50 protein-coding genes and 2 pseudogenes (1 of these 52 only partly in view) are annotated in these 57127 nt (G+C 69.0%); 26 read left to right on the top strand and 26 right to left on the bottom strand.

The window, feature by feature from the left end:
- On the bottom strand, positions 1–250 hold the beginning of the coding sequence (locus ACFYWI_RS04920; protein WP_389225175.1) for a PH domain-containing protein. 383 nt of this gene lie to the left of the window's left edge; the window shows 250 of its 633 coding nt (coding positions 1–250); it begins with the start codon at positions 248–250; its stop codon lies beyond the left edge, outside the window.
- Positions 251–399: 149 nt separating this feature from the next.
- On the opposite strand from ACFYWI_RS04920, the gene deoC reads away from it, so the two are divergent.
- From deoC to ACFYWI_RS04905, 3 genes are read left to right on the top strand one after another with little or no spacing between them, the layout of a single operon-like run.
- Positions 400–1347: a deoxyribose-phosphate aldolase gene (gene deoC / locus ACFYWI_RS04915; protein ID WP_389225239.1), complete on the top strand. Its 948-nt coding sequence runs from the start codon at positions 400–402 to the stop codon at positions 1345–1347.
- 6 nt (positions 1348–1353) lie between these two features.
- Complete coding sequence (locus ACFYWI_RS04910; protein WP_389225173.1) at positions 1354–2811, top strand: aldehyde dehydrogenase family protein; 1458 nt, start codon at positions 1354–1356, stop codon at positions 2809–2811.
- Positions 2811–3707: an aldehyde dehydrogenase family protein gene (locus ACFYWI_RS04905; RefSeq protein WP_389225171.1), complete on the top strand. Its 897-nt coding sequence runs from the start codon at positions 2811–2813 to the stop codon at positions 3705–3707. The genes ACFYWI_RS04910 and ACFYWI_RS04905 overlap by 1 nt, the downstream gene beginning before the upstream one ends.
- A 121-nt stretch (positions 3708–3828) precedes the next feature.
- Here ACFYWI_RS04905 and ACFYWI_RS04900 read toward each other — a convergent pair whose 3' ends face one another.
- Positions 3829–4254: a hypothetical protein gene (locus ACFYWI_RS04900; protein ID WP_389225169.1), complete on the bottom strand. Its 426-nt coding sequence runs from the start codon at positions 4252–4254 to the stop codon at positions 3829–3831.
- 119 nt (positions 4255–4373) lie between these two features.
- Between ACFYWI_RS04900 and ACFYWI_RS04895 the strand changes: the two genes are divergently transcribed.
- Positions 4374–5012 carry a uridine kinase gene (locus ACFYWI_RS04895; protein WP_389225167.1) on the top strand — a complete coding sequence of 213 codons (639 nt, stop codon included), beginning with the start codon at positions 4374–4376 and terminating at the stop codon, positions 5010–5012.
- A gap of 396 nt (positions 5013–5408) precedes the next feature.
- On the opposite strand, the gene ACFYWI_RS04890 is transcribed toward ACFYWI_RS04895, so the two are convergent.
- The gene (locus tag ACFYWI_RS04890; protein ID WP_389225165.1) at positions 5409–6164 is read right to left on the bottom strand and encodes a SigE family RNA polymerase sigma factor; all 756 of its coding nucleotides are present in this window, start codon (positions 6162–6164) and stop codon (positions 5409–5411) included.
- Between the two features lie 169 nt (positions 6165–6333).
- Between ACFYWI_RS04890 and afsQ1 the strand changes: the two genes are divergently transcribed.
- The 5 genes from afsQ1 (at position 6334) to ACFYWI_RS04865 (ending at position 10296) form a co-directional block, all read left to right on the top strand.
- Positions 6334–7011: a two-component system response regulator AfsQ1 gene (gene afsQ1 / locus ACFYWI_RS04885; protein ID WP_328540803.1), complete on the top strand. Its 678-nt coding sequence runs from the start codon at positions 6334–6336 to the stop codon at positions 7009–7011.
- A 61-nt stretch (positions 7012–7072) separates the two neighbouring features.
- The gene (locus ACFYWI_RS04880) at positions 7073–8653 is read left to right on the top strand and encodes an ATP-binding protein (RefSeq protein WP_389225163.1); all 1581 of its coding nucleotides are present in this window, start codon (positions 7073–7075) and stop codon (positions 8651–8653) included.
- Positions 8650–9279, top strand: coding sequence for a hypothetical protein (locus tag ACFYWI_RS04875; protein ID WP_389225161.1), 630 nt, complete (start codon positions 8650–8652; stop codon positions 9277–9279). Before ACFYWI_RS04880 ends, ACFYWI_RS04875 begins: the two co-directional genes overlap by 4 nt.
- Before the next feature lie 150 nt (positions 9280–9429).
- Positions 9430–10005, top strand: coding sequence for a VanZ family protein (locus tag ACFYWI_RS04870; RefSeq protein ID WP_389225159.1), 576 nt, complete (start codon positions 9430–9432; stop codon positions 10003–10005).
- A 90-nt stretch (positions 10006–10095) separates the two neighbouring features.
- Complete coding sequence (locus ACFYWI_RS04865; protein WP_389225157.1) at positions 10096–10296, top strand: PspC domain-containing protein; 201 nt, start codon at positions 10096–10098, stop codon at positions 10294–10296.
- A 34-nt stretch (positions 10297–10330) separates the two neighbouring features.
- On the opposite strand, the gene ACFYWI_RS04860 is transcribed toward ACFYWI_RS04865, so the two are convergent.
- The 3 genes from ACFYWI_RS04860 to ACFYWI_RS04850 form a co-directional block, all read right to left on the bottom strand.
- Complete coding sequence (locus tag ACFYWI_RS04860; protein WP_389225155.1) at positions 10331–11110, bottom strand: hypothetical protein; 780 nt, start codon at positions 11108–11110, stop codon at positions 10331–10333.
- A gap of 82 nt (positions 11111–11192) precedes the next feature.
- Positions 11193–11549: an ATP-binding protein gene (locus ACFYWI_RS04855; RefSeq protein ID WP_389225153.1), complete on the bottom strand. Its 357-nt coding sequence runs from the start codon at positions 11547–11549 to the stop codon at positions 11193–11195.
- Between the two features lie 136 nt (positions 11550–11685).
- A complete protein-coding gene (locus ACFYWI_RS04850) occupies positions 11686–12840 on the bottom strand; it encodes an adenosine deaminase (RefSeq protein WP_389225151.1) in 1155 nt (384 codons plus the stop codon).
- Between the two features lie 103 nt (positions 12841–12943).
- On the opposite strand from ACFYWI_RS04850, the gene ACFYWI_RS04845 reads away from it, so the two are divergent.
- Positions 12944–13822, top strand: a complete 879-nt coding sequence (locus ACFYWI_RS04845) for an alpha/beta hydrolase (RefSeq protein WP_389225149.1) — start codon at positions 12944–12946, stop codon at positions 13820–13822.
- 81 nt (positions 13823–13903) lie between these two features.
- On the opposite strand, the pseudogene ACFYWI_RS04840 reads toward ACFYWI_RS04845, so the two are convergent.
- Positions 13904–14362 (bottom strand): annotated as a pseudogene (locus tag ACFYWI_RS04840) (GNAT family N-acetyltransferase); the annotation flags it as partial.
- 152 nt (positions 14363–14514) lie between these two features.
- Here ACFYWI_RS04840 and ACFYWI_RS04835 point away from each other — a divergent pair.
- The 4 genes from ACFYWI_RS04835 to ACFYWI_RS04820 all read left to right on the top strand — a co-directional run bounded on the left by ACFYWI_RS04835 (position 14515) and on the right by ACFYWI_RS04820 (position 22257).
- Complete coding sequence (locus ACFYWI_RS04835; RefSeq protein ID WP_389225147.1) at positions 14515–15018, top strand: SseB family protein; 504 nt, start codon at positions 14515–14517, stop codon at positions 15016–15018.
- Positions 15015–15662: a hypothetical protein gene (locus tag ACFYWI_RS04830; protein ID WP_389225145.1), complete on the top strand. Its 648-nt coding sequence runs from the start codon at positions 15015–15017 to the stop codon at positions 15660–15662. Before ACFYWI_RS04835 ends, ACFYWI_RS04830 begins: the two co-directional genes overlap by 4 nt.
- On the top strand, positions 15662–20422 hold the full coding sequence (locus ACFYWI_RS04825) for a putative T7SS-secreted protein (RefSeq protein WP_389225143.1): 4761 nt from the start codon (positions 15662–15664) through the stop codon (positions 20420–20422). Before ACFYWI_RS04830 ends, ACFYWI_RS04825 begins: the two co-directional genes overlap by 1 nt.
- A 1001-nt stretch (positions 20423–21423) precedes the next feature.
- On the top strand, positions 21424–22257 hold the full coding sequence (locus ACFYWI_RS04820) for a hypothetical protein (RefSeq protein ID WP_389225141.1): 834 nt from the start codon (positions 21424–21426) through the stop codon (positions 22255–22257).
- Between the two features lie 523 nt (positions 22258–22780).
- Here ACFYWI_RS04820 and ACFYWI_RS04815 read toward each other — a convergent pair.
- On the bottom strand, positions 22781–23335 hold the full coding sequence (locus ACFYWI_RS04815; protein WP_389225139.1) for a hypothetical protein: 555 nt from the start codon (positions 23333–23335) through the stop codon (positions 22781–22783).
- Positions 23332–23466, bottom strand: a complete 135-nt coding sequence (locus tag ACFYWI_RS04810; protein ID WP_389225137.1) for a hypothetical protein — start codon at positions 23464–23466, stop codon at positions 23332–23334. The genes ACFYWI_RS04815 and ACFYWI_RS04810 overlap by 4 nt, the downstream gene beginning before the upstream one ends.
- A 231-nt stretch (positions 23467–23697) precedes the next feature.
- Here ACFYWI_RS04810 and ACFYWI_RS04805 point away from each other — a divergent pair.
- Both ACFYWI_RS04805 and ACFYWI_RS04800 read left to right on the top strand, forming a co-directional pair.
- Positions 23698–27677: pseudogene (locus ACFYWI_RS04805) on the top strand (DUF6531 domain-containing protein); the annotation flags it as partial.
- Positions 27674–28132, top strand: coding sequence for a hypothetical protein (locus ACFYWI_RS04800; RefSeq protein WP_389225135.1), 459 nt, complete (start codon positions 27674–27676; stop codon positions 28130–28132). The pseudogene ACFYWI_RS04805 and the gene ACFYWI_RS04800, both read left to right, overlap by 4 nt.
- Positions 28133–28306: 174 nt before the next feature.
- Here the strand turns inward: ACFYWI_RS04800 and ACFYWI_RS04795 are convergent, their stop codons facing one another.
- Positions 28307–28768 carry an ATP-binding protein gene (locus ACFYWI_RS04795; protein WP_389225133.1) on the bottom strand — a complete coding sequence of 154 codons (462 nt, stop codon included), beginning with the start codon at positions 28766–28768 and terminating at the stop codon, positions 28307–28309.
- Between the two features lie 131 nt (positions 28769–28899).
- On the opposite strand from ACFYWI_RS04795, the gene ACFYWI_RS04790 reads away from it, so the two are divergent.
- Complete coding sequence (locus ACFYWI_RS04790) at positions 28900–29766, top strand: Scr1 family TA system antitoxin-like transcriptional regulator (RefSeq protein ID WP_389225131.1); 867 nt, start codon at positions 28900–28902, stop codon at positions 29764–29766.
- On the top strand, positions 29763–29954 hold the full coding sequence (locus ACFYWI_RS04785) for a DUF397 domain-containing protein (protein ID WP_389225129.1): 192 nt from the start codon (positions 29763–29765) through the stop codon (positions 29952–29954). The genes ACFYWI_RS04790 and ACFYWI_RS04785 overlap by 4 nt, the downstream gene beginning before the upstream one ends.
- 9 nt (positions 29955–29963) lie before the next feature.
- Here ACFYWI_RS04785 and ACFYWI_RS04780 read toward each other — a convergent pair whose 3' ends face one another.
- Positions 29964–30917, bottom strand: coding sequence for a LysR family transcriptional regulator (locus ACFYWI_RS04780; RefSeq protein ID WP_389225128.1), 954 nt, complete (start codon positions 30915–30917; stop codon positions 29964–29966).
- A 62-nt stretch (positions 30918–30979) separates the two neighbouring features.
- On the opposite strand from ACFYWI_RS04780, the gene ACFYWI_RS04775 reads away from it, so the two are divergent.
- The 3 genes from ACFYWI_RS04775 to ACFYWI_RS04765 all read left to right on the top strand — a co-directional run bounded on the left by ACFYWI_RS04775 (position 30980) and on the right by ACFYWI_RS04765 (position 34180).
- Entirely contained in the window at positions 30980–32266 is a 1287-nt protein-coding gene (locus tag ACFYWI_RS04775) for an MFS transporter (RefSeq protein ID WP_389225126.1), read from the top strand.
- Positions 32267–32421: 155 nt separating this feature from the next.
- Positions 32422–33090 (top strand): L,D-transpeptidase family protein, encoded by a 669-nt coding sequence (locus ACFYWI_RS04770; RefSeq protein ID WP_389225125.1) that lies wholly within the window; start codon positions 32422–32424, stop codon positions 33088–33090.
- 91 nt (positions 33091–33181) lie between these two features.
- Positions 33182–34180, top strand: a complete 999-nt coding sequence (locus ACFYWI_RS04765; protein ID WP_389225124.1) for a sigma-70 family RNA polymerase sigma factor — start codon at positions 33182–33184, stop codon at positions 34178–34180.
- Here the strand turns inward: ACFYWI_RS04765 and ACFYWI_RS04760 are convergent.
- The 12 genes from ACFYWI_RS04760 to ACFYWI_RS04705 form a co-directional block, all read right to left on the bottom strand.
- Complete coding sequence (locus tag ACFYWI_RS04760) at positions 34177–34428, bottom strand: STAS domain-containing protein (protein ID WP_389225122.1); 252 nt, start codon at positions 34426–34428, stop codon at positions 34177–34179. The genes ACFYWI_RS04765 and ACFYWI_RS04760 overlap by 4 nt on opposite strands.
- A gap of 264 nt (positions 34429–34692) precedes the next feature.
- The gene (locus ACFYWI_RS04755; RefSeq protein WP_389225121.1) at positions 34693–35970 is read right to left on the bottom strand and encodes a thymidine phosphorylase; all 1278 of its coding nucleotides are present in this window, start codon (positions 35968–35970) and stop codon (positions 34693–34695) included.
- Positions 35971–36079: 109 nt separating this feature from the next.
- Positions 36080–36478, bottom strand: coding sequence for a cytidine deaminase (locus ACFYWI_RS04750; protein WP_389225120.1), 399 nt, complete (start codon positions 36476–36478; stop codon positions 36080–36082).
- Positions 36475–37746 carry an ABC transporter permease gene (locus tag ACFYWI_RS04745; protein WP_389225119.1) on the bottom strand — a complete coding sequence of 424 codons (1272 nt, stop codon included), beginning with the start codon at positions 37744–37746 and terminating at the stop codon, positions 36475–36477. Before ACFYWI_RS04745 ends, ACFYWI_RS04750 begins: the two co-directional genes overlap by 4 nt.
- 94 nt (positions 37747–37840) lie before the next feature.
- Entirely contained in the window at positions 37841–38950 is a 1110-nt protein-coding gene (locus ACFYWI_RS04740) for an ABC transporter permease (protein WP_389225117.1), read from the bottom strand.
- Positions 38947–40476 (bottom strand): ABC transporter ATP-binding protein, encoded by a 1530-nt coding sequence (locus ACFYWI_RS04735; protein WP_389225237.1) that lies wholly within the window; start codon positions 40474–40476, stop codon positions 38947–38949. Before ACFYWI_RS04735 ends, ACFYWI_RS04740 begins: the two co-directional genes overlap by 4 nt.
- A 292-nt stretch (positions 40477–40768) precedes the next feature.
- The gene (locus ACFYWI_RS04730) at positions 40769–41818 is read right to left on the bottom strand and encodes a BMP family protein (RefSeq protein WP_389225115.1); all 1050 of its coding nucleotides are present in this window, start codon (positions 41816–41818) and stop codon (positions 40769–40771) included.
- A 212-nt stretch (positions 41819–42030) separates the two neighbouring features.
- Positions 42031–43293 (bottom strand): amidohydrolase, encoded by a 1263-nt coding sequence (locus ACFYWI_RS04725; RefSeq protein ID WP_389225235.1) that lies wholly within the window; start codon positions 43291–43293, stop codon positions 42031–42033.
- A 184-nt stretch (positions 43294–43477) separates the two neighbouring features.
- Positions 43478–44539 (bottom strand): hypothetical protein, encoded by a 1062-nt coding sequence (locus tag ACFYWI_RS04720; RefSeq protein ID WP_389225113.1) that lies wholly within the window; start codon positions 44537–44539, stop codon positions 43478–43480.
- 276 nt (positions 44540–44815) lie between these two features.
- Positions 44816–45739: an N-acetylneuraminate synthase family protein gene (locus tag ACFYWI_RS04715; RefSeq protein WP_389225111.1), complete on the bottom strand. Its 924-nt coding sequence runs from the start codon at positions 45737–45739 to the stop codon at positions 44816–44818.
- 13 nt (positions 45740–45752) lie between these two features.
- Positions 45753–47033 carry a cytidylyltransferase domain-containing protein gene (locus ACFYWI_RS04710; RefSeq protein WP_389225109.1) on the bottom strand — a complete coding sequence of 427 codons (1281 nt, stop codon included), beginning with the start codon at positions 47031–47033 and terminating at the stop codon, positions 45753–45755.
- An 83-nt stretch (positions 47034–47116) separates the two neighbouring features.
- Positions 47117–48433 (bottom strand): DUF6716 putative glycosyltransferase, encoded by a 1317-nt coding sequence (locus ACFYWI_RS04705; RefSeq protein WP_389225107.1) that lies wholly within the window; start codon positions 48431–48433, stop codon positions 47117–47119.
- A 188-nt stretch (positions 48434–48621) separates the two neighbouring features.
- Between ACFYWI_RS04705 and ACFYWI_RS04700 the strand changes: the two genes are divergently transcribed.
- The 3 genes from ACFYWI_RS04700 to ACFYWI_RS04690 all read left to right on the top strand — a co-directional run bounded on the left by ACFYWI_RS04700 (position 48622) and on the right by ACFYWI_RS04690 (position 51463).
- Entirely contained in the window at positions 48622–49605 is a 984-nt protein-coding gene (locus ACFYWI_RS04700; RefSeq protein ID WP_389225105.1) for a glycosyltransferase family 2 protein, read from the top strand.
- Positions 49605–50936, top strand: a complete 1332-nt coding sequence (locus ACFYWI_RS04695) for an alpha-2,8-polysialyltransferase family protein (RefSeq protein WP_389225103.1) — start codon at positions 49605–49607, stop codon at positions 50934–50936. Before ACFYWI_RS04700 ends, ACFYWI_RS04695 begins: the two co-directional genes overlap by 1 nt.
- Before the next feature lie 362 nt (positions 50937–51298).
- Entirely contained in the window at positions 51299–51463 is a 165-nt protein-coding gene (locus ACFYWI_RS04690; RefSeq protein WP_389225101.1) for a DUF6087 family protein, read from the top strand.
- A gap of 57 nt (positions 51464–51520) precedes the next feature.
- Here the strand turns inward: ACFYWI_RS04690 and ACFYWI_RS04685 are convergent, their stop codons facing one another.
- Positions 51521–52168: a TetR/AcrR family transcriptional regulator C-terminal domain-containing protein gene (locus tag ACFYWI_RS04685; protein ID WP_389225099.1), complete on the bottom strand. Its 648-nt coding sequence runs from the start codon at positions 52166–52168 to the stop codon at positions 51521–51523.
- 38 nt (positions 52169–52206) lie between these two features.
- Between ACFYWI_RS04685 and ACFYWI_RS04680 the strand changes: the two genes are divergently transcribed.
- Positions 52207–53625, top strand: coding sequence for an FAD-dependent monooxygenase (locus tag ACFYWI_RS04680; protein ID WP_389225097.1), 1419 nt, complete (start codon positions 52207–52209; stop codon positions 53623–53625).
- Here ACFYWI_RS04680 and leuE read toward each other — a convergent pair.
- Positions 53612–54271 carry a leucine efflux protein LeuE gene (leuE, locus tag ACFYWI_RS04675; RefSeq protein ID WP_389225095.1) on the bottom strand — a complete coding sequence of 220 codons (660 nt, stop codon included), beginning with the start codon at positions 54269–54271 and terminating at the stop codon, positions 53612–53614. The two genes, ACFYWI_RS04680 and leuE, sit on opposite strands and share 14 nt — an antisense overlap.
- A 62-nt stretch (positions 54272–54333) precedes the next feature.
- Complete coding sequence (locus ACFYWI_RS04670; protein ID WP_389225093.1) at positions 54334–55914, bottom strand: methylmalonyl-CoA mutase; 1581 nt, start codon at positions 55912–55914, stop codon at positions 54334–54336.
- 326 nt (positions 55915–56240) lie between these two features.
- On the opposite strand from ACFYWI_RS04670, the gene ACFYWI_RS04665 reads away from it, so the two are divergent.
- Positions 56241–57101, top strand: a complete 861-nt coding sequence (locus ACFYWI_RS04665; RefSeq protein WP_389225091.1) for a L,D-transpeptidase family protein — start codon at positions 56241–56243, stop codon at positions 57099–57101.
- Positions 57102–57127 lie beyond the last annotated feature (26 nt).

Here is a 57127-nt window from a genome sequence, read left to right as displayed (position 1 = left end):
GGTTCCTGATCCGGATCCGGTCGTCGTCGGCGAAGACGGCCGGCCGCAGGCTGAAGGCGACGACGAGCGGTACGGCCAGCAGCGCCGCGGCGAGCGCGAGCCACGGCGTACGGCCCTCGCCCCGGACGACGGCGTCGACGACGATCCAGGCCACGAGCGCCAGCAGCAGCGCTCCGCCCGCCATACCGGCTGTGGACCGGAAGGCCCGCTCGGTGGAGGCGGGCTGGGCGGGGGGCTCGGGACGCGTCATGTTCCCGATTCTGCCGTACGCCCCGGTGGGGGCACCGGCACGGGCCACGGTGATCGGCGGGCCGGCCGGCTGTGTCCGTTTTGGTATCCGGTTTCGCCCGGCCCCTCTGTACATGTCGCTACGCGCGTAGATATGCTCATCTGGTGACCATGCCCACCACCGCACCTGCATTCGCCGACGTGACCACGTCCGACAGCACTCTGCGCCGCTTTCTGCACGGGCTGCCCGGCGTCGATCCGGTCGGCCTGGAAGCGCGCGCCGCGTCTCTCGGCACCCGCTCGATCAAGACCACGGCGAAGGCGTACGCCATCGACCTGGCCATCTCGATGATCGACCTGACGACGCTGGAAGGCGCGGACACCCCGGGCAAGGTCCGGGCGCTCGCCGCCAAGGCCGTCAATCCCGATCCGACCGACCGTACGACCCCGACGACGGCCGCGGTCTGTGTCTACCCCGACATGGTGGCAACCGCGAAGGAGTCCCTGAAGGGCTCCGCCGTCAAGGTCGCCTCCGTCGCCACCGCCTTCCCGGCCGGCCGCGCGGCGCTCGACGTGAAGCTCGCGGACGTCCGTGACGCCGTCGCCGCAGGGGCGGACGAGATCGACATGGTGATCGACCGCGGCGCCTTCCTGGCCGGCAAGTACCTGAAGGTGTACGACGAGATCCGCGCCGTGAAGGAGGCCTCGGGCAACGCCCGGCTCAAGGTCATCTTCGAGACCGGCGAGCTCTCCACGTACGACAACATCCGCCGCGCGTCGTGGATCGGCATGATCGCCGGGGCCGACTTCATCAAGACCTCGACCGGCAAGGTCGCGGTCAACGCAACCCCGGCGAACACCCTGGTGATGCTGGAAGCCGTTCGCGACTTCCGGGAGCAGACTGGAGTGCAGGTAGGCGTGAAGCCCGCCGGAGGGATCCGCACCACCAAGGACGCCATCAAGTTCCTGGTGCTGGTGAACGAGACCGTCGGCGCGGACTGGCTGGACAACCACTGGTTCCGCTTCGGTGCCTCCAGTCTGCTGAACGACCTGCTGATGCAGCGGCAGAAGCTGGCGACCGGCCGGTACTCCGGTCCCGACTACGTGACGGTGGACTGAGCAGGGATGACCATGTCTTTCGATTACGCACCCGCCCCCGAGTCGCGCTCCGTCGTCGACATCGCGCCGTCCTACGGCCTTTTCATCGACGGCGAGTTCACCGACGCCGCCGACGGCAAGGTGTTCAAGACCGTCTCGCCCTCGAGCGAGGAGGTCCTGTCCGAGATCGCCCAGGCCGGGGCCGCGGACGTCGACCGTGCGGTGAAGGCCGCCCGCAAGGCGTTCGAGAAGTGGTCCGCGCTGCCCGGCTCGGAGCGTGCCAAGTACCTCTTCCGTATCGCGCGGATCATCCAGGAGCGATCGCGCGAGCTGGCGGTCCTGGAGACCCTCGACAACGGCAAGCCGATCAAGGAGACCCGCGACGCGGACCTCCCGCTGGTCGCGGCCCACTTCTTCTACTACGCGGGCTGGGCCGACAAGCTCGAGCACGCCGGCCTGGGGCGGAACCCGCTGCCGCTGGGCGTGGCCGGCCAGGTCATCCCGTGGAACTTCCCGCTGCTGATGCTGGCCTGGAAGATCGCCCCGGCGCTCGCCACCGGCAACACGGTGGTGCTCAAGCCCGCCGAGACGACTCCGCTGTCCGCCCTGTTCTTCGCGGACATCTGCCGCCAGGCCGGTCTGCCGAAGGGTGTCGTCAACATCCTTCCGGGCTACGGGGACACCGGCGCGGCCCTCGTCGCGCACCCGGACGTCAACAAGGTCGCCTTCACCGGTTCGACCGCGGTCGGCAAGGCGATCGCCCGCCAGATCGCCGGCACCGACAAGAAGGTCACGCTGGAACTGGGCGGCAAGGGCGCCAACATCGTCTTCGACGACGCGCCCATCGACCAGGCCGTCGAGGGCATCGTCAACGGCATCTTCTTCAACCAGGGCCAGGTCTGCTGCGCGGGTTCGCGGCTGCTGGTCCAGGAGTCGATCGAGGACGAGCTGCTGGACTCGCTCAAGCGCCGGCTGTCCACGCTGCGCCTGGGCGACCCGCTGGACAAGAACACCGACATCGGCGCGATCAACTCCGAGGAGCAGCTGTCCCGGATCACCTCGCTGGTCGAGGCGGGCGAGGCGGAGGGCGCCGAGCGCTGGTCCCCGGCGTGTGAGCTGCCCACGTCCGGCTACTGGTTCGCCCCGACGCTGTTCACGAACGTCACCCAGGCGCACACCATCGCCCGCGACGAGATCTTCGGCCCGGTGCTGTCCGTGCTGACCTTCCGTACCCCGGACGAGGCCGTGGCCAAGGCCAACAACAGCCAGTACGGCCTGTCGGCCGGCATCTGGACGGAGAAGGGCTCGCGCATCCTCGCGGTTGCGAACAAGCTCCGCGCCGGTGTGGTGTGGGCCAACACGTTCAACAAGTTCGACCCGACCTCGCCGTTCGGCGGCTACAAGGAGTCGGGCTTCGGCCGCGAGGGCGGCCGCCACGGCCTGGAGGCGTACCTCGCCCCGTCGAGCCCGGAGGGCGAGCGCTGATGAGCACCGATGAGCAGAACCGACTGAGCGTTCTCAAGACCTACAAGCTGTACGTCGGGGGCAAGTTCCCCCGCTCCGAGAGCGGCCGGGTGTACGAGGTGACCGACTCCAAGGGCAAGTGGCTGGCCAACGCACCCCAGTCGTCCCGCAAGGACGCGCGTGACGCGGTCGTCGCGGCCCGCAAGGCGTTCGGCGGCTGGTCGGGCGCGACCGCGTACAACCGCGGCCAGATCCTCTACCGCATCGCCGAGATGCTGGAGGGCCGCAAGAGCCAGTTCGTGCACGAGGTGGCGGACGCGGAGGGCCTGTCCAGGTCCAAGGCCTCCGCGATCGTGGAAGCCGCGATCGACCGCTGGGTCTGGTACGCGGGCTGGACGGACAAGATCGCCCAGGTCGTCGGCGGTGCGAACCCGGTCGCCGGCCCGTACTTCAACCTCTCGACCCCGGAGCCCACCGGCGTCGTGACGATCCTCGCGCCCCAGGAATCGTCGTTCCTGGGCCTGGTGTCCGTCGTCGCCCCTGTCATCGCGACCGGCAACACCGCGGTGGTGATCGCCAGTGAGAAGTCCCCGCTCCCGGCACTGTCCCTGGGCGAGGTGCTGGCCACCTCGGACCTGCCCGGCGGTGTGGTCAACGTGCTGTCCGGCCGTACGGCCGAGATCGCGGCCCCGCTCGCCGCGCACCAGGACGTCAACGGCATCGATCTGGCGGGGGCCGACGAGGTGCTGGCCAAGGAGCTCGAGGTCGCCGCGGCGGACAACCTCAAGCGCGTGCTTCGTCCACAGGCTGTGGATTTCTCCGCGGCACCGGGCACCCGGCGTCTGACGGCCTTCCTGGAGACCAAGACCGTCTGGCACCCGACCGGCTCGCTGGGCGCATCCGGCTCGGCGTACTGATCCGCGGCCGGGCGCCCCGGCCACCGCCCGTTGTGCCGAGCGCACCCCGAACGAAAGCCCCCACCGTCCCGTCCGGCCGTGGGGGCTTTCCTCATGAGCACCGCCGCCTGATGGCGTCCGATCAGAGCACCTGGCCGGCCACCGGTCCGACCAGCGGAAGGTCCTCGAGCGCCTGTCCGTGGGTCAGATGGTCCGTCACCATCGTCGTGCCGACCGGCTTGAAGTCGGCGACCTTGGTGCCCACCCCATTGCTGAGCGGGTCGACGCCCGTGTTCGCCAGCGGGTGGAGCTGCATGCTCTTGAGCTGGCCGGCGCCCGTCACCGAGTTCGCGACCACGCCCGTGACCGCCTTCGCGGGTCCCGCGTCGCCGACGACCGAGTCCGCCCCGGCCGCGCCGGTCGGCAGCGCGACGGGCAGCGCCGGTGCGGCCTGCGCGACGGCACCGACCGCACCGCCCGAGCCGAGAGCGGCACCCGCCGCCGCGACGGTCAGCCCTGCGCGCAGCAGCGCACGCCGCCGGTTGTTGGAAGCTGCATGACGAGCCATGTTTCCCTGCCTAGATGAGTAATCGCCAGCATACGGACAGTAGTTGAGGTGTGACGCTCGATACCACCCACACCTCCGGGGGGTTCCCTGCGCGAGTCGATGCGTCACAATTGACTCCCGTGAGTTCCCAACCCATCCCGACCCGCGTCGTGCTGCTCGCGGGCCCCTCCGGTTCCGGAAAGTCGTCACTCGCCGCCCGTACCGGCCTGCCGGTACTGCGCCTCGACGACTTCTACAAAGAGGGCAACGACCCGACGCTTCCCGTGGTGACGGGTAGTACGGACATCGACTGGGACTCTCCGCTGTCCTGGGACGCGGACGCGGCGGTCGCCGCGATCGAGGAGCTGTGCCGTACGGGCCGGACGACCGTGCCCGTGTACGACATCGCCACCAGTTCCCGTGTGGACCGGGAGACATTCGACATCGCCCGTACGCCCCTGTTCGTGGCCGAGGGCATCTTCGCGGCCGACATCGTCCGCCGCTGCCAGCAGATCGGCGTGCTCGCCGACGCGCTGTGTCTGCGCGGCCGGCCGTCGACGACGTTCCGCCGCAGGCTGGCGCGGGATCTGCGGGAGGGCCGCAAGTCGGTGGCGTTCCTGCTCCGCCGCGGCTGGCGGCTGATGCGGGAGGAGCGCGGCATCGTGGCGCGCCAGACGCACCTGGGCGCCCACCCCTGCGGCAAGCAGGAGGCACTGGGCCGCCTCGCGGACGCGGCGGCGGGCCGCCGCCGTACGCCCGCGGCGCGCGTCGCGGCGTAACGGCGGCGCGGGCTCCCCCACGCCGCACCGGCGCTCTCGCGCCCGGAACGCCTTCGCGCCGCGAGCCACGTGCGGAGTACGAGGCCACGCCCGCCCCACGACATCCGCCGGCCTGCGGGCACCTTCGTGGCGAGGAGCCGGCCCGGCACCCATGGCGTCCGCCGGCCACCGGCAGCTTCGCGCCGCGGGCGGCGGCGCACATGCGAAGAGCGGGGCCGGACAAGACCCCCCGGCCTGTCCGGTCCCGCTCGGATTCCCCCGTGAGCCCGCGGTCACCCCCGTGAACACCCGCGGTCTCCCCCGGTGGGTCCCCCGTATCCCCCGTGGGTCCCCCCGCTCCCGCCGTCTCCCCCGAAACGGCAGGCCCTGCTTCCCCCGTGCTTCCCCCCGTTGCCTTCAGGCCACCAGCTCGCCGAAGGATTCTTCCTCGTCACGGCCGAAGCTGAGGACTTCGTCCTCGCGCAGCCGGCGGAGCGACCGCCAGATGCTCGACTTCACCGTGCCGACACTGATGTCCAGGATTTCCGCGATCTCCGGGTCGGTGCGGCCCTCGTAGTAACGCAGGACCAGCATCGTCCGCTGGAGTTCGGGCAGCCTGGCAAGCGCCTGCCACAGCACGGCGCGCAGCTCCGTACCCCGCATCGCGTCGGTGTCGCCCACCGTCTCCGGCAGCTCCTCCGTCGGGTACTCGTTGAGCTTGCGCCGGCGCCAGGCGCTGATGTGCAGGTTGGTCATGGTGCGGCGCAGATAGCCTCCGACCGCCGCCTTGTCGCTGATCCTGTCCCAGGCCCGGTACGTCGAGAACAGGGCACTCTGCAGCAGGTCCTCGGCCTCGAACCGGTCACCGGTCAGGTGGTAGGCGGTCGCGTACAGAGAGGCCCGGCGTTCCTGGACGTAGGCGGTGAACTCCGCCTCCGAACAGGACCGCTCCCCCGTGGCCTCCCCGTACGCCACCCCGCTGCCTGCGGCAGCCGCGTCAACCACCGTCATGTAGGGCTTGCGCCCTTGCTCTGCAGCCGACGGCTTGAGCTGACGCCCGGCGCCGCGAACGCACCCCCGCCCGTTCACCACGCCGGACTTCTCAGCGCTCCTCGTGACGTCGTGGAGACGCGTGACAACCGCGCTTGAGGTGGTGCTGTGCAGTGCGTTCATCTCGCGCCCCCCGTCGAGTGGAGTCTGCTTCGTTCCGTGTGACAAGAGCTTGCCCGGGCAGTTTCATCGCGCTGTCCGCCGACTGTCACAGGCACGTCACAGCCCCTACGAGTGTTCCAGCGGTCCTCCGGGTCGAACTGAGGCTCCCCCATGCGCCAGAATGACCTCCGTGCCTTTCCTGTTGCTGATCGAGGACGACGACGCCATCCGCACGGCCCTCGAACTCTCCCTGTCACGCCAGGGCCACCGTGTGGCCACCGCGGCGACGGGCGAGGACGGCCTGAAACTGCTGCGCGAGCAGCGGCCGGATCTGATTGTGCTGGACGTGATGCTGCCCGGGATCGACGGCTTCGAGGTGTGCCGGCGTATCAGGCGCACCGATCAGCTGCCGATCATCCTGCTGACCGCCCGCAGCGATGACATCGATGTTGTGGTGGGTCTGGAGTCGGGTGCGGACGACTACGTCGTCAAGCCGGTGCAGGGGCGGGTGCTCGATGCCCGCATCCGCGCCGTACTGCGCCGCGGCGAGCGCGAGTCCACGGACTCGGCGGCCTTCGGCTCCCTGGTGATCGACCGCTCAGCGATGACGGTCACCAAGAACGGCGAGGATCTGCAGCTCACGCCGACGGAGCTGCGCCTCCTGCTCGAGTTGAGCCGTCGGCCCGGCCAGGCGTTGTCGCGCCAGCAGCTGCTGCGGCTGGTGTGGGAGCACGACTACCTCGGCGACTCACGTCTGGTCGACGCGTGCGTGCAGCGGCTGCGGGCGAAGGTGGAGGACGTGCCGTCCTCGCCGACCCTGATCCGTACGGTGCGCGGTGTCGGTTACCGGCTGGACACCCCCCAGTGAGAACGGTGGGGCCGGCCGGGCGAGATGTGCGCGCGGCGAGAGCCGGGAACGGAAGCCTCCGGTGAACAGTGCACCCTCCGCAAGGCGCGGGATTGTCGCACCTCTTCGCTGGACCAGTCTGCGGCTGCGCCTCGTCGTGGTCTTCGCCCTGGTCGCACTGACCGCCGCGGTGTCGGCCTCCGGCATCGCGTACTGGCTCAACCGCGAAGCGGTGCTCACGCGTACGCAGGACGCGGCGCTCGGGGACTTCCGGCAGGAGATGCAGAACCGGGCCGCCTCGATGCCGCTGCGGCCGACCCAGGCCGAACTGCAGACGGCCGCAGAGGAGATGGCGCACGGCAACGACGACTTCAGCGTGCTGCTGATCGGCGAGCGCGCCGAGGGCAAGCCGATCGTCGGCGCGTCCGACCCGGACATCTTCACGCTCGACGACGTACCCGGTTCGCTGCAGGAGGCGGTCAACGAGCGGCAGGACATCACGGCCGGCAACTCGGCCGCGTACCACTTGTTCTGGCAGCGCACCGAGCGCCGCGGCAAGCCGTACCTGGTGGGCGGCAGCCGGATCGTCGGCGGCGGGCCGACCGGCTATCTGTTCAAGTCGCTGGACCAGGAACGGCAGGATCTCAACTCGCTCGCCTGGTCGCTGGCCATCGCCACCCTGCTGGCGCTGGTCGGTTCAGCGCTGCTGGCGCAGGCCGCGGCCACCACTGTGCTGCGGCCGGTGCACCGGCTGGGCGAGGCGGCCAGGCAGCTCGGCGAGGGCAAGCTCGACACGCGGCTGCGTGTCTCGGGTACGGACGAACTCGCCGAACTGGCAAGGACGTTCAACAAGACGGCCGAGTCGCTGGAGAAGAAGGTCGCGGACATGAGCGCGCGGGAGGAGTCCAGCCGCCGCTTCGTCGCCGACATGTCGCACGAGCTGCGGACCCCGCTGACCGCGCTCACCGCCGTGACCGAGGTGCTGGAGGAGGAGGCCGACAGCCTCGATCCGATGATCGCGCCCGCCGTGAACCTGGTGGTGAGCGAGACGCGGCGGCTGGGCGACCTGGTGGAGAACCTGATGGAGGTGACCCGCTTCGACGCGGGTACCGCCCGGCTCGTGCTCGACCACGTCGATGTCGCCGACCAGGTCACCGCCTGTATCGACGCGCGTGCCTGGCTGGACGCGGTGGAACTGGACGCCGAGCGCGGGATCATGGCCCGCCTGGACCCCCGGCGGCTCGACGTCATCCTCGCCAATCTCATCGGCAACGCACTCAAGCACGGCGGTTCGCCGGTACGGGTGTCGGTGCGGACGGTCGGCGACGAGCTGGTCATCGAGGTACGCGACCACGGACCCGGTATCCCCGAGGAGGTGCTGCCGCATGTCTTCGACCGCTTCTACAAGGCGAGCGCCTCACGGCCGCGCTCCGAGGGCAGCGGCCTGGGCCTGTCCATCGCGGTGGAGAACGCCCATATCCACGGCGGCGACATCACCGCGGCGAACTCCGCGGACGGCGACGGCGCGGTGTTCGTGCTGCGGCTGCCGCGCGACGGCTCGCCGCTGACGGACTCCGAGGCGGTCGGGGCCGACGACGCGGACAGCGACGGCACCGAGGGCTCGGGCAGCAGCAGCGACCGGGGAGAGGAAGGCGCGCAGTGAAGCCGAAGGGCCTTGCCGCACGGATGGCGGCCGCGCTCGCCGCATCGGCGGGTGTCCTCGTCCTCGCCGGCTGCGGGATCAGGACCACCACACCCGTCGACGCCGGGGCGGCGCCCTCCCGAGTGCCCTGCGAGGTGTCCGAAGGGTCCGTCACCCCGCAGGCGCAGCAGCAGGGCGTCCCCGTGCGGATCTATCTGGTGTGCGCCTCGCAGCTGGAGTCCGTGGACCGCACGGCGAAGATCGCCGAGGAGAAGGCCGTCGACGGGCGGCGGGAGTTCGCGCAGGCGCTGCTGGACGAGTTGCAGCAGGAGCCGTCGTCGTCGGAGCAGGAGGCGGGGCTCACCACCTACGTACGCGGGCCGCTGGTCGTCGCCGCGCCCCGCAGAAGTGATCCCGCGGGAACGCTGCGGCTGAGCCGCCAGCCGGAGGATCTGCCGCCGGCGGCGCTGGCGCAGATCGTGTGCACCTTCGCGGAGAGCAGGGCCGCGGCGACGGACGGCGCGGTGGTGCTGGGCGGACCCGGGGACTACGCACCCCGCGCGTATGTCTGCGGCGCCGGGACCAAGGAGCGGCCGGAGGGCGTGGTGCCCACGCTGGACTCGCTGCCCACCCCTTCGGCGTCGTAGCCGTGTCGTGAGCCGTCCCCTTGGCCGCAGGTGCGCACGGGGGCTCCGGAGGCCGTACGGAAGGGCTGTACGGGAGGGCCGTTCGGAGCCGGTGCGGCTCTTTGGGGGACCGGCGGAACCGATTCTCGCGGTGCGTGCGTCTTGGAGGGCGTGCAGCGTCAAGGTTCGGGCGGCAATGCCGCCATCCACTTCCGCGCGGCGGGGGTCGTTCTCCTCATCGCCCATCTGCTGCTGGTCGCATGGCTGACGCTGCGCCCACTCGACGTGCTGTGGGTGACTGCGGCGAACCTGGAGCCGCTCGCCGGTATCAAGGCGTCCGTCGCACTCGGGCCCGTCGAGGCCTCGCGCCGGATCGGTGAGGGACTGCTGCTGCTGGCCCCCCTCGGCATACTGCTGCCGATCGCGGGCGGCCGGCTGACCGTCTCCCCCTGGGCCTCGCTGGCCCGTACGGTCGCGGCCGCGGCTCTGCTGTCCCTCGGCATCGAGCTGCTCCAGACCGGGGTACCGGGTCAGGTCGTCGACGTGGACTCGGTCCTGCTGAACTCGGCCGGTGTGGCGCTCGCCCATCTGGCGGTCGTGCCCGTGGGCCGGGCGCGGCTGCGCCGACGTCTGCTGGGCACCGGTGTCCGGTCCCGGCGCGGGGACCGTCCGGCCGCTCCCCTGCTGCGGGACGAGGCGTCTCAGGGGCCGACCCCGACGATTCCCAGGGTCGGTATCGCCCCGTAGAGCGACGCTTTGTTCCCTCGTGCCCGGCCACCATGGTGGTATCGGGAGCACGGCAGAGAGGCTCCCTGAAGGTTCGCGAAGGAGCCCACCATGGCCGCACTTGCCCGCCCCCGTGACGGACGCATCATCGGCGGAGTATGCGCAGCGCTGGCACGGCGCTTCGGCACGTCCGCGACGACGATGCGCGTGATCTTCCTGCTCTCCTGTCTGATTCCGGGCCCTCAGTTCCTGCTCTACCTGGCGCTGTGGGTGCTGCTGCCGGAGGAGAAGACCGCCACCGCCGCCTGGTGACCCGCGGCCCCGGCGACCCCGAAGGCGCGGCCGGTCAGCCGGCGAGTGCCTGGCCGACCTTCGCCAGCTGCTTGTCGGCCACCTGCTGAGGCACCCGCGGCGGCGTGTGCCCGGCGAGATCGAATGCCATGAAGCGCGCCACGGTCGCCCCCTTGCGTACGACGACCAGATGGATGGGCGCCGTGACGCCCTCGTTCGTGGCGACCGTGCTCCAGCTGACGGTCTCGTCCCCGCCGCCGACGGTGAACGGCGTGCTCTTGATGTTGCCGTAGTCGGCGGCGCGGTCGTCCAGTGACGCGGTGAAGCCCGCCCCGCAGGCCTTGACGGCCGAGACGAGCTGGGCCATCAGCTGCTCGGCGTCCGTCTCGCTGTACGAACTGAGGGAGGCGGACACCGCGAGGCCGAGGCTCTCCAGCGAGCCGAGCCCGCGGTTGACGGTGTGGGTGGCCCGCGTGTTGGGCTCGTCGCCCATGGCGTCGGCGAGCGGCTGGCACTGCTTCTTGTCAGCGGTGGGCTGCCCGGTGGGCGCGAGCGGGCTCCGCTCGGACGACACCTGGAACTTGGGCAGATCGCCGGTCGCGAGGGCGGCCCGTTCGAGCTGGGGCGCGGTCAGCGGTACGGACGCGTCGCCGCCGCCCTTGCCGGGCTCTGCACCGGGGGCCGTACTGCCGCCCGTACCCGCGCCCGCACTCGCCCCGGCTCTCGGGGTCGCGTTCTTGCCGGCGGCGTGGTCGCCGTCGCTCGTGCAGGCCGCGAGCGGCAGCAGGACGCAGACGGCGGCGAATGCGGACAGTGGGGCGGTCTTTACTCGCATGGCGGGATCCTGGCACAGACGGCATGGGGCGCACACCCGAATCAGGTGTGCGCCCCACCAGTTGACGTACGAAGCCGGTACGTCAGCTCATGCCGGGCACCAGGCCGCCGCCGATCGGCAGGCCGCCGAGCAGGCCGGTGGCCGGCTTGGCCGCGCCGCCCGTGGGCAGCCCCTTCTTCGCGGCCTGCTGAACGGCGGCGGGCACCGACGCGGTGGCGTCGGCGAGCGCGGTCTTCCCCTGGGCCAGGGAGGTGGGCGCACCCGCCGGGAGCTTGCCGAGAGCGTCCGGAACCGGGGCGGCGTGCGTGACGGTGTCCAGCGCGCCCGCGGCGACGGGGAGTTGGGGCAGTGCGGCGGCACAGGAGGTGCCGGCGGCGGCAGCGGCGAAGGCGGCGCCGAGAGCGGCGACACCGAGGGTCTTGGCAGCAGACTGCTTCATCAGGGATGCGTCCTTGGGACGGGGATATGAGCGGCTCTGCAAGCTAGTCAGCGTCGCACACCTGCCGCAAACACCACGAAGCAGCCGGAAGTTGACGCTCCCGGCTGCTTCGGTGTAGGCGCATTGCAGACGCTGGTCAGCTCTCCCCCTGCCCGGGATTGCCGGTCGTGGCGGTCTGCCTGAACAGCCATTCGGACCTCAGCTCGGCATAGCCGGGCTTGATCACCTCGTTGATCATCGCCAGGCGTTCATCGAAAGGAATGAACGCCGACTTCATGGCATTGACGGTGAACCACTGCATGTCGTCGAGCGTGTATCCGAACGTCTCGGTCAGCAGCTCGAACTCACGCGACATGCTGGTACCGCTCATCAGCCGGTTGTCGGTGTTGACCGTGGCCCTGAAGTGCAGTTTGCGCAGCAGGCCGATGGGGTGCTCGGCGTACGAGGCCGCGGCACCGGTCTGCAGGTTGGAGGTCGGGCACATCTCCAGCGGGATGCGCTTGTCCCGCACATACGCGGCGAGCCGCCCCAGCTTCACGGTGCCGTCGTCGGCGACCTCGATGTCGTCGATGATCCGCACACCGTGCCCGAGCCGGTCGGCGCCGCACCACTGGAGCGCCTGCCAGATCGACGGCAGCCCGAAGCCCTCCCCCGCGTGGATGGTGAAGTGGTTGTTCTCGCGCTTGAGGTACTCGAAGGCATCGAGGTGGCGGGTGGGCGGGTAGCCCGCCTCCGCGCCCGCGATGTCGAAGCCGACGACGCCGGTGTCGCGGTAGCGGTTGGCCAGCTCGGCGATCTCCAGGGCGCGCGCGGCGTGCCGCATCGCGGTCAGCATGGCGCCGACGCGGATCCGGTGGCCGCTCTCACGGGCCCGTCGCTCGCCTTCCCGGAAGCCCGCGTTGACCGCCTCGACGACCTGCTCGAGGGTCAGCCCGGCCTCCAGGTGCTGCTCGGGGGCGTACCGGACCTCCGCGTAGACGACGCCGTCCTCGGCTAGGTCCTGGGCGCACTCGGCGGCCACGCGGACGAGGGACTCACGGGTCTGCATGACGGCGCAGGTATGCGCAAAGGTCTCCAGATAGCGCTCGAGCGATCCGGAGTCGGCGGCCTCGCGGAACCAGATACCGAGTTTGTCGGGCTCGGTCTCGGGAAGCAGTTCATAGCCCGCGTCACGGGCGAGTTCGATGATCGTGCCCGGACGCAGGCCGCCGTCGAGGTGGTCGTGGAGCAGCACCTTCGGGGCACGGCGGATCTGGTCCGTGGTGGGCGAATTGAGGGTCTGGCTCGTCATCTGCGCACTCTAGCCCCTACGCGCGTAGAGCGCGCCATGTCGATATGTAACGGTGACCGTGCGTACGGGTGGAGTACATCTGCACTTCTGAGACTGTTGGGCCATGGCACACCACGCACTGCCGCTGCTCTGGGGGCGTCCGGCCGGGACAGCCGGAGATCCTGACACCCCTCGCACGACGACAGCCGCCCGGGGGGCGCGCGGAAGCCGGACGCCGGGGCAGCCCCGCCTGGGCCGGGTGCCGGGGCGCCCCGGCGCACGAGGCGGCAAGGACACCGCGGTCAGCGGGGTGGTACTGCTCCTGCCGGACGGCGAGCCCAGCTCCGCACGCCGCCCGTCGGCGCTGACCAGCGTCCGTTCGTACGCGGCGGTGCTGCCGCTCGGCCGCGCGCTGGCGCGGGCGGGCCGGGCCGAGGGACTGCTGGTGCACTCGGTCCACTACCGGCTGCGCGGCTGGAACGGCGCCCAGGCGCACCCGGCCGCGGACACGACCTGGGCGGTGGAGGAGGTCGTACGAAGATACGGGGACGTCCCCGTATGCCTGGCCGGCCATGGCATGGGCGGCCGCGCCGCCCTGCACGCCGCCGGCCACCCGGCCGTCAACTCCGTGCTGGCGCTGGCCCCCTGGCTGCCGGAGGACGACCTGGCCGCGCCGCCGGAGCCGGTGGGACAGCTGCTGGGCAGACAGGTGCTGATAGTCCACGGCACGAACGACGCGCGTACGGATCCGGAGCTGTCCTACCGGCTCGCGGAGCGCGCCAAGAAGTCCCATCGCGACATCTGCCGCTTCGAGGTCCACTCCGACGGCCACGCGCTGCGCCAGCACCAGGACGAGGTCCTGGCCCTGGCCACGGACTTCGTCCTAGGCTCCCTGTTCACCCGCTCCTACGCGCGCCCGGTCGCGGACGCACTGGCGGCGCCGCCTCCACTGGGGCTGCGGATGCCGCTGGCGGCGGGATTCGGGCGCTCACTGCGTCACTGAGGCGTGTCTGTCGGGTGGCGTAATCGGCGACTTCGGGGTCCGGCGTCCGACGTCCGACACCCGACCGGTCAAGATCTGATCCAACTCCAGCTCCCCCACCGTCTGGTCCCCGCTCATCTCTCCCGTCAGCCGGAACCCGAGCCCCAGATAGAAGCCTTCCGGACCGCCCTCACCCGGGTGCCAGGTGGTGGTGAGGCATGTGCCACCGCGTCGGCGGATCTCGGCGGCCACGGACTCGACGGCGAAACGGCCGTATCCGCGCCCCTGCTCCCGGGCCGCGATGTTGAGACGCCAGAGGCCGGAGCGTATGCCGGTACCGTCGCCGGCGAAGTCGATGTCGAAGAAGGCCATGAGAAACCCGACGAGCCGGTCGCCGTCGAGAATGAGGCGGGGCCAGGCCGTACCGGGGTGCACATAGGCCTCGGCGAGGGACTTCACGACCGGCGCGACCAGGTGCTCCTGGTCGGAGCGGACCTTCAGGCCGATCGCGGCGTCGAAGGTGTCGGGGGTGATCTTCTCAAGGCGGAGCGCGGTGGTCATGCAAGAACCGTAAGCCGGTGGATCAAGCGGATTTCCACGGGGCACTGGCCTGACCCGAGCGGTCAACCGTGGGGAGATGCACACCACTTATGACCAAGCTTGACCGTTTCAGTCAGTTGCTGACGGAAACGTGATCGGGCAGCATACCGACCATGGCCGATCACGGGGATGAAACATCAGGGCCCGAACAGCGTTCCAGACTTGCCGACTTGGTCGATGGACCACCGGATCATCCCTCGCAGGAGACCGGTTCGGGTGGCACGGCGAGAGCACACGCTGCTTCGGTGGATGAGCAGCTGACCGTTGCTCGCCGGGAGTTTGCGGTGTTGCTGGGCGAATTCCGGCGCAGCGCTGTGCTGGTGCCGTTCGACGCGTTCGGGAGTCTGTGGACCGCGGAGCAGAACGGGGTGCGGTGGATCTGTGCGTTCTCCGACGAGGAGGCGCTGGCCACCTTCGCACGGGCACAGGGCGACGCCCAGCGGGAGTGGACGTACCGGACGATTCTGGGTGCACGTCTGCTGGATGTGATGGTGCCGATGCTGCCGGGGCCGGCGGGCGTTGCGCTGGACGCGGGCAGCGACGAGGGCATGTTGTTCCCGCCGGTTGCGGGCATCGTGCCCGATGCGGTGGCGGTTGATCTCGGGGAGACGCAGTGAGCGGGAACGAACCTGACCTGCAGGCGCCGCCGTCGGCGCTGGCGGACATCGCGAAGGGGATCAACCTGGCGCATGCCGAGCTGAAGGAGCTCGGCATGATCGGCACGGCGTCGACGGGGCGGGGCTTCTCGGATCTGGCGCTGTCGGGGCTGGAGTTGGGCCACGGGGGGCTGACGGATGAGTTCACGACGTTCTGTGAGCGCTGGGAGTGGGGCGTGCGGGCCCTGACCCTGAAGGGCAACATCTTCGCGCAGGGCGTGGGCCTGTCGGCGGGTTCGTACGCCGAGCAGGAACGGTACGTCAAGGACTCGATCAAGATCGGCGTCAACTCCGTCAATGGGAACCCGCATCTGAGCGAGGACGAGGTCAAACAGCTGAGCTGGGACAAGATCAGCACCCAGCACGCCTGGGACAACCCCGACTACAGCGCCGAGTCGATGCTCCAGGCCCACGAAGAGGTCAAGCAGACCTGGAAGAACACCAGCTACGACGTCATGGACGCGCAGATGGACTCGCTGGAGCGCTCGGGTGTGATCGATCCGAAGCAGCGTGAGCTGATGGATGCGGAGTTCCGCGAGACGTTCGAGCCGGACGAGGCGACGGTTGCGCAGGCTGAGGAGCCGCGTTGGGGGGAGAGTCGCTGATGTCGGATTTCGGAATCATTGGTGACCTTGCCGGCAAGGCCACCGACAAGGTCGTCGACGTTGTCGACGAGGGGATAGACAAGGGCAAGGAGCTCGCCGGCAGGGGCGTCAACTACGCGACGGACCGAGCCGGCGAGTACCTGGAGGACCGCGGCTACAAGGGGGCCGCCGACGTTGTCACGGACTGGGGCGACCGGACCGCCTCCTCGCTCGGCGCCGAGGTCGGTGAACAGCAGCTCGGACAGACCGAGGAGCCGAATGAGCTGATCCACGGCAACCCGACAAAGATCGCCGACTCGGTGAAGAATCTCCGCGACTTCCAGAAGGCTTTCGACCTGGTCGGCGCCGGAATGAAGAAGCTCGACTCCAGCAACTGGAAGGGTGAGGCCGCCAACACCTTCCGGGAGAAGTTCCAGACCCTGCCCACCGACTGGCTGCACGCGGCCGACGCCTTCGAAGCCGCCGCCAAGGCACTGGAAACCTACTCCACCGCCATCACCACCGCGCAGGGCAAGGCGCGGGAAGCGATCGCGTTGTACAAGGCGGGCGACGCGTCGAGCAAGAGCGCGGAAGCGGCTTTCAAGAAGGACATGGCCGCCTACGAGGCCGCGCGCGACAGCGACAAGCCGCTGACCAAGCCCGAGCCCGGCGAAGACCCGGGCAAGGCCCAACGGGCGCGGGCACAGGAGATCCTCAACGAGGCCCGCCGCCACCGCAACGAGGCAGCCGACACCGCAAAGACGGCGGTCACCGCGGCAATGGCCCACGCACCGAAGGAACCCACCGGCCGCGAGAAACTCAAACTGGAACTCGCGGACTGGAGCATGGCCACGGGCGTCGAAGGTACCCACCTCCTGGGCGGTGTCGTCAAAGGGACCGCAGGCATCGTCAACTTCGTCCGCGCGGTCAACCCGATGGACGCCTACAACCTGACCCACCCGGCCGAGTACTACAAGAACGTCAACATGACGCTCGCCGGCCTCGTCTCCACCGCCGCCAACCCCGACCGCGCTCTGAAGAACGCGTGGGAGGCGGCAAAGGGCGACCCCTCCGAGTTCATCGGCCGACTGATCCCTGAGCTGATCGGCAGCAAGGGTGCCGGCCTTGTTCGGGGGGGACTCCGTGCCGGCATGCGTGGCGGCCTCAAGACCCCGGACGCTCCCGACGGGCCCGGGCGTAACGGCGTCCGGGATCCTGCCGACCCCTCCCGGACCGAGCGGGCGGCGGAGGACGATCCGTCGGACCCGATCGACCTGGCCACCGGCGCGATGTACCTGCCGCAGACGGACATCGCCCTGCCCGGCACCCTGCCGCTCGTGTTCCGTCGTCGGGCGGCGTCGGACTACCGGGCCGGCCGCTGGTTCGGCCCCTCCTGGGCGTCCACGGCCGACCAGCGTCTGGAGATCGACTCGCAAGGCGTGGTGTTCGTGGGCGAGGACGGCCTGTTGCTGTCCTACCCTCATCCGGCCCCAGGCGTTCCGGTCCTGCCGAGCCACGGCCCACGTCGGCCCCTGGACCGGGACCTGAATGGCGACTACACGGTCACCGATCCGGACGCGGGCCGCGTGTGGCACTTCACCACACGCCACGACGACCTTGCACTGCTCGTCCAGATCGACGACCGCAACGGCAACTGGATCACCTTCGAGTACGACCAGTCCGATGCCCCGACGTCGATCGTGCACAGCGGCGGCTACCACCTGAAGCTCACCACGCGCGAGGGCCGGATCACCGCCCTGCATCTCAGGGGCGGGGCGCCGGACGGCTCCGATCAGGAGATCCTGCGCTACGGCTACACCGACGGCCACCTCACCGAGGTCATCAACTCCTCGGGGATGCCCCTCCAGTTCGCCTACGACGAACGCGGTCGCATCACGTCATGGACCGATACCAACGGCAGCCGCTACGAGTACGTCTACGACGAACGCGACCGCTGCATAGCCGAGGGCGGCGCCGAAGGCCATATGGCGCTACGGCTCGCGTACGGCGACATCGACTCCGAGACCGGTCTGCGCGTCACGACGGCCACCAGCGGCAGCGGCGCCGTCCACCGTTATGTGGTCAACGACGCCCACCAGATCGTCAAGGAGATCGATCCGCTCGGCGCGGTCACTCGGTTCGATCGCGACCGTTACAACCGGCTGCGCTCCCGCACCGACTCGCTCGGCCGCGAGACCCGCTTCGCGTACGACGAGTCCGGCAGACCGATCAGCATCATTCGTCCGGACGGGCGGGACATGTCCGCCGACTACAACGATCTCGGGCTTCCGGTACGCATCACCAACCCGGACCGGACGAGCATCCACCAGGACTACGACGAGCGCGGCAACTGCATCGCGGCCACAGACCCGACCGGAGCCGTCACCCGCTACACCCACAACGCATCGGGCCATCTCACCGCGGTCACCGACCCACTCGGCAACACCACCTGCATCCACACCAACGCAGCCGGCCTGCCGGTCGAGATCACCGACCCGCTCGGCGCAGTCACCCGCACCACACGTGACGCATTCGGTCGCCCGATCACCCTCACCGATCCGCTCGGCAACAGCACCCACCTGGAGTGGACCCCCGAGGGCAGGCTCGCCCGCCGCATCGAGGCGGACGGCACCGAAAGGTCCTGGACGTACGACGGAGAGGGCAACTGCCTGACCCACACCGACGCAATGGGTGCGGTTTCCCGCTTCGAGTACACCCGCTTCGACCTCATGAGCGCCCGCACCGGCCCCGACGGTGTGCGCTACGAATTCACCCACGATCACGAACTGCGCCTCATCCAGGTCCTCAATCCTCAGGGCCTCACCTGGAACTACGAATACGACGCCGCCGGCCACCTCATATCCGAGACCGACTTCGACAACCGCACCATCACCTACAGCCGGGACGCCGCAGGCAGGCTCGCCTCCCGCACCGACGCTCTCGGCCAGACCATCCGTTACGAACGCGACGAACTGGACCGCGTCACCCGTAAAGACGCCGCCGGAGCGGTCACCACCTACACCTTCGACTTCACGGACCAGCTTGCGGAGGCTGTCAACTCGGACGCCACGATCACCTACCTTCGCGACAGGTTCGGTCGTCTCAAGTCCGAGACCGTCAACGGCCGGACCGTCAGTTACGAGTACGACAAGCTCGGCCGCCGTACGGGCCGCACCACGCCGACAGGCGCAGTCAGTACCTGGGCCTACGATGCGGTGGGTCACCGCGTTTCTCTCACCACCTCCGGCCGCACCCTCACCTTCGAACATGACGCCGCAGGCCAGGAGGTAGCCCGCCATATCGGCGGCGGGGTCACTCTGGCCACCGCATACGACGCGCTCGGCCGCCTCACCAGCCAACAGGTCGCGAGCGGCGGCAGCATCATTCAGCGCCGCGACTACACCTACCGCGCCGACGGCAATCTCATCAAAGTCGACGACCAACTCACCGGTCCCCGCACATTCGACCTCGACCCGGCCGGCCGAGTCACCGCCGTCCAGGCGGCAGGCTGGACGGAACGCTACGCCTACGACGAGGCGGGCAACCAGACCGACGCCTCCTGGCCCGACTCCCACCCAGGCCAGGAGGCCAACGGGCCCCGGACCTATTCCGGAACGACTATCACCCGAGCCGGCAACGTCCGCTACGAACACGACGCACTCGGCCGCATCACTCTCCGCCAGAAGTCACGTCTGTCACGCAAACCCGACACCTGGCGCTACGAATGGGATGCCGAGAACCGTATGCGGTCGGTGACCACACCGGACGGCACCGTCTGGCGCTACGAGTACGACGCACTGGGCCGCCGAACCGCCAAGCAGCGCCTCGCCCGCGACGGCCGGGCCGTTGTCGAAAAGGTCATCTTCACGTGGGACGGCGTAACCCTCTGCGAGGAGACCACCGAAAGCGCGTCTCTCCCCAAGCCTGTCGCTGTTACATGGGATCATCACGGTCTCCGCCCTCTTACCCAGACCGAACGCATCCTCGCGCCCACCACTGCGCAGGAGACGATCGACGAACGCTTCTTCTCCATCGTCACCGACGTGATCGGTACTCCGCGTGAGCTCGTCGATGAGACGGGCGACATCGCATGGAGCACCCGCACCACACTCTGGGGCACCACGACATGGGCAGCATCAAGTACCGCCCACACCCCGTTGCGCTTTCCAGGTCAGCGTTTCGACCCGGAAACCGGGCTCCACTACAACCTCCACCGCTATTACGACCCTGAGACCGGCCGCTACCTCACGTCCGACCCGCTCGGCCTGGCAGCCGCTTCGAACGCCGTAACTTATGTACCCAACCCTCACTCGGAGATAGATCCATTCGGGCTGTTCGGATGCCCTGAAGAGGAGCACCTTTTCCGAGGGACAACGGAGGGATTCAGCGCCAGCCCCAATATTGAGAAGTCCGGTTATACGCCCACGTCCACGGACCCCGGCGTTGCGACTACGTTCGCCCGACACTCCGAACGGTTCGGGGACGCCGTGGTGCAGCTCATTCCACGCAGCGCCCTCGACGGAGTGCCGCTGGAGCGAGGGTTCATTCCCGCCGAGGCAGAGGTGGGGGTGGGACTCCACGCATCAGAACTCGCCAAGCGGGCCAGCGTTACCATCCCCTCTGGTGTGGCAAAGGATATCCTGGACCAAATGGGGATTAACATACCGAAGCTGCACAGCTACCAGAATATAAGCGACCAACTGGGTTGGGACATCCCCAAGCTGACACCAGATCAGGTATCCCAATTCGTCGCGGAGGCTTATAAATATGCAAGAGGCTAGTCAGCTGCAAATCCAGAGCGTTCAAGAGGCGAGCGACCGTGGAGGGATTTTGATCGTACGATGCGTAGGCGGCATCGCACGGATCGGACAAACCTACACGCTTGACGAAAGCGCCCTCCCAGAAGCTCAGGCACTGCATTTCACTCTGGATAAGATCGAACGGTACCCGGAAGTTTTTGTAGACGTCTTCGGCCCACCCCACGCTGCACGAATCCATGTATCAGGTGATTCACCCGGATCTCTGAACGCAGGGGACATCATCGTTTCCGAAAGTCCCGACGAATCCACCATCGAGGAATGACCAAGGAGCCGGGTCGCACGGCGAAGCACTTCCCGGAGGTCCAGGATTTCCGGAGTCGGCGCGGCCCGGTAGGCAGCAGTCCGGTCGATCCGGCAGCAGCTTCCGGCACGATGGAAGGAAGCAACCAGGCCGCGCAGGGTCGCCGTCGAAAGCCACGCGGGGGGACGCCCCATGGATCAGCAGCCCACTGGTCCGCTCACACGCTCAGCAGCCACCACGTGGGACGCGTCCCGTGTCGCGTCGACGAGTTGCAGGACGAAGGCGGCAACACCGGCTGCGCGGGCGCCTGGCGACGGTTCGCTCCGCCGTCGGAGCCGATCAGTGCGGCGAAGAGGCGTGAGGTGATGTCCGCGGTCTCCTCACGCGCCCGGTCGTGGACAGTCGTCGTGATACATGTCCTCGCCGTCCCGGCGTGTGATGTGCAGACGCTGGGCCTTGTCGAGCGTCTGCGCGACACTCTTCGAATTCTACGAGAGCTCGGAGAACGTGACAGTGAGCGTCAGCCTGCCCGGACCGTACTTCGGAACGTGTTCCGAAGTCACCGCACGTGCAGTTGTGGGTGACCTCGCACAACCAACCCAGCCGGTCCGGCAGCAGTTGCGCCGGCCTGGCAAGACGATGCGCCTCTGAGGTGGCCGGACGTCCCAGGTGGCCCCAGCCCCCGTCATCACCCTCCGCGCGGCTCATCTAACGTGTAGCCATGACCATGCCACCCCCCTACCAGGCGCCCGGCCCCTATGGACCGCCGCAGGCCCCCGGCCCGTACGGCCCCCCACAGCCCGGCCCCTACGGGCAGCAGGCGTACCCGCCCTTCCCGCAGCAGGGCTACCCGGGGCAGCCAGGGCCGGGAGGGTGGGGGCAGCCGCCCATGGGGCCGCCGCCGAAGAAGAATCGGACCGGGCTGACCCTGAGCATCGCCTTCGGGTCAGTGGCATGTGTGCTCGCCCTGATCTACATCGGCAACCTCGACAGCGACTCCGGGCGCCCCGCCCAGACCTTCCCCGAGGCCACGCACCGGCTCACGGTTCCGAAGACACTCCTCGCCGACGAGTACAAGCTGATCAAGGACGGGTCGGCCGACGCCGACGCCGAGTTCAAGCGGGAGGGCTACGGAGTTGGGCCCGACTCCCGCAATGTGAAGACGGTCCTCGGCTCGTACACCGGTACCGCGGTTGACGCTCCGCGCGGAGTCGTCCTTGCCGGCGTGTACGGGCAGTTCAACGATCCCGATCAGGCACGGGACAGCCTGCTGAACGGGATGAGGAAGGGGGAGGGAATGGAAGAGCCCAAACCCCCGAAGACCATCAGGCCGCACGGCTCGGACGTCGACATGTCGTGCACCGTCATGCTGTCCACGGACAAGGACGGGACCTCTACCGTCCCCGTATGCGCCTGGGGCGACGACAACACGGCCGCTTACGTCGCCTTCCTCACCCCCGCGTCCGCAAAGCAGGACCCCGACTCCGTCGATCTCAACGCAACCGCGGACCAGGTCCTGCAGGTGCGCGACGAGGTCCGACAGCCGATCGGCTGACCGGCGGAGGCGATGCCAGTTCCGCCCAGGTCGTCTTGCCGATCGGGCGGTCGGACACGCCCCACCTCGCCGCCAGCGGCGACCAGGAGCAGTCCGCTGCCGGTCTCGGCGTCCAAGGCGAGCTGTGTCAAGGTGGGGTCGCTTCCCGCCAGAACTCAAAGCCGTCCTGGGCCGCTGCCCTGAACTGGACGTCTCACCGGCCACGTTCGGTCCTTGGCGCAGTTGCTCACCAAGCGCCAAGGCGAACGTCTGCCCGCAATGGATCGACGCCGTCAGGCGAGACGACCTCAGCCTCCACTCGCAGACCAGGACGCCGTCATCGCCGGGCTGAGCCTGCCCCGGAGCTCAGGCGTCGCTGAAGGACACGTCAACCGCATCAAGATGCTCAAGCACCGGATATTCAGCCGAGCCGGCTTCCAACTCCTTTGGAAACGGGTCCTGCTCTCGTGACTCAGCGTGCGTGATCGGGCAGGGCTCCAGGAAGCTGCGCGAATTGATATGCCGGCCGCAGCCGGTCCCGGTACTACCCGACCCGCGCCCTCCGCCACTCCACTTCGACGGCGTTCACCGGAGCCTGGATGCTGTACACGTCGCCGACCCTCAGTTTGTCCGGTGTGGCGTACTCCCCGCAGGCGCCGATGACGGCAACGGCCACCTGGGATTCGGGCTGCCGGAACGTGCGGTAATACGGTGCGTTCGCCGGGCATTCCGGGATCTCCAGCAGAGGGACGCCGCGCCGCTGCAGTAGGCGCTGCAGCTTCTCGAACCGGAGCCTGGGAGTGAACCGCCCGTACCGGGCGCGGAGCGCCTCGTTGGCGAGCGTCCGGCCCCCGTAGGCGAGCCTGTGCACCTGCAAGGTGAAGTGGTGTCCTGACCAGGGGTGGCCGGCGGAACCGCGGTCCCAGAAGAACTCGGCCAGGCCGTAGTCACGGTACATGCTGTGGTCGCCGAAGGTGTTCTCACCGAAGTCCGACCCGAAGACCTCGGAAACGCGATCGGGAGAGTCCGTGGGGCCCACTCCGAGCACGGTGCCGGTGGTGACGACGTCCACGTAGAACGCCAAGGAGTACGGGGTCAACTTACGTACGCCTCGGCGAGGGAGTTCACGATCGGCGCGACCAGGTGCTGCTGGTCGGGGCGGACCTTCAGGCCGATCACGGCGTCGGAGGTGTCGAGGGTCATCTTCTCGAGGCGGAGCGCGGTGGTCATGCCAAAACCATAGGCCGGTGGATCAAGTGGATTTCCGCGTGGCAGCCGCCTGGCCACGCAGGGCCAACCGCGCGGAAGGCGTAGCACTGATGACCTGCCCACGGCTTGCGGCGTTCCCCTCGGGCGTCCGGGACCTCGACGCGGAGGACGGTCTCCGTAGAGCGCCCCGCGGGCAGTGGGCAAGGGACCGATTCACAGACAGTTGGCCAGCCGGTCTGCCCGCTCGAGATGGAGCGCGCCCAGGAGATCCTCAACGACGCCCGCAGGGCCCGCAACGAAGCCGCCGAGGACGCGGACACGGCTGTCACTGCGGCGTTGGCCCACGCCCCGAAGGAACCCACCGGCCGCGAGAAGCTCAAGCTCGAGCTCACGGACTATGTCCTGGGCACGGGCGTCGAAGTCAGCCATGTCGGCGCCGGCTTCGTCAAGGCCGGCGCCGGAACGATCAACTTCATCCGCGGGATCCACCCGCTCGACCCGTACAACATCTCCCACCCGGCCGAGTACTACAAGAACGTGAACATGACCCTGGCCGGCCTGGCGTCCACTGCCGCCAACCCGGACCGGGCGCTGAAGAACGCGTGGGAGGCATTCAAGAGCGATCCTGGCGAGGGAGTCGGTCGAGCGATTTTCGAGGTCGTCACCCCGGTCAAGGGAGTCGGCGCCGCCAAGAGCATCGCGCGATGGACCGAAAACGCGGCTGAGAAGTTGAAAGCCTCCCGCAAAGCGGTCCAAGACCCCACGGGCAAGCGTGCGGACCACGACAAGAATCCTGACAGCAACGGCCGGCGATGCAGCGAGACGGTGTGCAAGAAGGACCCGATCGACATCGCGACCGGCCGCATGCTCCTCCCACAGACGGACATTGCCCTACCGGGCTCCCTGCCCTTGGTGTTCCAGCGCACCTTCGACTCCTCACGCCGCGCCGTCGGCTGGTTCGGCCCGGCATGGTCATCCACCGTCGACCAACGGCTGGAGATCGACTCCGAGGGCGTCATCTTCAGCTGTGCCGAGGGCAGCCTGCTCGCCTACCCCCACCCCGCCCCAGGTGTTCCGGTCATGCCCACGCACGGCCGCCGCTGGCCCCTGGACCGGGTGGACGACGGCTACACGATCACCGATCCCGACACCGGGCGGGTCTGGCACTTCACCGACCACACCGACGAACGGGCGCTCCTCGCCCAGATCGACGACCGCAACGGCCGCTGGATCACCTTCGAATACGACGAGACCGGCACCCCGACCTCGATCGTCCACCACGGCGGCTACCACCTCAAGCTCACCACCAGCGACGGTACGGTCACCGCCCTGCACCTGGCAGGAGCGGCCGCCGACGGCACCGACCAGGAGATCCTCCGATACGGCTACACCGACGGCCACCTCACCTCGGTCACCAACTCCTCCGGCCGCCCTCTGCGCTTCGACTACGACGATCGAGGCCGCATCACCTCGTGGACCGACACCAACGGCAGCCACTTCGACTACGTCTACGACGACCAGGACCGCTGCACCTATCAGTCGGGCACCAACGGACATCTCGAAACCCGCTTCACCTGGGACGACACCGACCCCGAAACCGGGCTTCGGGTCACGTCCCTCACAGACGGACTGGGCAACACCGAACGCCACCTCGTCAACCACCGCTCCCAGGTCGTCGCCGAAATCGACGCCACAGGCGCCGTCACCCGCTTCGACTACGACCGCTACAACCAGTTGCTCTCCGTCACAGACCCACTCGGACATATCACCCGCTCCACCTATGACGAGCAAGGCCGACAGACCGGATTGTTCCTTCCGGATGGACGGCACCTGTCCGCGGAATACGACGCCATCGGAAGTCCGGTACGCGTTGTCGGCGCCGACGGCACAGTGACTCGTCAGACCTTCGACGAGCGCGGCAACCGCACGTCGGTCTCAGATTCTTCAGGCGCAGCGACCCAGTTCTCGTACGACGCGGCAGGACACCTCATACGTGTGACGGATGTTCTCGGACACAACTCTGTCGTCCGGTGCAACAAGGCAGGCCTACCCGTCGAGATCACCAATCCTCTCGGTGCAACGACCTGGTACGAACGGAATGCCTTTGGCCGCCCTGTGTCCTTGGTCGACGCACTCGGAGCAGTCACCCGTTTCGAATGGACTGTGGAGGGCAAGCTCGCCCGCCGCGTCGAGCCCGACGGAAGCGAGCAGTCGTGGACCTACGACGGAGAAGGTAACTGCCTCACCCACACCGACGCCCTGGGCGGCGTATCCACCTTTGAGTACACGGACTTCGACCTGCTGGTAGCCCGTACTGGCGTAGATGGTGTGCGGTACGAGTTCAGCCACAACACCAACCTCCAGTTGACCCAGGTCACCAACCCGCAGGGGCTGACCTGGAACTACGAGTACGACCCAACGGGCCGCCTCATGTCCGAGAGCGACTTCGACAACCGACAGCTCACCTACATGTACGACGCGGCAGGCCGCCTGGCCTCCCGGACCGACAGCCTCGGCCAGACGATCCGGCTCGAACACAACTCACTGGGTCAAGTACTCCGCAAGGACGTAGAGGGTGCAGTCACCACGTATGAGTACGACGTCTTCGACGAGTTGGCTGTCGCCTCCGGTCCGGATGCGACCCTGACCCGGATCCGGGACCGGTTCGGGCGCCTGAGGTTCGAGACCGTGAACGGACGACAGCTTTCCTTCGAATACGACGCCCTTGGGCGCCGTGTCGGCAGGACGACCCCGGGCGGCGCGGTCAGCAGATGGTCGTACGACGCGGCTGGCCGTTGCACCGAGCTCACCGCATCCGGCCGCACGCTGACCTTTGAGCGCGACGCCTCAGGTCAGGAACTGGCACGCCATATCGGCGCGACAGTCGTGATCAAGCACGCGTTTGACGCGATGGGTCGCATCACCGATCAGCACGTCACCGGTCGGGGCCGTAGCCTTCAGCGTCGCGCGTACACGTATCGCGCAGATGGCGCCCTCATAGGCGAAAGCGACCAACTTGCGGGCACTAAAACCTTCGAACTGGACGACGCCGGCCGGGTCACGGCGGTGCATGCAGCGAACTGGACCGAGCGTTACGCCTACGACGCGACGGGCAATCAGACCGTGGCGTCATGGCCCACTTCGCACGCCGGTCATGGAGCCACAGGCGTGCGCACGTACGCGGGCACACAAATCATTCGCGCTGGCAACGTCCGCTATGAGCACGACAGGCAAGGCCGAATGGTGCTGCGGCAGAAGACGAGGCTCTCACGCAAGCCGGACACCTGGCGATACGAGTGGGACGCTGAAGACCGACTCAGGCACGTCACCACACCGGACGGCACGCTATGGCGCTATCAGTACGATGCACTCGGCCGTCGCACAGCCAAGCAGCGCCTCGCCGACGACGGCGAAACCATCCTGGAGCAGGTCTGCTTCACCTGGGACGATGCGACCCTCTGCGAGCAGACGACGAGCGGCGAAGACCTGCACAACCCGGTAATGCTCACTTGGGACCACGATGGCCTACAGCCCGTCGCCCAGTCGGAACGCATCCTGGCAGCCGGAGAACCACAAGTAGCAATCGATGAGCGCTTCTTCTCCATTGTCACGGACCTGGTCGGCACCCCCAGCGAACTCATCGACGAGTCGGGCAACGTGGCATGGCACACGCGGAGCACACTGTGGGGTGCAACAACCTGGGCCGCGAACAGCCGGCGTACACGCCATTGCGGTTCCCGGGACAGTACTGCGATCCTGAAACAGCCCTTCACTACAACTATTTCCGTTACTACGACCCTGAAACCGCCCGATATTCAAGCCCCGACCCAATTGGCTTGGAGGGTGGACCGAATCCGCATTGGTACGGGCCCAACCCGCACACGTGGATCGATCCCCTCGGCCTAGCGCTGTGCCGAGTGAAGCCCAGGCTGGAGGACGGGAACGCGAAACAAGGATGGCAACATATAAATGAGCGCCACATCAGCGGGACCGCTGCCGGCGGCCACGGTGACCTCATGCCTCCTACGACCACGCGCGCACAAGTCCAAGCAGCGGCGGAAAAGATCATCGAGAAGGGGACACGCATTTCCAATCCGGACCGCACCATACAAGCATTCGAAAAACGGATGTCAGTAAATGGCATGCGGGCCGTGTACCGACTCGTTGTCGATTCCACGGACGGGAACCGCGTCATTACCTTCTTCCCGGTAGGAAAGAGCTACACCACTTGATCACCATGAAATTTTCCGTTCGCCCTGGCCAAGGCGAAACCAGCGGGTTCGACCTCGGAGACATGCTCTGCGCCGGCGCCCTCGGAGAAGCGAGCTCCGTAGGGAACATCCCGGACCAAGGCATGATGATCTACCCTTCGGTGACACTTCTTCTCGACGGCCTCATCTCGCTGTTGAAGAGTCGCGAAAAGGTACTGAGATTCACAGGAGTCGACACATCCTTCGGCCTCGTCTTCAAGGTGGATAAGAAGGGACTCATCGCGGTCTCTGCCGAGAAAAAGTTGCTGGACAGAGTCAGCCAAGGCGAACTCGTGCAGACAGTCCTCCAGGCTGCCCAGCAACTTGCAGCGTCGAGTCTGTCTCAGCTCCCCGGGGCGGATGCAGTGCGAGACGACTATCTTGCCGCCTTGAAGGATTTCCGAGTGCTGGCCGAAGAGTGGACGGCGGGGCCGTGACTGGGAAACACGGGGCTCACGAGCGCGCCTGCTTCGAGGGATGGGACAACTGGGGTCCGGGAATACCGGTACCTGCGAGGGAAGTCATCAACAGCATTCCCCCTGGGGACATAAAGAGATCGGACCCAGGGGAAGCTGCTGCCGACCTGTATCTTCCCCAGTGACGCACTTGTTTCAGACGTTGGAAGAGTTCTTGGCAATCGAAGCGACCACGTAACGCGGAAAACGGAGGAGTTCGACCCACACCGTCTTGCCAATGACGCGGGGTGTCATGCCCCAATCGTTTGCCAGTGCGACGACCAGGAGCAGGCCTCGTCCGGTCTCCGAGTCGGGGGTTGGCGCTCCGGGCTCGGGCTCGCTTTCGCCCCGGGCGTCCGAGACCTCGATGCGGAGGGTGGTCTCCGTAAGCAGCAGGCGGAGCTCGAAGTCGCGGCCCGGGACGCGGCCGTGGGTCACCGCGTTCGCGGCCAGCTCCGCCACGATCTGGACCGCCGCGTCGGAGGCGTCACTGCCGTACGGGATGCCCCAGCCGTTGAGTTGGTGCACCGCCAGGTGGCGGGCCAGGCGGGCGCCGCGGCGGGTCGAGGTGAAGCGCTGGGCGAACTCCGTCGCGGGGGTGGTGGTTTCCGTATTCACGTCACTGAGCGTGTCCGAGGCTGCGTACCCTGACCAGGAGTTACGACGCGACGGAGCGTAGCTGTACGAGTACGGCTCAGCGCCTGTGCGTGTCGTCGACCGTGACCACTGCGGCGCGCAAGGGGCGAGGCATGGCGAACGCAGAACGCGAAGAACGACCTGAACGGCCGGCCGAGGCGGACGGGACTGCGCATCTCTTCAGCGCACTCGGCAAGCAGATCAAGGTGCTACGGGAGCAGGCGGGGCTGAGTCAGAAAGAGTTGGGGCTCGCGGCTCACTGTGGTGAGGCACTGATCAGTGCGATGGAGCGCGGGGTGCGGACCCCTCAGCCCGAGTTTCTGGAGCGAGCCGACGACCTGCTAGACGCCGGGGGCGTCCTGAAAGCGGTCGTTGAGGATGTGCGGAGAGCGCAGGCCAAGGCGCGTACACGGCATCCGGAGTGGTACCGCGACTATGCCAGGCTGGAGGCAGAGGCCATCGAACTGCACGACTACAGCAACCAAGTCGTGCACGGACTTCTCCAGACCGAAGACTACGCCCGTGCGATCTTCTCCCAGCGCCGTCCGTTGCTGGATGAGGAAATGATCGAAACTCGGGTGGCCGATCGGCTGGCCCGTCAGCAGTTGTTCGAGCGTTGGCCTGCGCCAACATGCAGTTTCATCCTGGAGGAAGCCGCTTTGCAGCGTCCGATCGGCGGACGATCTGTCCACGAGGCCCAACTGCAGCGGTTGCTGCGGGTCGGACGACTGCGGACCGTCGAACTCCAGATCATGCCAACCGATCGCGAGGAACACCCCAACGTGGACGGGGTCTTCACTCTGCTTACCGCCAAGACGCGGCAGCAAGTGGCATACACAGAGGTACAGGGCTACCCCCGGCTGATCACCGACACAGAAGAGGTCAGGCTCATCACCGCCCGCTATGGCATCCTTCGGTCGCAGGCTCTCAACGCCCGGGAAACTCTGTCCTTGATCGAAAAAGTGCTGGGAGAACGATGAACACCGAGCAGCAGCTTCATTGGTTCAAGAGCAGCTACAGCGGCGGCGAGGGCGGCTCCTGTGTCGAGGTGGCGAAGGCCCCCGGCACCATCCACATCCGTGACTCCAAGGACGAGGACGGGCCGGTGTTGACCGTGTCGGCCGGTGCATGGGCAGGGCTGGTCGGGCTCACAGTCTCCCGTCGGTAACAGGGGGCCTCACTCCGGCAGCAACTGCCCCCGCCGCGACAGCAGGAACCGCTTGAACGCCGTCACCGGCGGCGTGTCCGGGTGGCCGTCCAGCCACGCCACCCCGATCTCGCGCACCGCCCTCGGCGCCGTCACCGTCAGTTCCACGACTCCTGGGCGCGCCACCGCCGGCGGGGGCAGCAGCGCCACGCCCAGGCCGGCCGCCACCAGGCCGCGCAGGGTCTCCGCCTCCTCGCCCTCGAAGGCCACGCGCGGCGTGAAGCCCGCTTCGGCGCACAGGTCGTCGGTGATGCGGCGCAGGCCGTAGCCCGGTTCCAGGGTCACGAACGCCTCGTCCGCCGCCTCCGCCAGGCGAATGCGCTTGCGGGAGGCGAGGCGGTGGTCGTCCGGGACCACCAGGCGCAGGCGCTGTTCGTCCAGGCGCCGGGCGACCAGGTCGGGGGCGTCCGGGACCGGGGAGGTCAGGCAGAGGTCCAGCTCTCCCGACCGGAGCCCTTCGATCATCGCCTCGCCGTAGTTCTGGACGAGTGTGAAGCGGATCCGGGGGTGGTCCACGCGAAAGGCCCGGATGAGTTCCGGCACGGTCTCCGAGCCCATGGTGTGCAGGAATCCGAAGGCGACCTTGCCCGCCTGTGGGTCCGCGTCCGCTTGCACCGACTCGGCGGCCCGCTCCACCTCCGCCAGCGCCCGTTCCACCGAGCCGAGGAAGGTGCGGCCGGCCGGGGTGAGGGAGACCGTGCGGCCCTTGCGGGCGAACAGCGCGACGCCCAGGTCCTGTTCGAGGCGCGCCATCGCCCGCGACAGCGTCGACTGGGGCACGCCCATCTCCTGCGCGGCGCGCGTCACATGCTCGTGTCGGGCGACCCCGGCGAAGTACGCGAGGCGCGGCGCGAGCTGCAGCGCGATGTCTTCTTCGTAACTGCTCGGTGACAGCCGTGGCTGTGAGCTGCGTTCATGCACCATGGGAACGATTATTGCCATTCCATGCATTGGACGCATGAAAAAGGGCGGCCTACCTTCGACATATGCCTCCTGCCAGTACCAAGGCGTCCACCCTCGTGGGCGCCGCCTCGCCGTCCCCCTCCCCCGTCTCCGACTCCCGTCTTGCCCCCGGCGCCCACGGCTACCGCCGCATGAGCTTCGCGCTCTTCGCCGCCGGCATGGCGACCTTCGCCCTCCTCTACTCCACGCAGGCGCTGCTGCCCGCCGTCTCCGCCGGTTTCGGTGTGAGCGCGAGCGCCGCCAGCTGGACGGTTTCCGCGGCGACGGGCGCGCTGGCCCTGGCCGTACTGCCGATGAGCGCGCTGTCCGAGCGGTTCGGGCGGCGCAGCGTGATGAACGTGTCCCTCGTGGTCGCGGTCGCGGTGGGGCTGCTGGTGCCGTTCGCACCGAATCTGGAGTGGCTGGTGGCGCTGCGCGCCGTGCAGGGCGCGGCGCTGGCCGGGCTGCCGGCCTCGGCGATGGCGTATCTCGCGGAGGAGGTCAGGCCGAAGGCGCTGGTCGCCGCGATCGGTCTGTTCGTGGCGGGCAACAGCATCGGCGGCATGAGCGGCCGGATCGTCACCGGCTGGGTGGCGCAGCTGTGGGGATGGCGCGCGGCACTCGCCGCGGTCGGCCTGATGGCGCTGGTCTGCGCGCTGGTGTTCCGCGCGATGCTGCCCAGGGCCCGGCATTTCTCGCCCGGTTCGCTGAACCCGGCCGCTCTGGCCAGGACGGTCCGCGGTCATCTGGCCGATCCGCTGCTGCGGCGGCTGTACGCGATCGGCGCGCTGTTCATGACTGTCTTCGGCGCGGTCTACACGGTCATCGGGTACCGGCTGGTCGAGGCGCCGTTCCACCTTCCGCAGGGTGTCGTCGGCTCGATCTTCCTGGTGTATCTCGTCGGTACGGTCTCCTCCGCCGCGGCGGGCAAGCTGGTCGGCCGCCTCGGCCGGCGCGGGGCGCTGTATCTGGCGGTCACCACGACGGCCGCCGGTCTGCTGCTCTCGCTCACGGACTTGCTGGGCGCGGTGCTGCTAGGCCTGGTGCTGATCACCGCCGGCTTCTTCGCGGGCCACGCCGTCGCCTCGTCGTCGGTGAGCCGCACGGCGAAGACGGGCCGCGCGCAGGCGTCGGCGCTCTATCAGTCCGCGTACTACCTGGGCAGCAGCGCGGGCGGCACGCTCGGTGCGATCGCCTTCCACGCGGGCGGCTGGGACGGCACGGTGCTGCTGGGGCTGCTCGCGGTGCTCGGGGTCGTATCGATCACGCTGTACGGATCGCATGCGGCGCGGGTCCAGCAGCGGCTGCTGACCCCGGCCGCGCAGCGCTGAACCCGGTACCGGAAATACGTACTGAATTACGTACAGGATCCGTGCAACTACCGCTCCCTTTCGGGTGTCTCAACCGGCAAACCACCCGCACGGTGCGTGAAGGGGAGCTGGGGGCTGTGACAGGTGCAAGAGGAAGATGGAAGGCACGCGCGGGCTTGGTGCTCGGGCTGACGGGTCTGCTGGTCCCGCTGACGGCGGCGCTCGGTGCCGCGCCGGCCCGGGCGGCATCGTGCACGACATCGACGGGGCCGTACCAGAAGCAGGTGGAGAAGTTCCTGGGGCGTCCGGTGGACGGGCGGCAGTCGGCCGCCGACTGCCAGGCGATCCGCGCCTTCCAGGCCAAGCACGGGATCACACCCACCATCGGCTACGCGGGGCCGATCACCTGGCGAACCATGAGCACCATGCTGGCGCAGCGGGCGGCGGGGAACAATCCGAACGCGGCGGGCAAGTGCCCGACGAACAAGGGGCGCATCGCCTGCGTGGACCTGACCCGGCAGCTGAGCTGGATCCAGGACGGCAGCAGGCTGAAGTACGGACCGGTGCCGGTGCGGACCGGGAAGAACGGCACCGAGACCCGTACCGGCGCCAAGAGGATCTACTGGCGCAGCATCGACCACTGGTCGACGATCTACCACGTGTCCATGCCGTACGCGCAGTTCTTCGACGGCGGGCAGGCGTTCCACTCCACGACGAAGTCCATGTACAACCCGCCGGGCTCCGGCGGCTGCGTCAACATGCGCTCCGCGGACGCGAAGTCGTACTGGAATCTGCTGCGGAACGGGGACGATGTGTACGTGTACGGGCGCAAGCCCGGAACCTGATCGCCGTTGTCAGTGCCCTCCTGTAGGTTCCGAAGTACTGGGCCGCAGTGCCGGCCGAGTGCTGTGCAGACGGGCGACAGGGGTGGACCCCATGAGTGATCTCGCAACGACGCAGGACCTGGATTCCAGGCTGGAGCGGCACCGCAGGGAGCTGACCGGTTACTGCTACCGCATGCTGGGCTCGGCCTTCGAGGCCGAGGACGCGGTGCAGGACACCATGGTTCGCGCCTGGCGGAACATCGACAAGTTCGAGGGGCGTTCGTCGCTGCGCTCCTGGCTCTACCGCATCGCGACGAATGTCTGTCTGGACATGCTGAACGCGGGCAACCGCCGGGCCCGTCCGATGGACCTGACCGGCCCGACACCGGTGGCCCAGGCCCAGCTCCATGCCCGTCCGGAGATCGCCTGGCTGGAGCCGGTGCCGGACGGGCGGGTGTTGCCGTCGGTCGTGGACCCGGCGGAGACGGCGGTCGAGCGCGAGACGATCCGGCTCGCCTTTGTCGCCGCGCTGCAGCATCTCCCGCCCAAGCAGCGGGCGGTGCTGATCCTGCGCGAGGTACTGGCCTGGAAGGCGAGCGAGGTCGCCGAGCTGCTGGGCACGACGGTGGCCTCGGTCAACAGCGCGCTGCAGCGGGCGCGTGCGACGCTCGCCGAGGCGGAGCCGGGCTCCAGCGACGCGGCCGACCCGCTGGACGAGGAGCAGAAGAAGCTCCTGGACCGCTATGTCGCGGCCTTCGAGGGATACGACATGCAGGCGCTGACGGCGCTGCTGCGCGAGGACGCCACGATGTCCATGCCGCCGTACGACCTGTGGCTGCGCGGCCACGACGACATCGTGGGCTGGATGCTCGGGGTCGGCGAGGTGTGCCGCGGCTCGAAGCTGGTCCCGACGGTGGCGAACGGCTCGCCGGCCTTCGCTCACTACCACCCGAGCCGGTCGGGCGAGGGGTACGAGCCGTGGGCGCTCATCGTGCTGGAGATCGCGGACGGCAAGGTGGGTGCGATGGACTTCTTCCTGGACACCAAGCGCTGGTTCCCGCTGTTCGAGCTCCCGCCGCGGCTGGACAAGGACGGCGCACCGGCGAACTAGGGACTCTCGTCCAGGCCGACCAGCTCCAGCAGGGTGACCAGCTCGGGCGGGGCGCCCCGCAGGGTCAGGCGGGCGCCGAGCCGGCGGGCGGTGAGCCGTAGCCGGGCGAGGGCGTCGACGGTGGCGAGGTTGATCTGGCGGAGCCCGCCGACATCACAGGTCACTTCGGTGGCATCGGCGCACGTCAGGCACGCGGTCAACTCCTCGCACAGGCGTGGCACATCCGCCGGAGTGATCCTCCCGGCCATGCGCATGACGATGGGCTGTGTGGCGTCCACATGAAAGAGACCGTGTCCGCGGCGACAACTCATCGCGGCGGAACCGGCGCGGATCCGGCCGGCCACGCATCCTGACGGAGGGGCAGGGCGGGCAGGTCGCCGGCGTATGCGGCGCGTTGCCGGGACCGCTGAAGGCTGGGAGCACCGAGTACGTCAGGACGTCGTTGTGGGCCCGGCGTGCCGAACGGGACCGGCGGAGGTCCACCGGTCCCGTTCGTCCGGAGGAGTCGCGCGTCAGGCGATGCGGTCCAGGACGATCGGCCGGGGCGTGTAGTAGGTGCCCACGGGGTCGATGTCGAAGGCCGACGTCAGCGTCTGGAGCGCGTACTCGAACTTCTCCGGGGTGTCCGTGTGCAGGGTCAGCAGGCGCTGGCCCGCGGTCACCGGCTCGCCGGGCTTGGCGTGGATCTCGATGCCCGCGCCCGCCTGGACCGGGTCCTCCTTGCGGGCGCGGCCCGCGCCGAGGCGCCAGGCGGCGATGCCGATCTCGTACGCGTCGAGGCGGGTCAGCACGCCCGAGGAGGGGGCTGTGATGACGTGCTGCTCGCGGGCGACCGGGAGCGTGGCGTCGGGATCGCCGCCCTGGGCAGCGATCATGCGGCGCCAGACGTCCATCGCTGAGCCGTCGGCGAGGGCCTTCGCGGGGTCGGCGCCCTTGATGCCGGCCGCGGCGAGCATTTCCTCGGCGAGGGCCACGGTGAGGTCGATGACGTCCTGCGGGCCGCCGCCGGCCAGGACCTCGACGGACTCGCGGACCTCGAGGGCGTTACCGGCGGTGAGGCCGAGCGGGGTGGACATGTCGGTGAGCAGCGCGACCGTCTTCACGCCGCTGTCGGTGCCCAGCGCGACCATGGTGGAGGCCAGTTCGCGGGCGTCCTCGATGTTCTTCATGAAGGCGCCGGTGCCGACCTTGACGTCCAGGACCAGCGAGCCGGTGCCCTCGGCGATCTTCTTGGACATGATCGAGGAGGCGATCAGCGGGATGGCCTCCACGGTGCCGGTGACGTCGCGGAGCGCGTACAGCTTCTTGTCGGCGGGGGCCAGGCCGTCGCCCGCCGCGCAGATGACCGCGCCCGTGGTGTCGAGGACGTGCAGCATTTCCTCGTTGGAGAGCAGGGCCCGCCAGCCGGGGATGGACTCCAGCTTGTCGAGCGTGCCGCCGGTGTGGCCGAGGCCGCGGCCGGAAAGCTGCGGGACGGCGGCGCCGCATGCGGCGACCAGCGGCGCGAGGGGCAGCGTGATCTTGTCGCCGACGCCGCCGGTGGAGTGCTTGTCCGCTGTCGGGCGGGACAGCGACGAGAAGTCCATGCGCTCACCGCTGGCGATCATGGCCGCGGTCCAGCGGGCGATCTCCGTGCGGTTCATGCCGTTCAGCAGGATGGCCATGGCCAGGGCGGACATCTGCTCGTCGGCGACCTCGCCGCGGGTGTACGCGTCGATGACCCAGTCGATCTGCTCGGGGCTCAGCTCGCCGCGGTCGCGCTTGGTGCGGATGACGGAGATGACGTCCATGGTGACTTCCTTCCGGCGGTACGTACGTCGTACTGAATGCGCGACTCTACGCGCATAGAGGGGATGAAGGGGGACGGCCCTTCCGCGCTGCGGAAGGGCCGTGTCCGCACTACCTGAGGTGGCCGGGTCCGAAGGCCTGCGGAAGCATCGCGGAGAGCGGCACGATGCCCTCCGGAGTCTCCAGCAGCAGCTCGGGGCCGCCGAACTCGTAGAGCAGCTGGCGGCAGCGGCCGCACGGGACAAGGGCCTTGCCCTCGCCGTCCACGCAGACGAAGTGGGTCAGCCGGCCGCCACCGGTGGCCTGCAGGTGCGAGACGAGCCCGCACTCGGCGCACAGGCCGAGGCCGTAGCTCGCGTTCTCCACATTGCAGCCGATGACGGTGCGGCCGTCGTCCACCAGCGCGGCGACGCCGACCGGGAAGCCCGAGTACGGGGCGTACGCACGGGACATGGCGTCCCGCGCCGCCTGCCGCAGGGCCTCCCAGTCGACCTCCGGTGCGGCCGTCACTTGCCCTGGCCCCTCTTGTACGGCATACCGTCGGCCTTGGGCATGCGCAGCCGCTGCGCCGACAGGGCGAGGACCAGCAGCGTGGTGACGTAGGGAGCCGCGTCCACGAACTGGCTCGGCAGTGTGTCGGTCAGGGAGTACCAGGCGAACAGCCCCGCGGCCACGGCGAAGCAGATCGCGGCCTGCAGATGCTTCTTCTTGTACAGCTGCCAGGCGAAGACGAGCACCAGCAGGATCGCCAGCAGCAGGAGCATCGCGTGGACGTTCTCGGCGCCGCCGCGCAGCTTGAGGCTGTCGGTGAAGCCGAAGAGTCCGGCGCCCATCGCCATGCCGCCCGGCATCCAGTTGCCGAAGATCATCGCGGCGAGACCGATGTAGCCGCGGCCGCCGGTCTGGCCCTCCTGGTAGATGCCGGTGGAGACGATGGCGAGGAAGGCACCGCCGAGTCCGGCCAGGCCACCCGAGACGATGACGGCGATGTACTTGTACTTGTAGACGTTGACACCGAGGGACTCGGCAGCGACGGGATTCTCACCGCAGGAGCGCAGCCGCAGGCCGAAGGCCGTACGCCACAGCACCCACCAGGTGCCCGGGATCAGCAGGATCGCGAGCACGGTCAGCAACGACAGGTTCGTCACCAGACCGCCGAGCACACCGGCCAGGTCGGAGATGAAGAACCAGTGTTCGGCCTGCAGGTCCGCCAGCCCGTCCGAGAGTCCGGGGATGGTGATGTCGGTGATCCGCTCGATGCGCGGGGACTGCTTGGAGGAGCCGCCCTCGGCCTCGGCGAAGGTGAAGTTCGACAGATAGCGGGTGACACCGACGGCCAGGATGTTGATGGCCACACCGGAGACGATGTGGTTGACGTTGAACGTGACCGTCATGATCGCGTGCAGCAGACCGCCGAGCGCACCGCCGACGATGCCCAGCAGGACACCGGTCCACGGGCCCCACTGGTAGCCCGCCCAGGCGCCGAACCAGGTACCGAGGATCATCATGCCCTCGAGACCGATGTTGACCACGCCTGCCCGCTCGGCCCACAGACCGCCGAGACCGGCGAGGCCGATCGGCACCGCGAGCTGGAGGGCGCCGGAGACCTGGCCGACGGAGGTCAGGTCGTTGGCGCCGCTGATCACACGGACCAGGGAGAACAGCGCCAGGCCGCCCGCGATGATCAGCAGGATGACGGGCAGCGACAGCTTGCGGCGGCCGCCGCCCTTCTTGGGCGCGGTGCTCGTCATCGAGACCGTGCTCGTGGACTCGCTCATGCTGCCCTCACTTCGTTCTTCGCTGCTCCGCCCGCAAGGCGCGCCCGTGCGGTCATCGTCGTCATGTGCAGGCCGGTGGCCCGGAGTGCGTCACTCACAGGACGACCTCTTCCTTGTTCTTGCGGGCCTGGGCGGCAAGCTGCTCGCCGACCTTCTGCTGCTGGCGCCGCAGCCCGTACTGCCGGACGAGTTCGTACGACACGACGACCGAGATCACGATCAGGCCCTGCATGATCATGGAGATCTCCTTCGGGTAGCCCTCGAGTCCGAGGCCTTCCGCGGTCTTCTCCAGGAAGGAGATGAGCAGGGCGGCGAAGAAGATGCCGACCGGGCTGTTGCGGCCGAGCAGGGCGATGGTGATGGCGGTGAAGCCGACACCGACCGGGAAGCTCAGGCTGTACGTGTGGGTCTGGCCCAGCAGCATCGGCATACCGGCGAGCCCGGCGACAGCGCCGGAGATGAGCATGGCCGTCAGGACCATCTTCTTGGCGTCGACGCCGCTCGCCTGGGCGGCGGACTGGCTGGCGCCGGTGGCGCGCAGGTCGAAGCCGAAGCGGGTGCGGTTGAGCGCGAACCAGTAGACGATGCCCAGCCCGAAGGCGACGAAGGTGAAGCCGTAGATGGAGCCGCCGTCCAGCTCGAGACCGGGCATCCAGCCGGTCTCAGGGATCTCGCCGGTGGTCAGTTCGTTGGAGCCCTTGGGCTGCTCACCGAGGTTGGCCGGGAGGATCATCCAGGCGATGAGGCTGGTCGCGATGGCGTTGAGCATGATCGTGGAGACGACCTCGCTCACACCGCGGGTGGTCTTCAGGACACCCGCGATACCGGCCCAGAACGCGCCGACACCCATGGCCACGATCACGATCAGCAGGATGTGCAGAGGCCCGGGCAGATCCACCGCGGCACCGACGGCGGCGGAGAGCATCACCGCGAGGCGGTACTGGCCGTCGACCCCGATGTTGAACAGGTTCATCCGGAAGCCGATGGCAACGGCCAGCGCGGCGAGGTAGTAGATGCCGGTCTGGTTGATCACGAGCACCTGGACATCGGTGAACTCGATCTGCTCCACCATCAGCCGGTAGGGCTCGAAGGGGCTGAGGTTCGAGAGGAGCAGCACCACCGAGGTGAGCAGGAAGGCCACGACCAGGGCGAGTACCGGACCGGCGATGCCCAGGAGCACCCGGTCCTTGTCGAACTTCTTCATCGGCCCTCACCGTTCTCGTCGTGCTCAAGGTGGCCGGTGGCAGCGCCGGTCATGGCCGAGCCCAGCTCCTCCGGGGTGATCGTGGCGGGGTCGGCGTCCGCGACCAGCCGGCCCCGGTACATCACCCGCAGGGTGTCGGACAGCCCGATGAGCTCGTCCAGGTCGGCGGAGATCAGCAGTACCGCCAGACCCTCGCGGCGGGCCTCGCGGATCTGGTCCCAGATCTGCGCCTGCGCGCCGACGTCCACACCGCGGGTGGGGTGGGCGGCGATGAGCAGCTTGGGCGCGTGGCTCATCTCGCGGCCGACGATCAGCTTCTGCTGGTTGCCACCCGAGAGGGACGCCGCGGTGACCTCGATGCCGGGGGTGCGGACGTCGTACTCGCGCACGATCCGCTCGGTGTCCTTGCGGGCCGCCTTGAGGTCGAGCAGACCCCTCCTGCTGTTGGGCGCCTCGGTGACATGGCCGAGGATGCGGTTCTCCCAGAGCGGGGACTCCAGCAGCAGACCGTGGCGGTGGCGGTCCTCGGGGATGTAGCCGATCCCGCCCTCGCGGCGCTTGCGGGTCGGCGCGTGGGAGATGTCGGCCGCGTCGAGGGTGATCACACCGCCGTCGGGGTCGCGCATGCCCATCAGCGCCTCGATGAGCTCGGTCTGGCCGTTGCCCTCGACGCCGGCGATGCCCATGACCTCGCCCTTGTGGATGGTGAAGGTGATGCCTCCGAGCACCTCACGCACCACACCGTCCGGGTCGGTCGCGGTGAGCCTGAGGTCATCGACCTTCAGCATCGCGACGTCCGTCACCGTCGACTCACGGGTCTCCGGCGAGGGCAGCTCACTGCCGACCATCAGCTCGGCGAGCTGCTTGGTCGTGGCGGTCCTCGGGTCGGCCGTTCCCACCGTCGTACCGCGGCGGATGACGGTGATCTCGTCGGCGACCGACAGCACCTCGCCCAGCTTGTGGGAGATGAAGATGACGGTCAGGCCCTCGGCCTTGAGCTCGCGCAGGTTGTCGAAGAGCGCGTCGACCTCCTGCGGGACGAGCACGGCGGTCGGCTCGTCGAGGATCAGGGTGCGGGCGCCGCGGTAGAGGACCTTGAGGATCTCCACACGCTGGCGGTCGGCGACACCGAGCTGCTCGACCAGGACGTCGGGGCGCACGTTCAGCCCGTACGCGTCCGAGATCTCCTCGATCTTCTTACGGGCCTTGGCGCCGATGCCGTACAGCTTCTCGCCGCCGAGAACGACGTTCTCCAGCACGGTGAGGTTGTCGGCCAGCATGAAGTGCTGGTGGACCATGCCGATGCCGCGGGCGATGGCGTCGGCGGGGCTGGAGAAGGCGACCTGGTCGCCGTCGATGGTGATGGTCCCCTCGTCCGGCTTCTGCATGCCGTAGAGGATCTTCATCAGGGTCGACTTGCCGGCACCGTTCTCACCGATGAGGGCGTGCACGGTGCCCCTGCGAACGGTGATGTCGATGTCGTGGTTGGCGACGACGCCGGGGAAGCGCTTGGTGATGCCGCGCAGTTCTACGGCAGCAGCCAGCGGCGTTGACGGACTGGACGCGTTGATGACGCACTCTCCTTGGCGAGGAAGGGAGCCGGGAGGGCAGGAGCGGGGAGACCGCGGGCGGGCAGGCGGAAGGGGCGGGCTGTGGCGGGCAGGGGGCGGGGCGAAGTTATCGCGCCGAAGAGCCTTCTACGCGCGTAGCACTGCCGAACAGCGAAAACCGATGGCCAGAACCCGGTCCGGGGCCCGCCCGGGCGGCTGTTACGCCGCCCGGGCGGGCCCACGGGCCCGTGAAGTCCCGGCTGCTCGGTTACGGAGCAGTCTTGACCGTGATCTTGCCGTCGATGATCTCGGCCTTGGCCTTGTCCACCGCCGCGACGACGTCGGTCATCTTGGTGAAGGCCGGGTTGGAGCGGGCCAGGCCCACGCCGTCACCCTTGAGGCCGTAGCGGATCTCACCGGTCTGCGGCTTGCCGTCCTCGACCGACTTGATCAGGTTGAAGACCGCGCCGGAGACGTTCTTGGTCACCGAGGTGAGGATCTGGTTCTTGTAGGCGGCCAGACCCTTCTGGTTGTACTGGTCGGAGTCGACGCCGATGGCCCACTTGCCGGCCTTGGAGACGGCCTCGATCGAACCGGCACCGGCGAGACCGGCGGCGGCGTAGACCACGTCGGCGCCCGCGTCGAGCTGGCCCTGCGCGGCGGCCTTGCCGAGGTCCGGCTTCGAGAAGCCGCCGAAGTCCGGCGGCTGCGTCAGGTACTGGACCTTGACGTTGACGTCCTTGTTGGTGTCCTTGACGCCCTGGACGAAGCCCGCCTCGAACTTCTTGATCAGCGGGGTCTCGACGCCACCGATGAAGCCGACGGTCTTGGACTTGGTCACCTTGGCGGCGGCGACGCCGGCCAGGTAGGAGCCCTGCTCCTCGTTGAAGACCAGGTTGGCGATGTTCTTGCCGGTCTTGGAGGTGTCGTCGATGAGACCGAACGTGGTGTCCGGGAACTTCGGCGCGACCTCGGCGATGGCGGGCGCGTAGGCGAAGCCGACACCGATCACCGGGTTGTTGCCCTTGCGGGCCAGGGAGGTGAGGCGCTGGACCTTGTCCGGGTCGCCCTCGCCCTCGCTGGGCTCGGCCTCGGTGCCCTTGACACCGAGCTCCTTCTCGGCCTTGGCGAGGCCCGCGTAGGCGGCGTCGTTGAACGACTGGTCGCCGCGGCCACCGATGTCGTAGGCAATGGCGGCCTTGCCGCCCTTGTCGTCCGAACCTGCGTCGGAAGACGACTTGCTGCCACAGGCAGTGGCAGACAGCGCGAGAGCCGCGGACGCAATGCCCACGGTGGCGATCCTGGTGATCCGGCGCACTGGGAGGCTCCTTTAAACCTGACCGAAAGCGCCACTTCCGGCGCTGGGTTCGCGGCGATCGTAACGCGCGTAGATGTCAGTTAAAGACCCGTTCATCAGTCGTTATCGGATCGACGCGAACAGGCCGCATACCGTGCAGCGCGTGGCGATCCGGCGACGTTGCGTGCCTTGCCCCGCGTGTCGCCCGGGCCCGACCGCGGCCGCGCGCACGCTCAGAGGGGACGCCCGCCGTCCAGCAGGGCCGCCGCGGTGAACAGTTCCACGCCGACCGCGATCGCCTCCTCGTCGGCGTCGAAGTCGCCGCGGTGCAGGTCACGCCGGGTGGTGTCACCAGGCGTACGGACACCGAGACGGGCCATCGCGCCGGGCACATGCTCCAGGTACCAGGAGAAGTCCTCGCCCCCGAGGCTCTGTTCGGTGTCCTCGATTGCGTACGATCCGCGGCGCACGGTCTGCGCATCGCGCAACAGCTCGGTGACGACCGGGTCGTTGACCACCGGCGGGACCCCGCGGATGTAGTTGATCTGCGACTTCGCCCGGTGCAGGGTGGCGATCTCGTCGATGGCCGCGTGCACCAGGTCGGGGGCGGCGCGCCAGCCGGGCAGGTCGAGGCAGCGTACGGTTCCGGACAGTTCGGCGTGCTGAGGGATGACGTTGCAGGTGTGACCGGCCTCGATGCGGCCCCAGGTGACGGCGAGCCCCGAACGCGCATCGACCCGGCGGGAGAGCAGCACCGGAACCTCCGTGACGATCTTCGCGGCCGCGGTCACCAGATCGGTGGTGAGGTGCGGGCGGGCGGTGTGACCGCCGGGGCCGTCGAGGGCGACCTCGAGGCGGTCGCACGCCGAGGTGATCGGTCCGGGCCGCAGGCCGATGACTCCCGCGTCGACCTTGGGGTCGCAGTGCACCGCGATGATCTTGCCCACGCCCTCGAGCACCCCCGAGTCGATGGCGTCGGGTGCGCCGCCGGGCAGCACCTCCTCGGCCGGCTGGAAGATCAGCCGGACGGGCTGGGTCAGCAGACCCTGCCGGTCGAGCTCGGCGAGGACGAGACCGGCGCCGAGGACCGTGGTGGTGTGCACGTCATGGCCGCAGGCGTGGGCCCGGTCGGGCACGGTGGAGCGATAGGGGACCCCGGACTTGGTGTCGGGGATCGGCAGTGCGTCGATGTCGGCGCGGATCGCGAACAGCGGGCGGGAGGCGCCTGCCGGACCGGATGCCATGCCCACCCCGCCGTGGCCGGTTCCGATGTCGCAGATCAGCCCGGTTCCGACGGAGAGCACCCGCGGCTTCAGCCCGGCCTGCTCCAGGCGGGCCTTGATCGCTGCGGTGGTACGGAACTCCTGGTTCCCGAGCTCGGGGTGCATGTGCAGGTCCCGGCGGAACGCGATCAGTTCGGCACGCAGGGAATCGGACAGCGTGCCGGGCATGGCCACTGCACCGGGCCGTTCGGCGTCTTCGGACTCGCGGGACATCAACTGGTTCACCCAGTGAAGAGTAGGCCCCTCGAGGGGCCGACTACCGTGCGATCAACAAAACATCAGCCTCATAGGGGACAGAAATCCGGCTGCGCGGCGATTGGCCGACAGTCGTAGTGGGTAAGCTCACGCAACTTCCCACTTGAGCCGATCTTTCCTCTCCGCTCCATGCCCGGCAACTTCACGCCGGTGACGGCAGCCGCTGCACATCGCGTGCGGTGCCCGTGACGCCGGCCAGGAAACCCTGGGCGCGCGGCGAGGCACTGTCCTTGAGCCACTCGGGCGCGATGTCGCACACCGCCACCTTGATACCGGTCCCCGCCAGCGCCAGCGGCAGCGTATGGACGACGGTCGAGGGGAAGCTGAGCACCGTACGGCCTATCGGGCCTCGGCGGGCGATCAGTTCGAGCGGCAGATCCGGACGCACGATCTCCAGACCCGTCCGGGCGGCCAGCCGGTGCAGCTTGTCCGCGCTCTCCCTGCGGTGCGCGAAGTAGCGCGTCGCACCGTGTGTCCGGGCCAGCGCCGCCACCGCGTCGAGGTACTGCCCCAGATCGATGACACCTGTCTCCACCAGGGACGTACCGACCATGTCGGCACCCCGGGTGATCGTCGGCGGGCCGAAGCGTGCCCGGGTCCAGGCGAAGTCGTTCGGCGTGACCTCTATGCCCGGCGGTGGGTCGAGCGGCATCGAGGTGAACACCTCGACCTTGCGCGCCCGCGACGGGCTGAGTTTGCGACGCGCCAGGAAGGTGACCGGCGCGAGCACCAGCTCACGCGGCCCCCGCCGACCGCCTCGCCGGTGCCAGCGCACCAGCCGCTCACCACGGGCGACCTGGGCGACGAACTCCATGGTCGCCGTGCCGTCGTCGACGACGGTCAGCTCCTTGCCGCCGACCAGGGTCAGCAGCATCTGTACGTACCGGGAGAACGGGTCCCCTATGACGATGCGCTCGGCGCGGCGCAGTACCGGGCCCAGTTCGCGCACCGTCCGCAGCGGAGCGCCCGCCCCGCCGCGCGCCTCCTGCCAGCGGACGCCGTACCCCTCGCCGCGGGCCAGCTCCGCCATCCGGCGCAGCTGGCCGCGCGACATGGGGTCGGTGGGCGACAGGACGACGATCGTGAGGCCGTCCGCCCGGCCGTGACCGGCGCGCTCACCGGGTTGTGCCGCGCCCGCGCGGGTGTGGGCCCACTCCAGGACGTTCAGGAGCTGGACCGGACTCTCGACAAAGGCCAGGTTCACTGGAGCTCACCTCGTGACACGCAGTCGGCGGTGGCGCGGTCGTGGCCGGGCCATGCCAGGGGGCGATGGTGGTTGCCTCCGTGGCGGGTTTCCACCGGCAGACCACGGGTGGCACGGTCGTGGCCGGCCGTGCCAGGGGCGATGGTGATTGCCGCCGGGGCGGGTTTCCACGGGCCGGCCGGGCGGCCGGCCCGTGGCTCACCGCGCCAGGGGGTGTTGCTGGTTGCCGCCGTGGCTCGTTCCCACGGGGCCGGCCGGCTTGTGTCGGCCCGGTCCTCAGACCGCGGCAGGCTCACGGTCGTCCGCCTCGGCGACGACGCCCGCGACGCGGCGCAGCTTCTTCATGGGGGCGAGCTCGGAGTCGTAGACCTTCTTGACTCCGTCGCCGAGCGCGGTCTCGATGGTGCGGATGTCACGGACGAGACGCGTGAGGCCCTGCGGCTCGACGGAGGCGGCCTGGTCGGAACCCCACATCGCGCGGTCGAGGGTGATGTGGCGCTCGACGAAGGCGGCGCCGAGGGCGACGGCGGCGAGGGTGGTCTGCAGACCGGTCTCGTGGCCGGAGTAGCCGATCGGCACGTTCGGGAACTCGCCCTGCAGCGTGTTGATCACACGCAGGTTGAGCTCCTCGGCCTTCGCGGGGTACGTCGAGGTGGCGTGGCAGAGCAGGATGTTGTCGCTGCCCAGCACCTCGACGGCGTGGCGGATCTGCTTCGGCGTCGACATACCGGTGGAGAGGATCACCGTCTTGCCGGTGGCGCGCAGGGCGCGCAGCAGCTCGTCGTCCGTGAGGGACGCGGAGGCCACCTTGTGGGCGGGGACGTCGAACTTCTCCAGGAAGGCGACGGCCTCGGTGTCCCACGGGGAGGCGAACCAGTCGATGCCGCGCTTCTTGCAGTGCTCGTCGATCTGGCGGTACTCGTCCTCGCCGAACTCGACGCGGTGGCGGTAGTCGATGTACGTCATCCGGCCCCAGGGGGTGTCGCGCTCGATGTCCCACTGGTCGCGCGGGGTGCAGATCTCCGGGGTGCGCTTCTGGAACTTGACGGCGTCGCAGCCGGCTTCGGCGGCGGCGTCGATCAGCTTGAAGGCGTTGTCCAGGTCGCCGTTGTGGTTGATGCCGATCTCACCGGTCACGTAGACGGGGTGGCCGGGGCCGGCGGTCTTGTTGCCGAGGACGCGCAGACGGAAGTTGCTCATGGGGGGTGGTTCCTTACTTTTCGGGGGACTGGGGGGTGGTTTCGGGGGTGTGGGTGAGGGTCGGGCCGAGGAGCCAGGCGGCGATCTCGCGGATCGCCCCCTCGCCACCGGGCGTGGCAGTGACGGCACGCGCGGCGGCCCGTACGGAGTCGTGCGCGCTCGCGACGGCCACGGGCCAGCCGGCGAGGCGGAAGCACGGAAGGTCATTGACGTCGTTGCCGACGTAGAGCACCCGCTCGGGGGCGATCTTGTGCTCCTCGCACCACCGCTCGAGTGCGAGGTCCTTGCGGTCGATGCCGTGCAGCACGGGGACGTTCAGCTTCCGGGCACGGGCGGCGACCACCGGGTTCTGCTCGGTGGAAAGGATCAGCAGTTCCAGGCCGGCCTTGCGCAGATGGGAGACACCGAGGCCGTCACCGCGGTGGACGGCGACGATCTCGCGGCCGTCCGCGTCGATGAGCACCCGGTCGTCGGTCTGGGTGCCGTCGAAGTCGAGTACGACGGCGTCGATGTCCTCGCGGGTGGGCAGCACGGCCTCGTCCAGCAGCGGCGCGAGCGCCCGGGCGCGGGCCAGGTCGTGCGGATCGTCGACCTCCAGGACTCGCGCCGGATCGGTGCGCACCAGCGCGGTGTGTCCGAAGAACCGGTGCCGGGCCTCGCGGAACCCGGTGGCCGACATGGCGTAGGCGGCACCGGTCTCCAGGAAGTCCTGCGGGCGGTCCTGGCGGCGCGGCCGGAAGGACGAGTCGTGGTTGACGCCGTACCCGGAGCCGGTGGTGGTGGCGGCGTCGACGAGCACGGCCGTGGAGCCGACCGCGCGCTCGGCACTCTCGCCGGCCGCGGCGGCGCTGCTGTCGCTCTCCCGCCAGACGAAGCCGTGGAAGGGCGCGACGGTGACCGCGCTGTCCGCACCGTCCTCGACGACCGCGCGGGCGACACCCTCGACGTCGTCGCGCGACAGGAACGGGCTGGTGCACTGCACGAGCAGCACCACGTCGACGGGTGCTCCGTGCATCGCCTCGTGCGCGTCCATGGCGTGCAGCACCGCGGATTCGCTGGTGGCGGTGTCACCGGCGATGGCGGCGGGGCGCAGCACCACTTCGGCGCCCGCGCTGCGCGCCGCACCGGCGATGGCCTCGTCGTCGGTGGAGACCACGACATGGGTCACCAGCGGGGCCTCGAGGCAGGCGTGGACGGCCCGGGCCACGAGCGGTACGCCGCCCACGGGGGCCAGGTTCTTGGCCGGGACGCCCTTGGATCCACCGCGGGCGGGGATCACGGCGAGTACGGTCATCGGTGCTCCTGAGTACGCAGGGTGCGGGGCCATGGCGCCGTCGGTGCGGGCGGCTGCCGGGCCGGGGTTCGTGGGGGCCGGGATCACAGCTCGCCCATCCGGCGGATGACGGGGGCGACGCGCTGCACGCCGTGGCGGTACGCGCCCCGGGCCACCTCTCTGACCGCCTCGCGCACCACCCGTCGTACGCCGCTGACCTCGGTCGTCACGGCCGATCCGGGCAACGGGGTGCCGTCGGGGGCGAGGTGGTGGCGGGCGAGGATGCCCGGCAGATATCCGGGCGCGGTGCTCGGGGTGTAGTACGGCGCGGGCGCCGGGAGGCTGGGCACCAGCAGCAGTTCGGCGACGCGCTTGCGGACCTCGTCGAAGGCGCTGTCGTACGAGCCGTCCGCGGCGACGCCCTGCCCGGCCAGCCACTCGGCGTCCGGCGTGGGCCGGTGGCCGCCGTCGAGCTGGTCCCAGGAGGCCATCAGGCCCGAGCCCAGGAAGTGGTGGTTGCCGAGCGCCTCGCGCACACCGAAGTCGGTGAGGACGGCGGTGGGGATGCGCCGGTGCAGGGACTCCAGGGCGGCGGTCGAGGAGACGGTCACCAACAGGTCGGTGCGGTCCAGGACGTCGCCCATGTGCCCGTAGACCAGCCGGAAGTTGGGCGGCAGTCCGCCGGGCAGCTTGTCGGCGAGCTTCTGGTAGGGGAGCTCTTCGATATGGGTGGTGTGCTCGCCCGGCTTGGAGCGGAGTTTGAGCAGCACCTCGCGCTTCGGGTGGAGACGGGCGTGCTCGACGAGCCGGCGCAGCAGATACGTGCGGTCCGCGCGGGAGGCGGGAACCGACGGCTGGGCCGCGAAGACAAGAGTGTCGCGGTCGTCCTTGGGCGCGTACGGCTCACCGCCGAGGAACGGCAGGGCGGCCTCGGTGACGGCCGACGCGTCGGCGCCGACCCCTTCGTACACTGCGCGGAAACGGTCCGCGTCATGACGGGAGTTGGCGAGGACGACATCCGCTCCGTGGCGCAGCAGCAGGCCGTCGGAGAGCTTCTCGTACACGACGCCGACATAGCCGGTGACGACCACGGGCCGGCGGGGCAGGGCGAGTGCGGCCAGTCCGTGCAGCATGGCCTGCACCGCGCCTCCGACGAGGGCGAGCACGACGATGTCGTACGGCTCGTCCTTCATCGTGCGCAGGAACTCGTTCCCCGTCACCTCGCGCAGTGCGTCGGCGCGCACCCCCACCTCCGCGAGCTGGCGGGCCGTGGGAGTGGCCCGGCCGCGCAGCAGAAATCCGCTGAGCTCCACGGAGGTGCTCGGGGCGATACGGCGCGCGGTGAGCGCGCCCCATTTCCACCGGGTGTCGGAGTCGGCGAGTACGGCGACCCGTACGGCCTCACTGGTACTTGTTGGCACGTCGAGGACGTTAGGAAGCCATTTCGATTCACGGCCCAACTCGACTGCAACAGCGGGTTAACAGCACGTCTACGGACGGGGTAAAGACCCGGGAAACGGGCTGGTTAACGGACTCGACGCTCTGCGTTCACCTTCCATCCCTCTGGCAGTCAATACGAATGCCCGGTGGCCGACCTAGCCTCACGCAGGTGGTTAAGCTCTCCGTCATCGTGCCGTTCTACAACGTGCAGACATATGCCCCGGACACCCTCAGGAGCCTGCAGGCGAACGCCCGCGAGGACTTCGAGTTCCTGCTCGTCGACGACTGTTCGACGGACGGCACTCCGGAGATCCTCGAGCGCGCCGAACGCGAGGTACCCGGCGCCGTCCTGATCAGACATGAACGGAACGGCGGACTCGCCACCGCGCGCAACACCGGCCTGGACGCCGCGCGCGGCGAGTACCTCACCTTCCTCGACGGCGACGACTGGCTGGCCCCGGGCCACTTCGAGCAGCTGCTCGCCGCCCAGGAGAGCCTCGGGGTCGACTTCGTCCGCACCGATCACGTCCAGTGCACGGCACGCGAGCGCAAGGTGCACCGAGTGCCGGTGGGCCGGCGCGGCGAGGTGCTCCGGCCGCGCGACGCCATCCTGCCCGCCGATCGCTCGACCGGCGTCGACTACCCCTTCGCCTGGGCCGGGATGTACCACCGCCGGCTCATGGACCGGGGGCTGCTGCACTTCACGCACGGCCTGCGTACCGCCGAGGACCGGCCGTGGATCTGGCGGCTGCACCGCGAGGCGGAATCATTTGCCACGATCAGTCAGCTGGGAATCTTCTATCGCCGCGGAGTCGCCTCGTCGCTCACCCAGATCGGCGACATCCGGCAGCTCGATTTCATCAAGGCATTCGACCAGGTACTCGAAGAAACGGCGAATGATCCGGATGCCGACCGGCTGCTGCCGAAGGCCGTACGCACATACTGTGCCGTCATCTCCCACCACTTGGGATCGATCGAGAGGTTCGAGCCCGCTGTGGCACGGAAATTGCGCACGATGAGCGCGGCCGCACTGAAGCGTATGCCGCAGGACATTCTCAAGGACGCACTCGATTCGATGGACATCGAGCGGTCGTCCAGGCTGCGCCGGGTGCGCCGCCGCCCCGCCCCTCTCTCCGTGGAGGCCGCGGCCTGATGCCCACCACCCAGATCTTCTACGCCTCCTCTCTGTACGGGGCGGCCACGCTCGCCGCCGCGATCGACAGCGGCTGCTTCGATGAGGCGGACCGGCGGCTGTTGCTGGTCGCCAACAACGCGACGACACCCGAGACCAGCGTCGCTCTGGACCGGATGCCCGGCTTCGAGGGGCTGCGCGGCCGCTTCGACGGAGTGCTGTCCTGGAACGAGACCATCGCCCCCTTCCACCCCGGTGGATGGGCCCCGCGCGGTGACGACATCCCCCTGTGGGAACGGTATCTGCGGCAGCTGTGGGAACTCGGCGACGACCGGGTCGAGCTCGCCGTCGAGTCCATCCAGGTCAACCCGGCCCTCGCGATCGCCCAGCTCTTCCCGGACGCGACACTCGATGTGTACGCGGACGGGCTGATGAGCTACGGCCCCACCCGCAACAAGATCGACCCGCTGGTCGGGGAGCGGGTGCGGCGACTGTTCCATCTGGACCTGGTGCCAGGTCTGCGGCCCTTGCTGCTCGCGGAGTTCGGGGCACAGCCCCGGATCATTCCGACGGAGGCGTTCGTCAAGGTCATCGCCGAGCTCTCCGACGCCGCCCAGGACGACGTGGACGCCTCCGCGTCCCAGGTCGGCGAGGGACCGGCGCTGCTGCTCGGCCAGTACCTCGCGGCGCTGGGCATCATCACGCCCAAGGAGGAGGAAGAACTCCATGTCCGCATGGTCAAGGGCGCGGTCGCCCTGGGCCATCGCCGGATCGTGTTCAAGCCGCACCCCACCGCCCCGGCCTCCTGGACCCGCACGCTGGAGCGCGAGGCGGCGGAGCTGGACGCCGAACTGACCGTGCTGGACCGCCCGCTGCTCGCCGAGGTGCTCTACCGGCAGCTGCGCCCCGCCCTGGTGGCGGGCTGCTTCTCCACCGCGCTGCTCACGGCGAGCACGTTCTACGACATCCCCGTCGCCCGGATCGGCACGGAGCCGCTGCTGGACCGGCTCACCCCGTACCAGAACAGCAACCGGGTGCCGCTGACCATCGTCGACGCGCTGCTGCCGGATCTGGAGGCGGGCGAGGCGGGTGCCCCCGCGGAGGCCGGCGAGCGGCTCACGGGGCTGCTCACCGCGGTCGGCTTCGCGATGCAGCCGCAGCTGCGGCCGGATCTGCGGCCCGGGGCGGAGCGTTTCCTCAGCAGCGGGGCGGATTCCCGTGTCTGGCGCTACTTCAAGCGCCGCCGACTGACGGTCCTGGGCCTGCCGGGCGGCATCCCGGTCCCGCGTCATGCGGCGGTACGCCGCGTGGTGCGCCGGGCGCGCCGCCTGAAGCGCGCAGCGCTGGGCTGAGGACCGACCGCTGCCCCGGGTTCCGGGGCCTCGGCTTCCGGCACCGGGCGGGGCGGGGTTCGTTCCCCCACCCCGCCCCTTCCCGTGACCGGGGCGGTGCGGTGCGGTGCGGTGGAAGATCGTCCAGGGTGACCACGGTGTCAGGCCGAACACGCCACACTCTGCGAACTCCTGGAACGCGCACCACCGCCCTGATCCAGCAGACGCGCCACGCGACAGCCCCGCCCGCCATCTGAGCCCGCGTCCGCCACACCCGCGGGAGCCCATAACTGCGTACCCGCTCCGGAAGATTCGCAGGTTCGCTGGGCACCGAGGCCGCTCAACAGGCGCTCGACGACGCGGCCCGCGTCGACGACACGCTCGTGGCCTCCCACGGCGGCTCCGGCCACCTCCGCCCCGACGAGCCGCGGGTGCTGGAGGAGTGGAACGGATTTTCACACGAACCGGCGGGCACAGCGCCCGACCTCGCGACGGCACAGAAGTGGATCAACGCGCTCGTCCCGGGTGACGGGTCGTCCGCCGCGTGAAATTCGGCCCCCATCGCGCCGGGCCCGCAGACCGACCCGGCCGAGGGGCGACGGCCCTTACTCCGACGCCGCCCGCAACAGCACCGCCTCCACCCCCGCCACCACCGCCGCCAGCCCCGTCTCGAAGCCCTCGTCGTGGTGGGTGAACAGCTCGAAGCCCGCCTGCGCCGCCAGCGGGTGGTCCGCGAGCCGCTCAGCGCGCGCGATCAGGTCGTAGCCCTCGCCGGTGACCGGGTCGGGGCCCATGGACTGTTCCTCGATGACGTAGCCGATCGTGTAGCTGTACGCCGTCACAAAGGCGCGGGCCGCTGCGGCCGGGGTGAAGCCCGCGTCGGTGAGTCTGCGCAGGTGGGCGTCCATCGGCGCCGCGTAACTGGTGTCCGTGAAGCGCGTGCCGCTGTAGACCTTGGCCCCGTCCCGGTAGCGCAGCAGATACGCGCGCAGCGCCCGCATCGTCCCGGCGAGTCCCTCGCGCCAGTCCGCAGGGGGCGGGTCCGCCATCTCCGCGTTCATCCTGCGGAGCATCTCCGTCGCCATCTCGTCGAGCAGCGCCTGTTTGTCCTTGAAGTGCCAGTACAGCGCGGGCGCCTTGACGTCGAGTTCCTCGGCGATGGCGCGCAGCGTCAGTCCGTCCAGGCCCACCTCGTTGAGCAGGCGCAGCGCGGTGTCGGCGACCTTCGCGCGGTCGATCTTCGTTGGTCCCACCTTGACAGTTTAACGCCGTTAAGTGCATGCTCCCGGACATGGAACTTAACAACGTTAAGGAAGTGGACGTTCTCGTTGTCGGCGCTGGGCCGACCGGGCTCGCGCTCGCCTGCGACCTCGGCCGGCGCGGGGTGTCCGTGCTCGTCGCCGAGCGGGCGGACGGTCTCTTTCCCGGCTCGCGCGGCAAGGGCATCCAGCCGCGCACCATGGAGGTCTTCGACGACCTCGGCGTGGTGGACGCGGTCCTCGCGGCGGGCGGCCCGGCGCCGATGGGTCTGGTCTGGCAGGACGGCGAGCGGGCGGGCGAGCACGACATGTTCCACCGCGCGGGGGTGACACCGGCCGAGCCGTACGGCGAACCGTGGCTGCTCCCGCAGTGGCGCACCCAGGAGATCCTGCTCGCCCGTCTCCGCGAGCTCGGCGGGGATGTGGCCTTCGGCCACGAGGCCACGGGGCTCACGCAGGACGCGGACGGCGTCACGGCTCGGCTGTCGACCGGCGCGGCCGCGCGCGCCCGGTACACCGTCGCCGCGGACGGCGGCCGCGGCTCGCTCCGTGCGGCCCTCGGCATCGGGATGGGCGGCGAGTGTGTCGACCCCGCCCCGATGCTGGTCGCGGACATCCGCATCCGCGTACCGGCGCTGGACCGGGACAACTGGCATCTCTTCGGCGGCGACGGCGCGGGGTTCATGGCGATCTGCCCGCTGCCCGGCACCGCCGACTTCCAGCTCGTGGCGCAGTTCACCGACGGGACCCCGGACACCTCGCCCGAGGGTGTACGGAATCTGGTCGCCGCCCGCAGCCACCTGGAGGCGGACGATGTCACCGAGGTGCGATGGGCCTCGGACTTCCGCCCCCGTGCGGCCATGGCCGACCGGTTCCGCGAGGGGCGTGTCTTCCTGGCCGGCGATGCCGCGCACATCCACTCCCCCGCCGGCGGCCAGGGCCTCAACACCAGCGTCCAGGACGCGTACAACCTCGGCTGGAAGCTCGGCCAGGTGCTGCGGCACGGCGCGCCGGAGTCGCTGCTCGACTCCTATGAGCAGGAGCGGCTGCCGGTCGCCGCGCAGATGCTGGGTCTGTCCACCCGTATCCACCGCGGTGAGCAGGAGCGCGGCAAGGACACCAGGCAGTTGGGCCTCGGCTACCGCGGCGGCCCTTTGTCGCTCGGCGGCGCGGGCGTGCTGGAGGCGGGCGACCGTGCACCGGACGGCCCGTTGCCGGACGGCCGCCGGATCTTCGACCTGCTGCGGGGCCCGCAGTTCACGCTGCTGGCAGTGGGCACGGACGCCGAACTGCCCCGGCAGCTCCCCGACATCGTGCACATACGGCGGACGGACCCGTACGAGGCGTACGGCAAGGGGCTGTTCCTGGTCCGCCCCGACGGGTACATCGGCTGGGCCGGCGAGGACTCCGCCGGGCTCGCCGACTACCTCGGACGCGTCATGCGCTGCTGAGCGAGATCTTCACCGCGAAGCCGAGGAACAGCGCACCGCCCGCGGAGGTCACCCCCGCCGAGAGGCGCTTACGGCGGCGGAAGGCGGCGGCCAGGTGGGTGCCGGTGAGTATCAGCAGGGTCAGGTAGAGGACGCTGGCCAGCTGCGCGAGCGTGCCGAGCACGGCGAAGGAGAGCGCCGGGTAGGCGTACGCGGGGTCGACGAACTGCACGAAGAAGGCGATGAAGAACAGAATCGCCTTCGGGTTGAACAGGCTGATGACAAAGGCCCGGCGGAACGGCCGCTCGCCCGTGGCCGCAGCGTCGGGCGACGATGCGGCCGCCTCGGCCGTCAGCTCCTCGCGCGTACGCCACATCGACCAGGCGGCCCGCAGCATCCCGATCGCCAGCCAGGTCAGATAGCCGGCGCCCGCGAACTTCACGATCCCGAAGAGCACGTCATTGGCCTGGAGCAGCGAGGCGACGCCCGCCGCGGACAGCACCATGAGCGCGGTGTCACCGCACCACACGCCCGTGGCCGCCTTGTATCCGGTGCGCACACCGCGGCGCGCGGCGACCGAGAGCACGTACAACGAGTTCGGCCCCGGAAGGAGAATGATCAGGACAAGGCCTGCGAGATAGGTCGGAAGATCGGTGACACCCAGCATGAAGCGGAGTGTCGCACACCGGTACGACACTCCCCCAGGCGTTTCATATGGCGGGAACCTGCTCAGAACACGTCGCTGGGCACGTACGTACCCCACACCTCGCGCAGCGCATTGCAGACCTCGCCGACGGTGGCGCGGGCCTTGAGGGCGTCCTTCATCGGGTAGAGGACATTGTCCGTCCCCTCGGCGGCCTTCTTCAGCTCGGCGAGTGCCGCGTCCACGGCCGCCTGGTCGCGTTCGGCGCGCAGCTTGGCCAGACGCTCTGCCTGCTGGGCCTCGATCGCGGGGTCGACACGCAGCGGCTCGTACGGTTCCTCCGCGTCCAGGGTGTACCGGTTGACGCCGACGACAACGCGCTCGCCGCTGTCGGTCTCCTGCGCGATGCGGTAGGCGCTGCGCTCGATCTCGTTCTTCTGGAAGCCGCGTTCGATGGCGTTGACCGCGCCGCCGAGGTCCTCGACGCGCTCCATGAGGGCCACCGCCGCAGCTTCGACGTCATCGGTCATCTTCTCCACGACGTACGAACCCGCGAACGGGTCGACCGTGGCCGTCACATCGGTCTCGTACGCGAGGACCTGCTGCGTACGCAGCGCGAGGCGGGCCGACTTGTCGGTGGGCAGCGCGATGGCCTCGTCGAAGGAGTTGGTGTGCAGGGACTGGGTGCCGCCGAGGACGGCGGCGAGCCCCTGGACGGCGACGCGGACCAGGTTCACCTCGGGCTGCTGAGCGGTGAGCTGCACCCCGGCCGTCTGGGTGTGGAAGCGCAGCATCAGCGACTTGGGGTCCTTCGCGCCGAACTCCTCCTTCATCACCCTCGCCCAGATCCGGCGGGCTGCCCGGAACTTGGCGACCTCCTCGAGGATCGTGGTGCGCGCCACGAAGAAGAACGAGAGGCGGGGGGCGAAGTCGTCGACGTCCATGCCGGCGGCGACAGCGGTACGGACGTACTCGATGCCGTCGGCGAGGGTGAAGGCGATCTCCTGCGCGGGCGAGGCCCCGGCCTCGGCCATGTGGTAGCCCGAGATCGAAATGGTGTTCCACTTGGGGATCTCGGCCTTGCAGTACTTGAAGATGTCGGCGATCAGCCGCAGCGAGGGCTTGGGCGGGAAGATGTAGGTGCCGCGGGCGATGTACTCCTTGAGGACGTCGTTCTGGATCGTGCCGGTCAGCCTGTCCGCGGGAACGCCCTGCTCCTCGCCCACCAGTTGGTAGAGCAGCAGAAGAAGCGCGGCCGGGGCATTGATCGTCATCGACGTGGAGACCTTGTCCAGCGGGATCCCGCCGAACAGCACCCGCATGTCGTCGATCGAGTCGATCGCCACGCCGACCTTGCCGACCTCGCCGTGCGCGATCGGGGCGTCGGAGTCGTGACCCATCTGGGTCGGCAGGTCGAAGGCGACGGACAGGCCCATCGTGCCGTTGGCGATCAGATGCTTGTAGCGGGCGTTGGACTCGACGGCGGTGCCGAAGCCCGCGTACTGCCGCATCGTCCAGGGACGGCCGGTGTACATCGACGGGTAGACACCGCGCGTGAAGGGGTACGCACCGGGCTCGCCCAGTTTCTCGGCCGGGTCCCAGCCGTCCAGGGCCTCGGGCCCGTAGACCGGTTCGATCGGCAGTCCCGACTCGGACTCGCGCGCCATGTGACTGTGCCTCCCGCTGGATCCACTCACTGATCCGGTGACTGTTCGCGGCAACCTCGACCGGATCTCGACCGATCTCGACTGACCTACTGGCTGGTAACAATCCTCGCGACGGACTGTAGCGGTGGGCGTGCGGCGCGTGGAGAGCCGCGCGCTGGGACCTTGCTCACAGCCTGCCCCAACGGGGCCGGCGTGCAGCCTCGACGGCTTCGTCCGTCCCGTGTCATCCCCGTCGCCCAACTGTTACCCCCATGATGCGCGGGATTGCGCAACCGGGCCGGACGTGAATCTGTCTCACCGGGCACAGACACACAGGGGGACGAATCATGCCGAGGAAAAACGTGGGGCTCAGAACGCTTGCCACCGCGGCCGCGCTGGCCGCGACGGCGGCGCTGGCCGGCTGCACCGCACAGGCCGCGACCGCGCCGCCGGCCGACGGCAAGTCGAGCGCCGCGCCCAGGGCGACCGAGGCGACGCCGTCCGCGTCGGAGTCCGGGTCGGCCGACCCGTCGCAGTCACCGTCCGCGAGCCCGTCCACCTCGACACCCGCGCCCAAGGTGCTGATGGCGCAGGGCGCGAAGGGCGAGCAGGTGCGTGAGCTGCAGGCGAGGCTCGCGCAGATCGGCTGGTTCGACGACAGGCCGACCGGTTCCTACGGGCCGGTCACGACCACGGCCGTCAAGGGGTTCCAGGCCAAGCGCGGCGTGCCCGCAACCGGCAGCACGGACACGGTGACCTGGCAGAAGCTGCTCGGCATGACGACGAAGCCGACGCGCGAGGAGCTGGACGGCAAGGAGGTCGAGAAGCCCAGGGCCAAGCCGGACCCGCGCTGTATGACGGGCCGGGTGATGTGCATCAGCAAGACCACCCGCACGCTGTCCTGGATGGTCGACGGCAAGGTGCTGTCGACCATGGATGTGCGCTTCGGCTCCCAGTACACACCGACGCGGGAGGGCCAGTTCAACGTGGGCTGGAAGTCCCGGGACCACGTCTCGACGATCTATCACACCCCCATGCCGTACGCGATGTTCTTCAGCGGCGGCCAGGCCGTGCACTACTCGTCCGACTTCGCGGCCCGCGGCTACAACGGCGCGTCGCACGGCTGTGTCAACGTCCGGGACAAGGGGAAGATCGCCGCGCTCTTCGACCAGGTGCGGGGCGGCGACAAGGTCGTCATCTACTGGTGACCGGCCGGAACCACAGGATTAGGGGC

The sequence above is a fragment of the Streptomyces sp. NPDC002889 genome (assembly GCF_042888425.1).
GTDB lineage: Bacteria > Actinomycetota > Actinomycetes > Streptomycetales > Streptomycetaceae > Streptomyces.
Note: the sequence above shows the minus strand (reverse complement) of the source record. Positions and strands in the feature narration are given on the sequence as shown.

Bases quoted from the DNA above. Each gene is read 5' to 3' on its own strand.
- ACFYWI_RS04825 (WP_389225143.1), top strand. From the start codon at position 15,662: ATGTCGGATTTCGGAATCATTGGTGACCTTGCCGGCAAGGCCACCGAC.
- ACFYWI_RS04710 (WP_389225109.1), bottom strand. From the start codon at position 47,033: ATGACCGTACTCGCCGTGATCCCCGCCCGCGGTGGATCCAAGGGCGTC.
- ACFYWI_RS04665 (WP_389225091.1), top strand. From the start codon at position 56,241: ATGCCGAGGAAAAACGTGGGGCTCAGAACGCTTGCCACCGCGGCCGCG.
- ACFYWI_RS04865 (WP_389225157.1), top strand. From the start codon at position 10,096: ATGGCCGCACTTGCCCGCCCCCGTGACGGACGCATCATCGGCGGAGTA.
- ACFYWI_RS04680 (WP_389225097.1), top strand. From the start codon at position 52,207: ATGGAACTTAACAACGTTAAGGAAGTGGACGTTCTCGTTGTCGGCGCT.
- ACFYWI_RS04670 (WP_389225093.1), bottom strand. From the start codon at position 55,914: ATGGCGCGCGAGTCCGAGTCGGGACTGCCGATCGAACCGGTCTACGGG.
- ACFYWI_RS04820 (WP_389225141.1), top strand. From the start codon at position 21,424: ATGACCATGCCACCCCCCTACCAGGCGCCCGGCCCCTATGGACCGCCG.
- leuE (WP_389225095.1), bottom strand. From the start codon at position 54,271: ATGCTGGGTGTCACCGATCTTCCGACCTATCTCGCAGGCCTTGTCCTG.
- ACFYWI_RS04850 (WP_389225151.1), bottom strand. From the start codon at position 12,840: ATGACGAGCCAGACCCTCAATTCGCCCACCACGGACCAGATCCGCCGT.
- ACFYWI_RS04785 (WP_389225129.1), top strand. From the start codon at position 29,763: ATGAACACCGAGCAGCAGCTTCATTGGTTCAAGAGCAGCTACAGCGGC.
- ACFYWI_RS04855 (WP_389225153.1), bottom strand. From the start codon at position 11,549: ATGAAGCAGTCTGCTGCCAAGACCCTCGGTGTCGCCGCTCTCGGCGCC.
- ACFYWI_RS04790 (WP_389225131.1), top strand. From the start codon at position 28,900: ATGGCGAACGCAGAACGCGAAGAACGACCTGAACGGCCGGCCGAGGCG.
- ACFYWI_RS04695 (WP_389225103.1), top strand. From the start codon at position 49,605: ATGCCCACCACCCAGATCTTCTACGCCTCCTCTCTGTACGGGGCGGCC.
- ACFYWI_RS04745 (WP_389225119.1), bottom strand. From the start codon at position 37,746: ATGAGCGAGTCCACGAGCACGGTCTCGATGACGAGCACCGCGCCCAAG.
- ACFYWI_RS04910 (WP_389225173.1), top strand. From the start codon at position 1,354: ATGACCATGTCTTTCGATTACGCACCCGCCCCCGAGTCGCGCTCCGTC.
- ACFYWI_RS04760 (WP_389225122.1), bottom strand. From the start codon at position 34,428: ATGGCCGGGAGGATCACTCCGGCGGATGTGCCACGCCTGTGCGAGGAG.
- ACFYWI_RS04765 (WP_389225124.1), top strand. From the start codon at position 33,182: ATGAGTGATCTCGCAACGACGCAGGACCTGGATTCCAGGCTGGAGCGG.
- deoC (WP_389225239.1), top strand. From the start codon at position 400: ATGCCCACCACCGCACCTGCATTCGCCGACGTGACCACGTCCGACAGC.
- ACFYWI_RS04775 (WP_389225126.1), top strand. From the start codon at position 30,980: ATGCCTCCTGCCAGTACCAAGGCGTCCACCCTCGTGGGCGCCGCCTCG.
- ACFYWI_RS04740 (WP_389225117.1), bottom strand. From the start codon at position 38,950: ATGAAGAAGTTCGACAAGGACCGGGTGCTCCTGGGCATCGCCGGTCCG.
- ACFYWI_RS04905 (WP_389225171.1), top strand. From the start codon at position 2,811: ATGAGCACCGATGAGCAGAACCGACTGAGCGTTCTCAAGACCTACAAG.
- ACFYWI_RS04900 (WP_389225169.1), bottom strand. From the start codon at position 4,254: ATGGCTCGTCATGCAGCTTCCAACAACCGGCGGCGTGCGCTGCTGCGC.
- ACFYWI_RS04810 (WP_389225137.1), bottom strand. From the start codon at position 23,466: ATGACCACCGCGCTCCGCCTCGAGAAGATGACCCTCGACACCTCCGAC.
- ACFYWI_RS04755 (WP_389225121.1), bottom strand. From the start codon at position 35,970: ATGGACGTCATCTCCGTCATCCGCACCAAGCGCGACCGCGGCGAGCTG.
- ACFYWI_RS04715 (WP_389225111.1), bottom strand. From the start codon at position 45,739: ATGAGCAACTTCCGTCTGCGCGTCCTCGGCAACAAGACCGCCGGCCCC.
- ACFYWI_RS04860 (WP_389225155.1), bottom strand. From the start codon at position 11,110: ATGCGAGTAAAGACCGCCCCACTGTCCGCATTCGCCGCCGTCTGCGTC.
- ACFYWI_RS04835 (WP_389225147.1), top strand. From the start codon at position 14,515: ATGGCCGATCACGGGGATGAAACATCAGGGCCCGAACAGCGTTCCAGA.
- ACFYWI_RS04725 (WP_389225235.1), bottom strand. From the start codon at position 43,293: ATGTCCCGCGAGTCCGAAGACGCCGAACGGCCCGGTGCAGTGGCCATG.
- ACFYWI_RS04845 (WP_389225149.1), top strand. From the start codon at position 12,944: ATGGCACACCACGCACTGCCGCTGCTCTGGGGGCGTCCGGCCGGGACA.
- ACFYWI_RS04890 (WP_389225165.1), bottom strand. From the start codon at position 6,164: ATGAACGCACTGCACAGCACCACCTCAAGCGCGGTTGTCACGCGTCTC.
- ACFYWI_RS04780 (WP_389225128.1), bottom strand. From the start codon at position 30,917: ATGGTGCATGAACGCAGCTCACAGCCACGGCTGTCACCGAGCAGTTAC.